Source organism: Clostridium sp. CM74B_53 (assembly GCF_036318045.1).
Classification (GTDB): Bacteria; Bacillota; Clostridia; order Lachnospirales; family Lachnospiraceae; genus Pilosibacter.
The window spans coordinates 115,344-173,014 of record NZ_JAWQDE010000001.1 but is presented as its reverse complement, the minus strand read 5'-3'; the positions used below and the strand labels follow the sequence as shown (position 1 = coordinate 173,014).

Below are 57,671 nucleotides of genomic sequence, written 5' to 3'. Positions count from 1 at the left end.
GAAAGAAGGCACTGGATTTCCTGATCGCAAACTCCGGAAACCGCATCAACCTTGAGGTTGATTTCTTCGGCGGCGAGCCGCTTATGAACTGGAACGTGGTAAAACAGCTTGTGGAATACGGACGTTCCCAGGAGAAGGAGCACAATAAGAAATTCCGTTTCACGCTGACAACAAACGGCGTACTCTTAAACGATGAGATCATGGAGTTCTGCAATAAAGAAATGAGCAACGTGGTCTTAAGCCTTGACGGACGTCCGGAGGTCAATGACCGGATGCGTCCGTTCAGAAATGGTAAGGGAAGCTACGAACTTATTGTTCCGAAATTCCAGAAATTCGCGAAATCACGCGGCGAGAAGGATTATTTCGTCCGCGGAACCTTCACAAGAAACAACCTGGATTTCGGAAACGATGTCCTCCACTATGCGGATCTCGGCTTTGAGAAGCTTTCTATGGAGCCGGTAGTTGCAGCTCCGGAAGAGCCGTACTCCATCCGTGAGGAAGATCTTCCGCAGATCATGGATGAGTATGACAGACTCGCAAAAGAGTTTGTAAAGCGTCAGAAAGAGGGAAGAGGATTCAAATTCTTCCACTTCATGCTTGATTTAAGTCAGGGACCGTGTGTTGCGAAACGTCTGTCCGGCTGCGGTTCAGGAACCGAGTATCTTGCGGTAACTCCGTGGGGAGACTTATATCCGTGCCACCAGTTCGTTGGAAATGAAGAGTTCCTGCTTGGAAACGTGGATACCGGCGTGGTCAACACGAAGGTGCGCGATGAATTCAAGCTCTGCAACGTATACGCGAAAGAAAAATGCAAAAACTGCTTTGCGAGATTCTACTGCAGCGGCGGATGCGCGGCAAATTCCTTCAACTTCCACGGCAGCATTACGGATGCCTACGATATCGGCTGCGAAATGCAGAAAAAACGTATCGAGTGTGCGATTATGATCCGTGCTGCTTTAGCGGAGGACGAGGAAAACAACTAAATCGATCATAGCGGTCAGGGGAAGAAAGCCCCGGACTGTTATTGTAAGGATGACGGAGGCGGTGATTACGGCAGACTCCGGAATCAAGAGGGACAAAAAGCCTTTTGAACCTCGAAATCATATCAAGAAGGAGATTTTATCATGAAGAGCAACAAAGGAAAGGGACTGCTCGGCCTCCTGGGACTGCTCGTTGTGCTCGGTATCTTCGGATTTTTCGGCTATGATACTCTTCAGAAGAGTAAGTTGGTCACCGATGAGAACGGGGTAACTTCCCAGAATGGCGGAATCAAGCTCGGTCTGGATCTGGCAGGCGGCGTCAGCATTACCTACCAGGCGAAGGAAGAGAATCCGAGCGCCGAGGATATGTCCGATACCCAGTACAAGCTGCAGCAGAGAGTACAGAACTACAGCTCTGAGGCAGAGGTTTACCAGGAAGGCGGAAACCGTATCAATGTTGATATTCCGGGTGTCACAGACGCGAACAAGATCCTGGAAGAGCTCGGTAAGCCGGGATCCTTACAGTTCTATGATGAGAACTGGAATGTTGTACTGGAAGGAACCGATGTAGCTTCTGCGAAAGCTGTGATCTATAAAGACCAGCAGACAGGAAACAATAACTATGAAGTAGCGCTTACATTTACGGATGAAGGTACTAAGAAATTCGCAGATGTGACTGCAGCGAACGTCGGCAAGAAGATCGCGATCGTTTACGATAATGTGATGTACTCTAACCCGACCGTACAGCAGGCGATCACAGGCGGACAGGCCTCTATCTCCGGCATGACTTCCTATGAAGAGGCTGAGAATCTTGCGTCCACGATCCGTATCGGTTCCCTTTCCCTGGAACTGGAGGAGCTCCGTTCCAACGTGGTAGGCGCGAAACTTGGTCAGGAAGCGATCACGACAAGCTTAAAGGCCGGCGCGATCGGTTTCGGAATCGTATGCGTATTCATGATCGTAGTTTACCTCGTCCCGGGTCTTGCGGCATCCCTTGCACTCTGCCTCTATGTGGCATTGATGCTGATCCTGCTCGCGGCCTTTGAGGTTACATTAACACTTCCGGGTATTGCCGGTATCATCCTTTCTATCGGTATGGCAGTTGATGCGAACGTCATCATCTTCACCCGTATCAAGGAGGAGATCGGTCTCGGAAAGACAGTTCATTCCGCGATCAAGACAGGTTTTGCGAAAGCGTTATCCGCCATCGTCGATGGTAACGTGACAACACTGATCGCAGCGGCTGTTCTTTACTGGAGAGGCTCCGGTACAGTTAAGGGATTCGCTACAACACTTGCCCTTGGTATCGTTCTTTCCATGTTCACAGCACTTTTCGTTACAAAGTTCACACTGAACACCCTGTATAACCTTGGCTTCCAGGATCAGAAGTTCTACGGCATCAGAAAAGAGAAGAAGGCGATCAACTTCCTCGGAAAGAGAAATATCTGCTTTATCATCTCAGCTGTCATGATCCTCGCAGGTGTTGCAGGAATGGTAATGAACAAGTCCTCCATCGGAAACGCGTTCAATTACTCCCTTGACTTCCAGGGCGGTACCTCCACAAGCGTGACCTTCAATGAGGACATGTCCCTGGAGAGAATCTCAAGCGAGGTCGTTCCGGTAGTCGAATCCATCACAAACAGTGCGGATACGCAGACACAGAAGGTTGCCGGAACAAACGAGGTGATCATCAAGACAAGAACCTTAAGCGTGGAAGAGCGTCAGGCATTAGACGAGGCACTTGTTGAGAACTTCGGTGTTGATGAGTCAAAGATCACCGCAGAGAGCATCTCCGGTGCGGTAAGTGCTGAGATGAAGCGCGACGCGGTTATGGCTACAGCGATCGCTACCGTATTTATGCTTCTCTATATCTGGGTACGATTCAAGGATATCCGTTTCGCTGCAAGTGCTGTTTTAGCTCTTGTCCATGACGTATTGGTTGTAGTTGCATGCTATGCCCTCGCAAAGTGGTCCGTTGGTTCCACAGCGATCGCCTGCCTGCTTACTATCGTCGGATACTCTATCAACGCGACGATCGTTATCTTCGACCGTATCCGTGAGAACATCAAGCTCATGGGACCGAAGGCATCCACTGTTGATATTGTAAATACAAGTATCACCCAGACCTTCACACGAAGCATCAATACATCCCTGACGACCTTTGTCATGGTATTTGTTCTGTTCATCATGGGCGTATCCTCCATCCGTGAGTTCGCACTCCCGTTAATGGCAGGTATCATTTGTGGTACCTACTCTTCCGTATGCCTGACAGGCGCTATGTGGTATGTTATGACTACAAAGAAGCAGAAGAAGGACGCAGCTGAAAAACAGGCAAAGAAGGATGCTGAGAAGGCAGCAAAGGAAGCGAAGAAATCCGGAAAATAGCCGGAAGAGTGTTGCTCCGAAAATAACGATAAGGCAAGAAAAATATGAAATATAAGATTCTGGCAAAAGACGGACGTGCCAAACGGGCTGACGTAGAGACAGTCCACGGCACGATCCACACGCCGGTATTCATGAATGTAGGAACTGTCGCCGCGATCAAGGGCGCTGTGTCCACCGATGACCTTCGCGGGATCGGGACACAGGTGGAGCTTTCCAACACCTACCATCTTCATGTCCGGACCGGCGACAAGCTGATCAAGGAGCTCGGCGGTCTCCACAGGTTTATGAACTGGGATCGTCCGATCCTCACCGATTCCGGCGGATTTCAGGTATTTTCCCTCGCCGGACTCAGAAAGATCAAGGAAGAGGGCGTCTACTTCAACTCCCACATCGATGGTCATAAGATCTTCATGGGACCGGAGGAGAGCATGCAGATCCAGTCAAACCTTGGTTCCACCATCGCGATGGCATTCGATGAGTGCGCTCCACATCCGTGTACCAGAGAATACATGGAGAATTCTGTCGCGAGAACTACAAGATGGCTGGCGAGATGTCAGGCGGAGATGGCGAGATTAAATTCCCTGCCGGATACCGTCAATAAGGAACAGCTTCTGTTCGGCATCAATCAGGGCGGAACCTTCGAGGATATCCGGATCGCGCATGCAGATACGATCTCGAAGATGAACTGCGACGGCTACGCGGTCGGCGGACTTGCGGTCGGTGAGAGCCATGAGGAGATGTACCGCATCCTCGATGCGGTGGTTCCGCATCTCCCGGAAGAGAAACCGACTTACCTGATGGGCGTCGGAACCCCGGCGAACATCCTTGAGGCGGTGGACCGCGGCGTTGATTTCTTCGACTGCGTTTACCCGACAAGAAATGGCCGTCATGGTCATGTATATACAAACCACGGAAAGATTAACCTGTTTAATGAGCAGTTTTCAAAGGATATGCGCCCCATCGAAGAGGGATGCCAGTGTCCGGCCTGCCGCTCATACAGCAGGGCCTATATCCGCCATCTCCTGAAGGCAAAAGAGATGCTCGGAATGCGCTTATGCGTGCTCCACAATCTTTACTTCTACAACACGATGATGACGGAGATCAGGGAAGCTATCGAGAACCACTGTTATGCCGAGTACAAAGAGAAAAAGTTGGAGGGCGTGACAGGGAACTATAAAGACAAGGTATAAGAAAAGGAGGTGCAACGGATATGACTAACAGCCCGGCATTTTGGATTGGATATATTGTTTTAATCTTTGCTTTCATGTACTTCATTGCGATCAGACCGCAGCAGAAGGAAAAGAAAAAAATGCAGGAACTGATGGCAAGCATCGCAGTCGGTGACAGCGTGCTGACATCCAGCGGATTCTACGGAGTGATCATTGATATGACAGACGATACCGTTATCGTTGAGTTTGGCAACAATAAGAACTGCCGTATCCCGATGCAGAAACAGGCGATCGTTCAGGTTGAAAAACCGGAGGCGTAAGACCTGAAAAACAGAAAAAAGAGGTTCATTTCCGATTATCTGGAGATGAACCTCTTTTTTATGCTCGGAAGAAATTTCCGTTTTCTACTGTGGCGTTGCGTTTCTTCCTTCGGCCTCAAAGTATTTCTTTAATTCTTCAAATTCCCGTGCATATTTCGTGGAAACAGCGGTTGGGTTGGAACGGATTCTTTCTTTGCGGAAACGGCGGCGTTCCTTTCGGAGTGCAGCGAGGCGGGACTCCCGTTCCTTTAACATTTCGGCAAGCTGTTCCGCAGATTTTCCGCGGAGTGCTTCCAGATGGATTCCGGTAAGGTCTTTCAGACTGTCGAGCTTTCCTCCAGCCTTTGCCTTTAATTCCTCAAGGCTGACATTGGAGAGATCGCGGATGGAACCTGCGGCGGATCCGGCTTTTTCGCGAATCATGGACATGCCAGCAGCTGGTTTTTCCTTGATGGCTCCCAGCTTTGTACCGGCTTTTTCCCGGAGTTCTTCCATACTCATTCCGGTGAGGGCTGCAGCCTGAACTTTCTTTGCCTCGATCTGATCCAGCAGTTCTTCTTTGGCGGCCTGTAAGCGGTCTTCAGTATTCATCTTGAGGAGCGCACGCTGTACCTGAAGATTGTCAAGTTCCGCACGGAGCTTCTGCATAGCTTCCAGGGACTTTCCGAAGGCAAGCGCTTCCTTCGTGCAGACGATGGAATCGTAAACAAAGAGCACAGTCACAAAAAATACAAAAAACAGATCCCAGTAGAGCGGCATCGCGAGGACGGCCCGCGCAATAGGCTTATGGATCAGGTGTGTCATAAAGATCGTCAGAAATCCCCAGGCGATGGAGGAGCTGAGACAGATATAACCGTGAATATTAAAGGGCTGGTTGCTGTAATCCCAGTAGCGGACTTTGAAAAGACGCTCCATCACATATCCGGTCACGTACTCCAGAGCCGTGGCACCGATAACGCCGGAGATATAGGTGAGGATCAGGCTGTCCTGAAACGGGAGAGATACCCATAACATCATCACCGCGCCGCTCCCGTATAACGGCAGCATCGGCAGCCGCAGAAAGCCGCGGTTCACGAATTGCTTCTGTTTTAAGGAAACATAGGTGGACTCGAAGATCCATCCAAAGAAACAGTATAGATAAAAAAACGTAAGCCATTGATACCAGGTGTAAGTGTACATAGATCTCCTCTCGGTTGTAAATTCAGATTATCCATATCATACGACAGAAACGGGGAAATAACAAGGTGCAACGGGAGAACGGATATGGAAAAAGCAAACAGATGTGAAAACAGCCGCCCTGGATATGACCGGGACGGCTGTTTTGTCAATTGATTTATTGTAAAAGTATCTGGCTGTCTGCTGTATCTTTAATACGGACGGTTGAGCAATGGGGAAATTACTGAAGATTTTTATATACCTCAAAACTTGGCTTTTTATTTCCGTTTACATCAATGAGACCGAATGCATAATGGGCTCCGAGAAGTCCCTGCTCATCCTTCATACGGTTCAGCAGGAAGGCTTCCACATACGGATTTGCCCTTGCGGTCTCGTAAGCTTCCTTGATGCACTGGGCCTGCAGATCGAGGCACTGACCGCCGTGGGCCGGGGAATCTGATGTGAATCCCTGCTCGGAGAGGATCAGGTGACGGACTTTTCCGGTCGGGGAGAGCATGTCTGCCTGCTGCATATAGTCGGTCAGAACGTGGAGGTTCTTCAGGTTGATAATATAAGTATCTGCTTTCTCCAGCGTATAGATATCATCGGTGAAGACCGGATCCTCGAAAGTCTCCGGGTATGCATGCCATGCGATGCCGTAGTCAGTATCTTCCAGGCGGCTGTTTAACCGCGGGATCATGTCCATAGCGCCGTACTTGAAGCCCTCGACCTGTCCGCAGTTCCAGCGGAAGTCAAACGGGATATAAACATTTGCCAGCTTGTTGGAACCTTTGATGGTGTCGTACCAGGTGCGGAATCCGGTAGAGTAGTTGGAACAGTAGGTGTCAATATCCATCTGTCCGATATAGTTCCACGTCTGGCCGTCATTGACTTCGTTGCCGATGACCCAGTTGGAGACACAATCCTTGAATGCCTCTGTGACGCGCTTTGCGGCATCTCTTATGGACTGGACGCCTGCATCGTTTAAAGTGTTGAATGCGTAGTAGTTTGCACCGGTTGGCTGGGAGACCGGAAGAAGAGACGGGCTGTAGCTCGCTGCCGCCCAGTCGTTTAAGACGATCAGCGTCACGGTGACACCCGCCTGGTCAAGCTTTGTGTAGAGATCCTGGCAGACAGATAACTGGCTGCTGAATGCCCAGGACATCGGAAAGTTTAAAACGACCTGAGAAGCACCGACCTCGAGAACGTCCGGAATCTGGGCGTGCTCATTGATCAGAACGCCCTTGATGGACTTTGGAGTCCGATAGTGGTCGGCGTAGGCCGGAACAGTCATGGAAAAACAGAGTGCAGCAGATAATGCGGCTGCAGCGATACGTTTAAGCGATTTCATAATAATTCCCCCCTCGTGTAATGAACCGCAGTGCAGAGACAACACCGGTGAACAGCGTCCTGCATCCGGGTAATGTTATTACATTTACTATACCGTGAGATGGAATGAAAGTCAATGGAATGGGAAGCGTCGATAGAAGCGTGAAAAAATGCGGAGATCATGGGCAAAAAAATAGGAACCGCAGCCGTTCCTGCAGTCCCTAAGGGGAGTATGGAAAGTATCAATTTTTTTAGGGGGACCTGCCGAAGTCGCCTCCGACAGGTATGAGTATGAAAAAGCTTTGTGTGTTCAAGTGTAATACTTGAAACAAAGGCAGGTTATCCTTTCGGATAACGTAATTGTATTATAGAGGCAAAATGTGTCTAAAATGTGAGTAAAAAATTAAAAGAAAGTAAATTTACTTAACGATTTAGAAAGAATTATGTCGAAAACAGTCGATAGATTCCGTGACACGGATTTACCAGAGATGTGCCGCAATTTTGCCGAAGTTTAACAGGAAATTTGAACATAAATCATTCATAAATTTCTGGTATAATATGGAATAATATAAGGGACGAAGGTTGAAGATCCGATGCAGTTTTCAGCAGGAGGATTTTTAAGCTACTGACCTGATAAATCTGAATATCCATGACAGGAAAACGGGAGGTTCACAATGAAGAAAGAAAAAATAGTTGCAATACCGGCAGCACTTCTTATGACTGCCCTGCTGGCATTCCCGGCAATGGCATCGGAAAAGATCGAGGAGGTCACGATCGATATCAATGCAGTCCTGACGGATTCGGACAACCTGGAAGTGGAGGCGGATGTGTCAGATGACGGCTGCTATGTGGATGAGATCTCCATTACCAACGAGCCGAACGGAGACTGGAATGATGATACGAAGCCGAAGGTTAAGATTACGATCGGTGCCGAGAGTGACTACGCGTTTTCGTCCGGACTGAGCAAATCAGATGTATATCTTGGAAATGATGAACAGAAGGTGACATCGGTGACAAGAAGTACATCAAAATTGTATGTATATGTGACACTTCAGCAGATCTCGGATATTGATTCGGAGTATGATGATGAAGATTATGATCTGGATGTCTATGATCTCTCCTGGGACGACAGCTATGGCGGAGTTGCATATTGGGAAGGAACAGAATATGCAAAGAAATATCAGGTTCGTTTATACCGCGACGGGGACAGCGTAGGTTCCGCATACACGACGACAAATAACTATTATAATTTCTGCGGATCATTCACAAAAGAAGGCAGTTATACATTTAAAGTCAAGGCAATCCGCGGAAGTGATGAGAGCAGCTGGAAAGAGTCTGAGCCGAAGGATGTAGACCGGGGCGGAGCCGCTGCGATCTATGCGAACCGGAACGCGGCGTCTGCGTACTATGGAAACGGTACTTCCGGTTCGGGGAGCCAGACAAGCGGAAGTACGACCGGTTCAGCGAATGGCGCATGGCTCCGCGACAGCAATGGCTGGTGGTGGTGCAATCCGGATAAGACATATCCGGTCGCAAACTGGAAGCAGATCAACAATGTCTGGTACTATTTTAACCAGTCCGGATATATGGTGGAGAACCAGTGGATCCTGAATAATAACCAGTGGTATTACTGCGGAGCCGGCGGCGCGATGGTGAAGAACCAGTGGGTACAGACGAACGGGACATGGTACTATTGCGGAACTGACGGCGCGATGCTTACGAGCCGGATGATCGACGGAAAGTATTATGTTGATAAGAACGGCGTGTGGGTACAGTAAAAAATTTCAAAAACCCCTTTAAAAACAAATGCCTTTCGTATATAATAAAGACTGATATTTCGCGCCCTGTATGTGCGGTCACTTTCGTGACCGGAAATACTGCGAGATCATGAAAGCTGCAGAAATATGCAGTACAATGCAGGATATATTTTGCGGGGACAGGGTTTTCTGATAGAGAGAAGCGAGGCGCGTCCTGTATCGGACGCGGAAATAGATTCAGGAGATTTTCAGTTAGAAAGACAGGAGGAAGACGACAATGATGATGTCAAACGACATTGGAATTGACTTGGGTACCGCCAGCATCCTTGTTTATATTAAAGGAAAAGGCGTTGTTTTAAAGGAACCGTCCGTAGTAGCACTGGACAGGGAAACAAATAAAGTAATTACTTTCGGTGAGGAGGCGCGTCTGATGATCGGACGTACTCCGGGTAATATCGTAGCGGTAAGACCGCTGAGAAAAGGTGTTATTTCCGATTATACCGTAACCGAGAAGATGTTAAAATATTTCATCAACAAAGCGGTCGGAAAGAGAACCTTGAGAAAACCGCGTATCGCAGTCTGCATCCCGAGCGGTGCAACGGAAGTTGAGAGAAAGGCCGTAGAGGATGCGACTTACCAGGCAGGTGCCCGTGAGGTCTGCATTATCGAAGAGCCGGTTGCAGCAGCAATCGGTGCCGGAATTGATATCTCCAAGGCATGCGGAAATATGATCGTAGATATCGGAGGCGGTACTGCGGATATCGCAGTCATCTCTCTCGGCGGTACTGTAGTCAGCACCTCGATCAAGACGGCCGGAGATGACTTCGATGAAGCCCTTGTCCGCTATATGAGAAAGAAACACAATCTTCTGATCGGTGAGAGAACCGCTGAGGAGATCAAGATCAATATCGGCGCAGCTTACCGCCGTCCGGAGCTTGTGACGATGGAAGTCCGCGGAAGAAACCTTGTGACAGGTCTTCCGAAGACGATCGTTGTTACATCCGACGAGACACTTGAGGCGTTAAGAGAGCCGGCGATGCAGATCGTAGACGCTGTACACAATGTATTGGAACGTACCCCACCGGAGCTCGCGGCCGATATCTTCGACCGCGGAATCGTTCTTACCGGCGGTGGATCCCTGATCTCTGGACTTGATGCCCTGATCGAGGAGAAGACCGGAATCACGACAATGATCGCGGAGGAGCCGCTTACAGCGGTTGCGATCGGAACCGGTAAGTTTATCGAGTTCGCACACGGCGGAAAAGGCGCAGAAAAATAAAAATGGCAACTGTAACAGGCTATGTGGAAAGAATCAAATACCGCAATGAGGATAACGGTTATTCGGTCTTAAGCGTGGCGGACGGGGGAGAAGAATATATCCTCGTCGGCACATTTCCCTACATCAGCGAGGGAGAGCGGATCGAGGCGACGGGCCGGATGGTGGAACACTCCATCTACGGTGAACAGCTTGCGGTGGAGAGCTATGAGATAAAGGCTCCCGAGGACACACTGGCAATTGAACGGTATCTCGGCTCCGGTGCTATCAAAGGCATCGGAGCTGCTTTAGCTAAAAGGATCGTAAAGAAGTTCAAGGCGGACACCTTCCGGATCATGGAGGAGGAGCCGGAACGTCTCGCTGAGGTCAAGGGCGTCAGCGAGCGCATGGCGATGGAGATCAGCAGCCAGGTGGAGGAAAAACGGGATATGCGTCAGGCGATGGTCTTCCTCCAGCAGTACGGGATTTCCATGAACCTTGCGGTGAAGATCTACCAGCATTACGGTCCGAAGATGTACTCGGTCATCCAGGAAAATCCTTATCAGCTCGCGGATGATATCCAGGGCGTAGGCTTTAAGATCGCGGATGAGATCGCGGCGAAAGTCGGTATCTTTACGGATTCCGATTACCGGATCCGCAGCGGACTCTTCTATGCACTGCTCCAGGCGACGGGAAACGGCCATACATATCTGCCGGAGGAGGAGCTGTTTGCCAACGCATCAGCGCTCTTAAATGTGGAACCGGAGCACATGGAAAAACACCTGGTGGATCTCCAGATGGAGAAGAAGCTGGTGGTGAAGGAGAAGGACGGAAAGCGGATCATCTATCCGGCACAGTTCTACTATATGGAACTCAATACGGCGAGAATGCTGCATGATCTGAATATCCACTCGAAGATCAATGAGGAGGACGTGAAAAAACGGCTCAAAAAGATCACGGAGGCGGAGAAGATCGAGCTGGATGAGCTCCAGGAGCAGGCGGTGATGGAGGCGGTGAGCAATGGTCTCCTTATTATCACCGGAGGACCTGGAACTGGTAAAACAACGACGATCAACACGATTATCCACTATTTTGACCAGGAAGATATGGAGATCCTTCTGGCGGCCCCGACGGGGCGTGCGGCAAAGCGCATGACGGAGGCGACCGGATATGAGGCAAAGACGATCCATCGCCTTCTGGAGCTGACCGGGGCGCCTGTCGCGGATCCGAAAAATAACGGGAATTCCGGAGAAAACCGGCTGGAGGGCATGCATTTTGAGCGGAACGAGGAAAATCCTCTCGACGCGGATGTGATCATCATCGATGAAATGTCCATGGTGGATATCAGCCTGATCCACTCGCTCTTAAAGGCGGTGAATGTAGGAACGAGGCTGATCCTTGTGGGCGATGTAAACCAGCTTCCGAGCGTCGGACCGGGAAATGTTCTGCGGGATATGATCGCGTCTGAGGCGTTCCCTGTCGTAAAACTTACAAAGATCTTCCGCCAGGCGGCCCAGAGTGACATTATTGTCAATGCCCATAAGATCAATGACGGCGAGGTGGTTCCCTTAAATAAGAAGAGCCGTGATTTCCTTTTTATTCGCCGTGACTATCCGGCGGACATCGTGAAGGATATGATGGTCCTTGTACAGGATAAGCTGCCGAACTACGTCCATGCGGAGATGTCGGATATCCAGATCATGACGCCGATGCGGAAAGGTGCTCTCGGAGTGGAGGCATTAAATAAGCAGCTTCAGGAGAAGTTTAACCCGCCTGCGCCGAATAAGCAGGAGAAAGAGTCCGGCGGGACGATCTTCCGTGTGGGCGATAAGGTCATGCAGATCAAGAACAATTATCAGATCGAGTGGGAAGTACGCAACCGCTACGGAATCCCGGTGGATAAGGGTGAAGGCGTTTTCAACGGGGATACGGGGATCATCCGCTCCATCAACAGCTTCGCGGAGACGATGGAGGTAGAGTTTGATGAGCGCCGGATGGTGGAGTACAGCTTTAAGCAGTTGGAGGAGCTGGAGCTTGCCTACGCGATCACGATCCACAAATCCCAGGGAAGCGAATATCCGGCAGTGGTGATCCCGGTCCATTCAGGACCGCGGATGCTGATGACGAGAAATCTGATCTACACGGCGGTTACGAGGGCGAAAGCCTGCGTCTGCCTCGTGGGAATCCCGGAGGTGTTCCAGGCGATGGTGGATAATGAGGTGGAGCAGAAACGGTATTCGGGGCTGAAAGATCGGATTCTGGAGATAACATGAAATTCAATAAAATTCTTGATGTTCTATATCCCCGCCGCTGTCCTGTATGCGGGGATATCACAGGCGGCTTCGGGCGGATGATCTGCCCGGACTGCCTTCGAAAACTTTCGTTTGTAAAATCGCCGGTATGTAAAAAATGTGGAAAAGAGATTGAAGACGGGAGTCTGGAGTTCTGTCCGGACTGCATGCGCCATCCGCGTGCCTTTGAGTATGGGATCGCCTTATTAAATTACGATGAGGCGGCGAGGCATTCCATGGCGCAGATCAAGTACAATAATAAGAGAGAGTACCTGGATTTTTACGGGACAGCTCTGGCGGCACGGTACGGACGAACAATCCGCCGGATGCAGGCAGATGCCCTGGTCCCGGTGCCGGTCCATGCCACGAGGAAAAAGACCCGGGGATTCAATCAGGCAGAGATCCTGGCACGGGTCATCGGAAAGAAGCTGGGGATTCCGGTGATACCGGAAATGCTGGTGAGAAATAAGAAGACGTTGCCGCAGAAGGATCTTTCGGCAGCGGAGCGGCTTAAGAACCTTTCCGGTGCCTTTGCGGCGGGGGAGATCCCGGAGGGGATCAGGAGTGTGATCCTTGTGGACGACATTTATACAACGGGCAGTACCATCGAGGCGTGCGCGAGAGCCCTGCGGGCATCGGGGATCAGCCGGATCTATTTCGTTGTGATCTGCATGACCGGGGGCCGATAGGACAGGGAAAAGTGATATGCATACAGGTTATAGAATGAGAGGGGCTGCATAAATATGCAAAAACATATGCATAAACGCTTGCTTTTTGTATAGGCCTGTGGTATAGTGGGTTCCATCGAAAAAGTTGCAAATTCGTATTGGGTTAGAGGAGGAAAATATTATGAAAAAGGCGATTGCATTATGTTTGACCGCTGCAATGGCGGCATCACTTCTTACAGGCTGCGGCAGCAAGACTACAGAGACAACGGCAGCAGCAGAGAACAAGACAGAGACAACAGCAGGTGAGGCTGCGGCAGAAAAGAAAGATGAGGCAGCAGGAGTTGTTAAAGTGATCGAATATGATCTTACAGATGAGCAGTATGCATTCGGCGTGGATAAAGACCAGCCGGAGCTGCTTGAGCAGGTAAATGCATTTATCGCAAAGATCCAGGAGGACGGAACCTTCAATGAGATCTGCGATAAGTATTTCAGCGACGGTGAGCCGGCTGCAGTAGAGTCCGCAGAGTATGATGCTTCCAAGGATCAGCTTGTTGTTGCGACAAACGCATCCTTTGAGCCGTTTGAGTATGTTGACGGTGACAGCTACAAGGGAATCGATATGGAAATCGCAGCTTTGTTCGCACAGGAGCTTGGCAAGGAGCTTGTAATTGAAAACATGGACTTTGATGCAGTATGCTTATCTGTTGGTCAGCACAAATGCGACATCGCAATGGCCGGCTTAACGATCAACGAGGAGAGAGAAGAATATGTGACTTTCTCCGATCCGTATTATAAAGCATCCCAGAGACTGGTTACACTGGCAGATGATACGGCTTTTGATGCTTGCAAGGATGCAGCTTCCGTAGAAGAGGTTCTTAAGGGCTTAAGCGCGAGCGACAAGATTGGCGGACAGCAGGGAACCACAGCACAGTACTTTGTTGAGGGCAGTGATGACTGGGGCTTTGAAGGACTTCCGGCAGAGTGGGTACCGTATAAGAGTGCATCTCTTGCAGTTCAGGATATGATCAACGGCAACGTGAAGTACGTGATCATTGATGCGGCTCCGGCAGAAAGCATCACAAAGGCGATCAACGCAATGCAGTAAAAATATTGGAAACACCGGTCAGAAAAGCGGGGGCAGGATACGGTTCGCTCCCGCTTTTTGACTGTATTGGAACATGGCAGGAAACGCTGTGTTTTTGCTATCTGGAGGTATTATGGGAAACTTCGGGAACAAATGGAACAAGTTTGTACAGATATTTATTGAGAAAAACGGTTACGTCAAAGTTGTGCAGGGTCTGCAGAATACGCTTCTGATCGCGGTAGTCGGCATGATTATCGGTGTTTTGATCGGTACCATCATCGCGACGGTCCGCGTCCTGCCGAAATATAAGACACTTCCGCGGGCGCTGAACGCGGTTTGCAGCTTCTACGTAGGTCTCTTTCGCGGAACCCCGATGGTCGTGCAGCTTCTGATCTTCTACTACGTTATGCTGCCCCTTATGGGGATCAAGCTGCCGGGTGTCCGTGTTGCCATGGTGGTCTTTGGATTGAACAGCGGCGCGTATATTTCCGAGATCATGCGAAGCGGTATCCAGTCCGTTGATCCGGGACAGCTTGAGGCGGGACGTGCAGTCGGTCTTGGCTTTGGTCCGGCGATGATCCGGATCGTGATCCCGCAGGCAGTGAAGAATATTCTTCCGACTCTGGGCAATGAGTTTATTGCCCTGATCAAGGAAACCTCCGTTGTCAGCTTTGTCGGCGCGGCGGATCTTTATGTTGCCTTCAACTATATCGGAAGCAACAGCTACGAGTTCATGGTCCCGTATCTTGTCATGGCGGCGATCTACATCGTTCTCGTGCTGGTGATCTCAATTCTTGTTAAACTGATGGAAAGGAGCCTGAAGAAGAGTGATAGACGTCATTGATCTGAAAAAAACATTTGGTGATCTGGAAGTCCTGAAGGGAATCAATGTGACCATCAATAAAGGTGACATCGTTGTAGTCATCGGTCCGTCCGGCTCCGGAAAAAGTACATTTTTAAGATGTTTGAACTGTATGGAGGATCCGACCTCCGGCAGCATCATTTTTAACGGCGTAGATATCGCCGATATGCGCGTGGACATCAATATCCATCGTCGCCATATGGGGATGGTATTCCAGCATTTCAACCTGTTCAACAACATGACGGTGATCGAGAATATCATGATGGCACCGGTCTATGTACGCTGTAAAGAGTTAAAGAAGGCAAAGAGAAACGGAACGCTGGCACCTGATGCGCCGAAGACAAAGGCGGAGATCAAAGCACAGGCGAGAGCGGAAGCTCTGGAACTGTTACGCCGCATCGGTCTTGAGGATAAAGCAGACGTTTACCCGTCCACGCTTTCCGGCGGACAGAAGCAGCGTGTGGCCATCGTCCGCGCTCTGGCGATGAAACCGGATGTGATCCTCTTTGACGAGCCGACGAGTGCCCTTGACCCGGAGATGGTAGGTGAGGTACTGGATCTCATGAAGGAGCTTGCGAACGAGGGAATGACCATGGTCGTTGTCACCCACGAGATGGGCTTTGCGAGAGAGGTTGCAAACCGCGTGCTGTTTATGGATCAGGGAAAAATTCTCGAAGAAGCTCCACCGGAAGAGTTCTTCGCGCATCCGAAGAATGAGAGAACAAAGGAATTTTTATCAAAGGTATTGTAGATTTCAGAAGGCTTCCTGCTTTCCAATGTGTGGAAACAGGAAGTCTTTTTTTGTGTAATAGGAAATTCTGAGGAATTCCCTATTACACAAAAAAGGCACTAACGTGCCAATGATGCGCACTCGCGCGAAGATGTAGCTTGTCGCAAGCGACCGCGCGAGGCGCGAGAATGTGCCAAGGCACATTCTTTTTTACACACCCGCGCGAAGATGCGGATTGCCGCAGGCTGCTGCGCCTGGCGGGAGAATGTGCCAGAGTGTATTTTTGTCTGCACCAGTGGGAGACGCCTGAGTGTGGCAGGATATATCTTTTTTATAAAAAAATCCGTGGAAAGACCGTGTTCTTAAAGGAAATACTTGACGAGCCGAAATTCTTATGGTATGATATTCGGGCGAATGGAAGATATAGGTCTTTTTTTTATGCTCAAAAAACGATAGCAATGAATAGAGAAAAGGCCGCCTTACAAAGAAATTAAACGGAGGTGGAAGTCGTGCGCACTAAGATTACACTGGCATGCACAGAATGCAAGCAGCGCAACTACAACATGACGAAGGATAAGAAGACTCATCCGGACCGCATGGAGACAAAGAAGTACTGCAGATTCTGCAAGAGACATACGATGCACAAAGAAACTAAGTAATCCGGTTTGCAAGAAGGACGTGAATTTATGGGAGAAACGGCAAGTAATGAGAAAGCCCCTAAAACGGACTTTATCAAAGGCTTAAAAGCTGAATTCAATAAGATCATCTGGCCGGATAAAGATACGCTTACAAAAGAGACCGTTGTTGTAGTCGTATCAACAGTAATTCTGGGGATTGTTATCGCAGCCCTTGACCTGATCATCAAATTTGGTCTCAATATTGTACTTGGTTAAGGATGAGGTGAAGATATGTCAGAAGCACAATGGTATGTTGTACACACTTATTCCGGATATGAGAATAAGGTAAAGGTTGACATTGAGAAAACAATCGAAAACAGAGGTCTTCAGGATCAGATCTTAGAGGTCTCCGTCCCGCTGGAAGAAGTCATCGAGCTTAAAAACGGTGCTCAGAAGCAGGTCGAGCGTAAGATGTTCCCGGGCTATGTGCTGATTCATATGATCATGAATGATGATACATGGTACGTTGTACGGAACACCAGAGGTGTGACCGGATTCGTAGGACCGGGATCCAAGCCGGTGCCGCTTTCAGAAGAAGAGATGATGAGCCTTGGCTTTAAGACACCGGATGTCGTTGTGGATTTCGCCGTCGGAGATACCGTCGTTGTTACGGCCGGCGCATGGAAGGATACCGTCGGTGTCATTAGAACCGTCAATGAGTCCAAGCAGTCCATTACAATCAACGTCGAAATGTTCGGCCGTGAAACACCGGTGGAACTGAGCTTTTCTGAAATCAAGAAGATGTGACCGTAAACGGACTAAGATCCGGACCGGTCGTCCGTACCTTTTTTAGGAAAACGGACTTTGTGCCCGCGTGGGAGGGAAATCCCCGACATTACCACATTATTTAGGAGGTGCCTAATTATGGCAAAGAAAGTTACAGGTTATATTAAATTACAGATTCCTGCCGGCAAGGCAACACCGGCTCCGCCAGTTGGACCGGCTCTTGGACAGCACGGTGTAAACATCGTACAGTTCACAAAGGAGTTCAACGCTAAAACTGCTGATCAGGGCGATATGATCATCCCGGTTGTTATCACAGTTTACGCTGACAGAAGCTTCAGCTTCATCACAAAGACTCCGCCGGCTGCTGTATTATTAAAGAAGGCTGCAAAGATCAAATCCGGTTCCGCAACACCGAACAAAGCAAAGGTAGCTACTCTTACAAGAGCTGAGGTACAGAAGATCGCTGAGCTCAAGATGCCAGACTTAAACGCTGCAAGCATCGAGGCTGCTACAAGCATGATCGCTGGTACTGCTCGTTCCATGGGTATCACCGTAACAGACTGATCGTAAGCAACTGAATGGAGGACGGACCTCCATATACAGCAACAATCACGTGGGAGGGAGGACTCCCGACACTACCACAGGAGGTTTTTTATAATGAAAAGAGGAAAAAGATACGTAGAAGCGGCAAAAGCTATCGACCGCGCTACTCTTTATGATACAGCAGATGCAATCGCATTAGTTAAAAAGTCTGCTGTTGCTAAATTTGATGAAACAATCGAGGCTCACTTAAGAACAGGCTGTGATGGCCGTCATGCTGATCAGCAGATCCGTGGTGCAGTAGTTCTGCCGCACGGAACAGGTAAGACTGTTCGTATCCTTGTATTCGCTAAAGGACCGAAGGCTGATGAGGCTCAGGCTGCAGGCGCTGACTTCGTTGGAGCAGAGGATTTAATCCCGAAGATCCAGAACGAAGGCTGGTTAGATTTCGATGTAGTTGTTGCTACACCGGATATGATGGGCGTTGTTGGACGTCTTGGTCGTGTACTTGGACCGAAGGGCTTAATGCCGAACCCGAAGGCTGGTACCGTAACAATGGACGTTACAAAAGCTATCAAAGAGATCAAAGCTGGTAAAATTGAGTACAGACTCGATAAGACAAACATCATCCACGTGCCAGTAGGTAAGGCTTCTTTCACAGAAGAACAGTTAGCGGACAACTTCCAGACGCTTATGGATGCAATCAACAAAGCTAAACCGAGCACAGTAAAGGGCGCTTACTTAAAGAGCGTTACTCTTACTTCCACAATGGGCCCGGGCGTTAAGTTAAACGTAGCTAAGTTAACAAACTAGTCGATTGTGTCATTTTAACTGTCAGACATTGATCTGGTTCTGCGCCCCAGCGGCGTACAGCCGGATTGACCGTCTGGCAGTATTTTAATGCAAAAAACTAAAAAAGTGATTGACAATCCAAATATATTATGATAAACTATTCGGGTATTGAATGCCGAAGACAGCAGGTGCCGTAAGGCGTAAGGTAAAAACACCTGCCGAGGGACGTACAAAACTCACACAGAATTTTGTAAACCTCTCGGTCTGCGGACAGAGAGGTTTTTCTGATAAGCGAAAAAATGCTGTGACGGCGAATCCAATACTAAATAAAACAGGAGGTAAACCATTCATGGCAAAAGTTGAATTAAAGCAGCCGGTAGTTGCTGAGATCGCTGAAGTCCTCAACGGAGCAAAGTCTGCTGTAGTCGTTGACTACCGTGGATTAACTGTTGAGCAGGATACTGCTCTTCGTAAACAGTTAAGAGAAGCTGGTGTTTCTTATAAAGTATATAAGAACACAATGATTCGCTTCGCTGCAAAGGGAACTGAGTTCGAAGCACTTGAGCCGCATCTTGAAGGACCGACAGCACTTGCTGTTTCTAAAGAAGATGCAACAGCTCCGGCAAGAGTATTAGCTGAGTTCGCAAAGAAAGCTGACAAGCTTGAATTAAAAGGCGGCGTTGTAGAGGGAACTTACTACGATGCAGCAGGTATCGGTGTAATCGCAAGCATCCCGTCCAGAGATGTTCTTCTTGGAAGACTTCTTGGAAGCATGCAGTCCCCGATCACAAACTTCGCTCGTGTTCTCAACCAGATCGCAGAGAAGAACGGCGAGGGCGCAGAGGCTCCGGCAGAGGCTTAATCCTCATCCCGGTCCTGCAGGCGGAAACACGCATCGCGTGATCCCGTCAAAGGCAGCATAGATGCTGTATAAAAGTTGTGAAAAAAACGTGAAATATAAATTATTATGGAGGTAAATTATAATGGCAAAGTTAACAACCGCTGAGTTTATCGAAGCTATCAAGGAATTATCCGTATTAGAGTTAAACGAATTAGTAAAGGCTTGTGAGGAAGAGTTCGGTGTATCCGCAGCAGCAGGCGTAGTAGTTGCAGCAGCAGGCGCTGGCGCAGCAGCAGAGGAAGAGAAGACTGAGTTCGACGTTGAGCTTACAGAAGTAGGCCCGAACAAGGTTAAAGTTATCAAAGTTGTTCGTGAAGTAACAGGTCTTGGCCTCAAGGAAGCTAAGGACGTTGTAGACGGCGCTCCGAAGGTTCTTAAGCAGGGTGCATCCAAAGACGAAGCTAACGACATCAAGACAAAACTTGAGGCTGAAGGCGCTAAGATTACTCTTAAGTAATTTGACGATAAAAGTTCCGGACAGCAGCTATGAGGCAGAATGTGCTTGCATATTGTGACTCAGAGATATTGGACGGATTAACCGCATGAGCAAGAGATCCGCAGGAAGGTGGCTTCCTGCGGATTTTTTTGTTTAGCAGGAAGTCACCTTACTGCTAAACAAAAAAATCCGCGTATCTAAGCTGCGCACCCGTGCGAAGATGAAGGTTGTCGCAAGAATGTAAAAACTCTGTAAGATTCTGTATTGTAAGCAATTTGACGGTGGAAAGACCGGCGCTTATGTGTTAAAATGGATAGCATGAAAATGGCAATACCTGCCCATTATACAGGATCAGGCGGGTGAAAAGGAGAAAGAATGATTCAGGAATTAGTAAAGAGATATCCGGTCCTGGATGCCGTAAAGGACCAGATCGAAGAGGCATACAAGATCTTAGAGACATGCTATGAGAACGGCGGAAAACTTCTGATCGCAGGAAACGGCGGAAGTGCCGCAGATTCTGACCATATCGTCGGTGAGCTGATGAAAGGCTTCGTAAAACGCCGCCCGGTATCTGCGGAACTCGCAGAGGCTTTAAAACAGGCAGACCCGGAACGCGGAGCGGAACTCGCGAAGAAACTCCAGGGCGGACTTCCGGCCATCGCGCTCACAAACCATGCAGCGCTTTCCTCCGCATTCGCAAATGATGTGGACGGGATGCTTTCCTATGCCCAGCAGGTAAACGGCTATGGAAAAGCAGGGGATGTGTTCCTCGGGATCAGTACCTCCGGAAACGCGGAAAATGTGATGTATGCCGCAGTGACCGCAAAGGCGAAGGGAATGAAAGTGATCGGACTCACAGGAAAGACCGGCGGAAAACTTGCAAAGATCGCAGATGTCGCGATCATCGTACCGGAGCAGGAGACTTACAAGATCCAGGAACTCCACCTTCCGATCTACCATGCGCTCTGCCTGATGCTGGAAGACAGATTTTATGCGGAATAGTACCGATATGATAATACGTATCTGCGTAATGTTGAAAAATCCTATGAATGCCTGCGGACGATATCCGGATGTGCGAATGGGCAGACAGCAGGAATCATGCCGGAGAAGAACCGCAACCGGGGGGAAATTATGAAGAGACGGGAATGGGCCTCGTTAATTATTCTGGCGCTGGCGGCGGTGCCCGCGCTCTTAGTTGCGATCGGACAGGTTTATGTGACAGGAGTGGATGGGATCCGGCTTAGAAGACCGGAGACGATCGAACTTCTGGCAGAGATCATTGTGCTGTTTTTCCTATATCTGTTCGCGATATGGAAAATCGATCGAAACCGGCTCAGAGCAGGAGCAGCTCTCCTGATCACAGCCGGATTCCTCTGGATCCATCAGGCGTTCACGGCGATGTTCCTGTCCGGCGCCTATGTTCTGGTCCTTTTGATGCTCGGCGCGCGCCTTCGCAGAGGGATGGACAGAAATCATGTCTGGAGAGAGTACCATGTGATCACCGGACTTGCGGATTTCCTTCTGGGAAGCGGATGTATGATCTTTTTATTCTGTATAGGATCCCTGCTTTTCGGGTGCGGGATCCGGAGCTTCCGTTTACTTACGGTGATCATTGCCGGATTTCTGATCGGTTTCCGGTTTATGGAATTAAGGACGGCAGGAGATGACGGAAAGCCGTGGAGACAGATCCCGAAGGAGACGAAGATCTCTCTGGAAATGTCCGCCTGCATCGCGATCATTCTTGCGATGGTCCTCCTGCAGGCCGGAAGAATGAACATCTGCGCCGATTACGACTCGCTCCATTATGGCCTGCGGAGTGAGTATGTCCTGGATAACGGCGGCGGGATTTATGAAAATCTCGGAATGGTCAACGTGGTATACACGTACTCGAAGGGCCTGGAGACACTGCTTTTACCGATCTCCGGGCTGCCGTCCTACGGCTTTTTCCTGAGTTTCCAGATCTGGATGACGCTTGGGACCCTGATCACTGCGGGCCAGATCGTGGAACTTTTTGTCGGAAGAAAGCATGCGGTGGGTTGTATGACGCTGCTCTCCTGCATACCCGGGATCATGAACATGTCCATCACTGCAAAGACAGACTCTATGACGGTATTTATGCAGCTTGTCATGCTTTTGTTTCTGCTGCTTTACATCAGGAGAAAGAAGGACGCTTATCTGGTACTGGCGGTGGATGCCTACCTGATGACACTCGTGTTAAAGCCGACGGCGCTTGTATTTTCCACAGCGGCGGCAGGAACCGCCGGACTTTACATCCTGCTCACAAAACAGCTGAGATTTAAGTTCCGCGGAAGTTTCCTTCCATCCCTTGGCTTTATGATCCCGATGTGGCTTCTCATTTGGTACCGGACATGGCTGCACACGGGACTTCCGCTGACATCCGTGTTTAACTCGATCTGGGCGGCCCTCGGCTTTACCGTGCGGTATCCGTACCGGTTTGAGAGTCTGCCGTCAAACGGCGGGGCACTGATCTCCCTGGCGGGGCTCAAGCACATTTTAAAGAGGATTTACGGCGTTCTCATGGCCCCGGTGGGCGAAGATATGGCGCATGTGCGGATCGCCTGGGGATCGCCGCTGCTCCTGATCTTTCTTCTGATGGTCTGTCTGCCGGTGCTGGCGGATGTGAAGAGATCGGGACGGAAAGAAAAAAGCTCCCTGATCTGCCTGGCGCTGGTCTTTGTGACGAATGGGATCGTGAGTCTCGCGGCGCTTTATCTTTTATGGCAGGTGGATGGAAACTATTTCCTGCTCCTCTATGCACTTTCAGCGATCCTGGCGGTGATCACAGCAGGAAAATTAAAGAGCGGTTTCCTCCGCGGAACGATCTGCAGGATGCTGGTCCCGTTCCTTCTTTTTAATGTGACGATCACAGCCGTGAGCAACTGGGGGGGAACGCTGGGACTGACACCGGTGAAAATCTTCCATAAAGGATATTATGATCATATGGAAGAATCCCATGAACTGCTCGTCTCATACGGAAATGAGAAGATCTGGGACGTGCTGGCGGAAAATCCGAGAAACCGCGTCGTCGTATTCGGGGAACAGCCGGAGATGCTGCGTTTCCCGTGCAGCACCCAGAGCTATACGGACATCGAGGGAAGCGGCGGAAACTTCAATCTGTCATCCAGCCCGGAGGCACTGGCAGAGTTCTTTACATTCGCGGGAGTGGATCATATCTATCTCGGAAGCGGATACTTAAAGCCCGGAACGGACGGATTCCGAAATGTGACAGGGCTTTTAAAACAGGGGTATCTCTCAGACCTCCTGTATGAAAATGGAAACGGGCTTGCAGTATTCTCGCCAGAACCGAGAGAACTCTCCGCGGAGGAGAGCGAGGCGCTTCTGGCGGAGTTTACCGAAAAATACTGGCCCGGAGAACAGCAGTAAGGGGATAAGACATGAATTTACAGGAGAAAACCTCAGAGGCGTGGAAGAGGTGGAGCCCGGAGCTTCTGATCTTTGCGCTCCTTCTGGGATTTGGATTTTGGATCAATCGTGGAGTAGAACTGAAGGGACTTTATATGGATGATCTGTACCTCTGGTCCTGTTATGGGGACCAGTCGTTTACAGAGTATGTATTCCCGATGGGCAGCAGCCGGTTCCGCTTCCTGTTTTACCTGGCATCCTGGCTGGAACTTTTCTTTATTGGGGGACATGTGGAATGGATGGTTCCGTTCAACATCATCCTGAACGCGGGGATCGCGTACAGCATTTATCGGATGGCAGTGTCATTCAGTGATGGGAGAAAGATCTTAAGCTTTGCAGCCGGCATTCTCTACCTGTCTTCGAGAATGGCATATTATCAGATCGGACAGTTCTACGGTCTGATGGAAAGCCTGGCACTCTGGGCGGCGCTCGGGATGCTGTGGTTTCTGTACCGGTACGTGAATGAGAAAAAAGCGGGGGCGTTTCTCGCAGCCAACGTTCTGTACTTTGTGGTCAGCTTCATTCACGAGCGGTATATGGTGCTCCTGCCGCTTCTTCTCTTAACGGTGCTCCTTGGCTTTGGAAAAGGTCTGGGAACGGAAAATGCGGCCGCGGAACCGGAGAAAAAAAACGAACCGGAGCGCGCGGCAGAGCCGGGACGCAGCCGTGGAAGAGGACAGAGTCGCGGAGCACAGAGTAAGAAAGATGCAGCAGACCGCGCGGAAGCAGCAGACACAGAAAGCAGTTTCCGCCTACCAGGGATCCTGCTCATCTTGCTCCCGATCGTGGTATTTGGAGTGATCCAGATGATCCGTCTCCGCACGATCGGAACGCTGTCACCGGCAGGAACCGGCGGAACGGATGTGGCAGATACCTTCCAGCTCACGGATGCGATCAACCAGGCGATCAGCCAGGTGGGATTTGTGTTCGGAAGAAACTCCGGACCGGATTATCTCTGCATTGAGCCGTTTGTGGACAGCCCGGACGGGATCCGGAACCTGATCCTGGCAGCGGAAGCCGTTCTCGGAGCCGGTGTGCTGGCGGCCGTTCTTGGTATGGTGAGAGATCGGGAAGAGATTGTCTGTCATTTAAAGAACACGATCCTGTTTCTTGGATTTATCGCGCTCTGCATTGGCAGCTCCAGCGTGACGATCCGTGTCGAGATGCGTTGGGTCTATGTGGCCTATGCAGCGGCGCTCCTGTTCTTTGCTTATCTGTCCCGTGTGATGGGAAAAGCGGGGATCCTGGTACTTTTATACGGCTGTCTGATATTCCCGGTTGAGACATATTACCGGGACAACTGGGATAACCTGTATTTATGGGCACCGCAGAGTCAGTACAATTCTCTGGCGGAAAAGACATACGGAACATACGGGGACGATATCTTCGACAAAGAGATCTATATCATCGGAAAAGATTTCGAGATCAGTGATTTTAATGCAGAAACATTCCTGAAAGTATGCGCAAAAGGAAAAACAAAGGTTCCGAAACTTCAGTTTATCGACAGTGATATGGACCTCAAGGAGATCACGGACAATATGGTGATCCTGTGTGAGGACCCGGAGCACAATGCGTACAACGATGTGACGGAGATCGTGAAGCGGCAGCGATTCGACACGCCGTTCGGAAGCTATGCGGACGGGTGGATCGATGAGAACGCAAAGATCGTTCTGACAAACGGGGAGAGCAGCAAGCTGACCTTGAAATGCTATTACCCCGGCAAACTTACAGGCGGCGAGACCTGTAAGATCAAGGTGAACGGACGGCAGATGGATGACCTTGTATTTACGGACAATACGATGTACTACGAAATCCCAGCCGCACCGTATCAGAGATTTACGCTGGAGTTTTCGTGCAACTTTTATGTGAAAGGCGCGCGGGAACACCGCGGGGAAGAAAATCTGGCAATGGTCGTGAAGGTAGTCGACCAGTAAGCAGCCGCGGCAGCCGCTGCGCGATATCCGAGGGAACCGCTTATCTGAAGGTTTCACGAAAAAAGTGCAGCGGCTGCCGGACATGATGATGCATGGCTGTTACGGAGAAAAAAGGAGAATCAGAAAATGAATGAACAGCAGTTGGCTCCCATGACCGTGGGATTTGCCATTGCAGTGGTCCTGATCCTCGTGATCGGATTTTTCCGGAGAAAGAGGAACATGATCGCCCATCTTGCTCCCGTAAAGCGGGAATTAAAGAAGGAAAAGCAATGGCTGCGGCGCGGGGAGTATAATGCGGCAATGGTAAAAGGCCGCCAGAATCTGGAATTGTTCTTAAAGCTTGTGGCAGAGTTTAACGGGATCGAGCTTGATAATTCCGCCCAGGCGATGGCGAATGCCCGGAGCAGTTCAGATGGAAGAGGACAGCGCGAGACTTACCGGACAAACGGAAGAAAGCGCCAGAGCGTCATGACATTCCAGCAATTTGGATGGTGGCTCGATGAGAACGGGTATCTGGACCGTGTCGGAAAGTGGGAATTAAATGAGATCCGCGTGATCGGAAACAAAGCGGTACATGAAAATTATGTTTCCAAGGAAGATGCCTGGAATCAGTATAACTACATGGAAGATCTTCTGCGGATCGTTGCGGACCGCCATGCGAACCGTCATAAAAAACGGGGGCCGGAGATCAAAAAGAGCCAGACAGGACATTATGGGACAAATGTGAGAAAAACATACGGAGCGCAGACGAAAGCACGCGGTCAGAATCAGTCACAGGGACGCGGACAGTCAAAAGGACATAGCCAGAATCAGACTGGACGAAGCCAGTCAAAGAACGGTGGACAGGGAAGGCCGGAACGAGATCAGGCGAAGAGCGGCGAAGGAAAACATGAGCACGTTCAGACGAAAAGCAACCGTCAGGGACAGGCTCAGAGACGCGAAAACGGAAAGCAGTCCAACACAAAGCAGTCCGCCGCTAAGAATGGACAGAATATCAGAACAGGTGGAAATGCAGACCGGGATGCGAAGGAAAATAGAAAAGCGGCAGATCAGCCGATGTCGAAAAAGGTTCCGGAAGAGCGGAAGGTAAAAAATCCACAGAAGAAAGAATCGCAAGTCGAAGCGAACAAACTTCAGCAGAGCAGGATTGTGAAGACCGAAGCGAACAAGCCTCAGCCAGGCAAAGAAGTGAAACCGGAAACAAATAAACATCAGCAGAATGAGAAAGCTGAGGCTGCTGTGAGTATCAAAGTACAGACAGCTGGAAAGTCAGAAGAGAGAAAGCCGCGATCCATCGTGACAGTGCAGCCGGTACAGCCGGTGACCCCAGCGGAAAAGACTGCAGGAAAACCGCTTCCGTTGATGCCGTTGGAGAAAAAAACAGAGGATGTACAGCAGGAGAAGTTAAGCTCTTCCGCAAAGAGACGCCAGAGAAGAAAGCGGGCACAGGCGGCAAGAGAGGCAGCCGGGACGTCTGGAATGAATCGTGAGTCCCGTGAGACTGCAGCACCGCAGACAAAGCCTGTCAGACCGGCAGAATCCCGCCCGGCTCGTCAGGAAGGGAACAGGACAGAACGCAGACCCCGTCAGGCCGCACCAGCGACATCCATGAGGATCGTGACACTCAGCCAGCCGGTGAGCGGACGTACAGCAGCTGATCAGATCAGGAACGAAAGTACAAGATCAGCAGTATCAAAAGCAGATAAACAACCGCAGACGGAAACACAGAAGACACAGAGTGAGAACACGGCGAAACAGGCGGCAAGACGCCGCAGAGCGAGAAGAAGACCGGCAGCGAAGACCGCAGCAGGCGGAGGAGATCATGAAGAATAAGAAAAGTTATATCTACATCGGACTTCCGATCCTTGGGATCCTCTTTTATCTGGCATATTTAAAACGCTCCGCCATCGACATGGTGTATTCCGACTATATCCGGCTGATCAATTCCTATCTGCCGGACGTCTGGAATCCGGATAAGTTCTTTGTTGCGGATCTTCTCACGAGAATTCCGGTAAACTTTTTAGAACGCGGTCTGAATGTGATGATCTTCGGCTACAGCGTTACCGTGGACCGCGTGATGGGCGTTCTCGGATTCGGGCTTTCCGCACTGGTGATCGGCTGGTACAGCAGGAAAAAAGAACTCTGTCCGGTCTGGTATGCGGCTATGATGATCGTCATGTTCAGTCTGAATAAATGGGAGATGCTGTACAACGGAACCGGATGGGCGCATTTCCTGGCATTTGGATTGTTCTTCTGGAATTATGCGCTGCTTGACCGGGTATATGAAAAAGGCTTCAGGAATGCAAAGCGGTCGGAGCTGGTATTGCTCTTTGTGCTGCCTTTCGTGATCACGATCGGGGCAGCAGGTCCGTACTGCGCGATCTATACGGTGACGATCGTACTCGCATATCTTTTTATCTATGTACGGGATGTCGTGTGTTTAAGACAGACCGGCAAACAGTCAGATCAGAAGAGCAGAGCAGAAACAGGAAATGAAGCAAGTTGGAAAAAAGATAACGGAATCATCGCTGTAATATCTCCGAAACGTTCCGGGATCGGAACGGCCCGCATGATCGCCCTGATCGCGGCAGCAGTCATCCCGTTCCTCATCTATCTCTGGAGCAATTCCCAGGCGGTTTATGAGTATTCCGGAGCGGTAAATGTGCCGCTTTTTACAGCTTTCCGACAGGATCCGAAATTTTTTATTAAATTTCTTCTTAAGTCTTTTGCTTCCATGGTTTTTGGAGTAGAATTGATTGACAGGAGCTTTGCGGGGCTTCCGGGGAAAGTATGGTGTGCGGTCGGTGTGATCGTACTGGTTTCGTACTTCTTCGCACTGTGGATGAATTTTTATTACCGGATCGAGGAAAAGACGATCCTGCCGCTGATGCTTTTGGCGGGCGGCGGCATGAACCATCTGATGGTGCTCGTGAGCAGATATATCTTTATGCCGAACGATAAATATGGAATGAGCTCCAGATACGCATTGCAGTACCAGATCGGTATCATCGGGATCTTCCTGACGTTTGCCCTGGCGGCAAAGTGCGGATTTTGCAGGAAAAAAGCCACACTGGCCATGCCTGTAAAGACTGTATCTATCGCTCTCGCAGCCATGTTCCTCATTGGAAACGTGATGACGACGACTGAGGAGTTCCGCTTCGGAAAATACCGGAAAGAACATAACCGGGATGAAGTAAAACAGATCTTATTAAATTTTGAAAATGAGTCAGACAACACACTGGAGGATGCGCTGGAATATCACAAACCGGGATGCCGGTCAGCGCTTACGATCCTGAAAGAAAACGGTTGGAATATATGGAGGTAGACCTATGAAAGTAGTTATCCTGGCAGGAGGATTCGGAACAAGGATCAGCGAGGAGAGCCATTTAAAACCAAAGCCAATGATCGAGATCGGTGAGAAGCCGATCCTCTGGCATATCATGAAATATTACTCCCAGTTCGGATACAATGAGTTTATCATCTGCCTGGGATATAAGCAGTATGTGGTAAAGGAATTCTTTGCAGACTATTTCCTTCACACATCCGACGTGACCTTCGATCTCGCAAACAACAGCATGAAGGTCCACAACAATTACTCCGAGCCCTGGAAGGTGACCCTGATCGATACAGGATTAAATACCATGACCGGCGGACGTGTAAAGCGCATCAGAGACTATGTCGGAAATGAGCCGTTCATGCTGACCTACGGTGACGGCCTTGCGAATATCGACCTGAAAGCGCTCGAAGAGTTCCACAGAAGCCACGGAAAGATCGCAACGATCACAGCCGTCAATATCGGACAGCGTTTCGGCGTCCTTGACCTCGAGGAGAACGGAAAGATCAATTCCTTCCGCGAGAAGAATGATGACGACGGAAGTCTGATCAACGGCGGATACATGGTCATGAACCCGGGCGTATTCGACTACATCGAGGGCGATTCCACCGTATTCGAGCAGGAACCGTTAAGAAATCTTGCAAAGGACGGCGAGCTTATGGCATACCGCCATGAGGGATTCTGGAAGTGCATGGATACCCAGCGTGAGAAACAGCAGTTAGAGGCGATGTGGCAGTCCGGAAACGCGCCCTGGAAGATCTGGGAATAAGGAAATAAAGATCCGTAATTGGAGAAGATGAGATGAACTTAAAAGAAGTTTTTGACTTTTATAAAGGAAAAAATGTCCTGGTGACGGGACACACCGGTTTTAAGGGAACATGGCTTTCCAGGATCCTGGTAAATGCTGGAGCAAACGTCACAGGATATTCTTTAAATCCGCCGACAGATCCGGCGTTATTTGACATGGCCGGTCTTGATGGAAAGATGAATTCCGTCATCGGGGACATCCGGGACCTCGTCCATTTAAAACAGGTATTTGAAGAGACAAAGCCGGAGATCGTCCTGCATCTGGCTGCACAGCCGATCGTAAGGGATTCCTACAAGGATCCGGTCTACACCTATGAGACGAATGTCATGGGCACTGTCAATATTTTAGAGTGCGTCCGCCTGAACCCGTGTGTAAAGTCATTCCTGAACGTGACGACGGATAAGGTGTATGAGAACAGGGAGTGGGAGTACGGCTACCGCGAGGTGGACCGCCTGGACGGCTATGATCCGTATTCCAACAGCAAATCGTGCTCCGAGCTTGTGACACACAGCTATAAAAAGTCCTTCTTTGCGGACGGACACTGTGCGATCTCGACCTGCCGTGCCGGAAACGTGATCGGCGGAGGAGACTTTGCGAATGACCGGATCGTTCCGGACTGTGTCCGCGCAGCGATGGCGAAGAAGCCGATCATCGTCCGCAATCCGCATTCCACCCGCCCGTATCAGCATGTTTTAGAGCCGTTAGCGGCATATCTGATGGTCGCAAAGGCACAGTATGAGGACGGGAAATATGCCGGTTACTACAACGTGGGACCGGATGACAAGGACTGTGTGACGACCGGTGAGCTTGTGGACATGTTCTGCAATGCCTGGGGAAACGGACTTTCCTGGGAGAATAAGAGCGACGGAGGTCCCCATGAGGCGAACTTCTTAAAGCTCGACTGTTCGAAGTTAAAGACTACATTCGGCTGGCACCCGCGTTACGGCGTGAAGGAAGCGATCGGACTCACGGTGGAGTGGTGCCAGGAGTATGAGAAGAACGGCGATGTTGTCGCTGTGATGGACAGACAGATCGCAGAGATGTTTCAGTAGAGGAATAGACAGGAAAGGAAAAATTATGTTTGAGAATAAGACAGAAGCAGAGGCAAGAAAAGAGATTCTTGACCTCGTAGCTGAATATGCCGATAAATTCCATAACCAGAAAAAGGAGTTCCATGAGGGAGACCGCATCCCGTATGCGTCCCGCGTGTACGACAGCAAAGAGATGGTAAACCTTGTGGACAGTTCCCTGGAGTTCTGGCTCACATCCGGACGCTACACGGATGAGTTCGAGAAGAAGCTTGCGGAGTACCTCCATGTGCGCTACTGTGCCCTTGTAAACTCTGGCTCTTCCGCAAACCTGGTAGCATTCATGACCCTGACCTCCCCGCTGCTCGGCGACCGCCGCGTAAAGCGCGGAGACGAGATCATCACTGTTGCGGCAGGTTTCCCGACGACCGTTACCCCGGCGATCCAGTACGGCGCTGTTCCGGTCTTCGTTGACGTGACGATCCCGCAGTACAACATCGATGTTACAAAGCTCGAGGAAGCACTTTCCGAGAAGACAAAGGCAGTCATGATTGCCCATACACTCGGAAATCCGTTCGACCTTGCGGCAGTCAAAGCGTTCTGCGAGAAGCACAACTTATGGCTCATCGAGGACAACTGTGATGCACTGGGATCCAGATATACGATCAACGGCGAGGAGAAATTCACCGGAACAGTCGGCGATATCGGAACTTCCAGCTTCTACCCGCCGCACCACATGACGATGGGCGAGGGCGGAGCTGTCTATACGGACAACCCGCTGTTAAATAAGATCATCCGCTCTTTCCGCGACTGGGGCCGCGACTGCGTCTGCCCGTCCGGACATGACAATATGTGCGGACATCGTTTCGACAGACAGTACGGAGAACTTCCACTGGGCTATGACCACAAATATGTATACTCCCATTTCGGCTATAACCTGAAAGCGACAGACCTTCAGGCAGCGATCGGCTGCGCGCAGATCGAGAAATTCCCGACCTTCGTGGAGCGCAGAAGACACAACTTTGACCGTCTGAGAGCCGCTCTTGCGGAGACGGAAGACCGCCTGATCCTCCCGGTTCCGGCCGAGAACTCCAGACCGAGCTGGTTTGGTTTCCTGATCACATGCAAGAAGGGAACAGACCGGAATAAACTCGTCCAGTACATCGAGAGCAAAGGCATCCAAACGAGAATGCTGTTCGCCGGAAACCTGATCAAACATCCGTGCTTCGATGAAATGAGAGCGGAGAAAAAGGGCTACCGAGTTGTCGGCACACTCGAAAATACCGACCGGATCATGAGCGATACCTTCTGGGTGGGCGTTTATCCGGGAATGACAGACGAAAAGATCGACTATATGGCGAAAGTGATCAAAGAGGGGCTGTTACAGTGAGTGAAGAAAAATCCTTTGACCTGACGAAAGTCCATGAGGTCAATTTAAAACTTTTAAAGGAGATCGACCGGATCTGCAGAAAGTATAAGATCAAATATGCCCTGGACTCCGGTACACTCCTTGGCGCAGTCCGCCACGGCGGATTTATCCCGTGGGATGACGATGTGGATGTCATGTTCACGAGAAAGAACTATGAGATGTTCGCGAAGGTCGTAAGGCGGGAACTGCCGGAGGACATGTCCTTCGTGGAGCCGAATGAATACCATGGAGGAAAGGCATTCTACGACTTTATCTCCCGAGTGACGTACAACAAGAGCCAGAAATTCGAGGACTCCGGAAAGATGGAGTTTTATGACGACAAGATCAGCCGCCTGAATGTGGATTTGTTCATCGTGGACGGACTCCCGGCAGGAAAGCTCGCAAAGAAGCTCACAAAGCTCTCCCACTGCGTTCTCTACGGATTCGCCCTGGGACACCGCTATGAGATCGATTACAGCGACTATAAGGGCGTTATGAAACTCTTTGTGGCGGTCCTTGCCAATATCGGAAAGCTGATCCCATTCCCGGTGATCTGGAAGCTCTGGAATGCTCTGTGCTGCTTTGACAGCAGAAAAGAGCGCCCGCTGTATTTCTACACGGGCTATGCGCCAAACTGGTTCTATGTGGAAATGAAGCGCGAGTGGGACGACGAGGTTGTCGAGATGCCGTTTGAGGACACGAAGTTCTATGTGCCGTCCGGCTGGGACGAACTTCTGACACAGCTCTACGGCGATTACATGAAACTTCCGCCGAAGGAAAAACAGATTCCGGAACATTCCGATATGGAGATCAAGATTTATGACTAAACTGCTTTCGGTCGTTGTATCGGTATACAACGAGGAGCTGGCGCTTCGTGAATTTTACGCGGAGACGGGGAAGATCTTAAAAACGCTGCCGGAGGACTGGGACTACGAGTTCCTGTTCGTGAACGACGGCAGCAGGGATCAGTCCCTTTCGATCCTCCGGGAGTTCGCGGCGTCGGACGAAAAAGTGAAGATCGTCAACTTTTCCAGGAACTTCGGGCATGAGGCAGCGATGATCGCGGGACTGGACTATGCGGGCGGTGACGGTATCGTCTGCATGGACGCGGACCTGCAGCATCCGCCGGAATGCCTGCCGGAGATCGTGGAAAAGTTTGATGAGGGATACGAAGTGATCAGCATGGTGCGCACGAAAAATAAGACGGCGGGTTTTGTAAAGAACTTTACATCCGCAGCGTTCTACAAGCTGATCAACCACCTCTCAGACGTGAAGTTTGAGGCCAATGCCTCAGACTTTTTCGCAGTGAGCAAAAATGCGGCGGAGGTCCTCCGGAACAACTACCGGGAGAAGGTCCGCTTCCTGCGCGGCTATGTGCAGAGCATCGGATTCGAGAAGACGACGATCGAGTACGAGGCGAGACCGCGGTTTGCGGGGGAGAGCAAGTACAGCATCAAAAGTCTGTTTAAATTTTCCATCAACACGATCCTCTGTTTTTCGGACCTGCCGTTAAAACTCGGGATCTATTCCGGTGTGATTACGGCACTTTTCGGCCTGATCATGGTGATCTATACGGTCTATACCTGGGAACTGTACGGGGCGCCGAACGGTTATGCGACGATCGTTGTCCTGATCTCGTTCATGTTTTCCGTGCTGTTTGTGATCGTCGGGATCATCGGTGAGTATATCGCGATCCTGTTTGCTGAGATCAAGGACCGACCGGTCTATATCGTGAGAGATACTGCTAATTTCGGGAAAAAACGAAAACAGGATACGATAGGACAGGACCTTCAGTGAAAAAAGGAGATTTTCTCGGCCTGACAGGCGAAAAAGCCCCGGAAACACTGGAAAAACATTACAAAATCATGAATAATTTGTGTAAATTTGAGAAAAGGACTTCAAAAATAAAAAGGAATCGTATATAATACGTGAGTATGCCGATTTCCCGGGGGATTCTGTACAGCAGGATGAGAGACCCCGTTGAATTCAGAGGAGGAATTTTATTATGAAATTATTAAAGAGAATGGCTGTGCTGTCTTTAGTAGTTCTTGCCCTTGGCGGATGTACAAAGAGCAGCATTTCAACAGATGCACCGGTGTCCGGAAGTGAAGAGATCGATCCGGCAAAGACAGAGGCAGATGACGACGACGAGACACTGCCGAGAGACCAGAATTTCCTTGTAGAGGACGAGACAGTCGAGACAACAATGTACGACTGGGAGCAGGCACAGAGCGAGTGCGACGGACTGTTCAACGATACAACTGCATTCCCGCAGTCTGTAAAGATGGAGTTCACTTATGATGAGTCCGCTTTAAATATCGGTCTCACATGGACAGTTAAGAACGATACAACAAACGATGACGCGATGGATTACGCCGTAACTATGGTAAAACAGTTCAACGACATCATCGCAGCACAGAGCATGGATCTCGAGAACTCCAGCGCTGATTCCTTCGGAACACTCTGGAACCAGTTCTCCCTTGACGTGAAAGTCGTTACTGAGGGAGGAAAGACACTCGTAGATAAGAGCTACAAAGCCGGCGAGAAGATCGACCTCAAGAGTAGTGAGTCCGCAGCAGCAGGTCCGGAGGACGTTGCCGATGATTCACCGAAGAAGCTTGACGAGACAAAGGCTGCAAAATAATTGACCAAATAATTGAAATAATTACGAAAAGGTAATCAATTTAGGATCAGAAGACGGCGGAATGTTTTCTCACAAAGTCGGGGAAAACATTCTGCCATTTTTTATTTACACGAACAACGAGCCAAGGTCCGCGCTTGCGCGAGACTTTGGCGACTGTCGCGATAACAAGGGGAAATTCGCGAAGCGTGTTTTCGCTTGTTTAAGACATGAAAAAATGACAAAGCGCCGCAGTTCTCATCAGGGGAACAGATACGGCGCTTTTGGTGTGTTTGTACATTTATTTTGCACACTGCTTTACAAAATACTCGAACATCGGAAGAGAGTCCACGCACTCCTTCGGGTTCGTGACCGGACCGGTCATGCGCTCCGGATGCCACTGTACGGACCAGATCGGAAGAGATTCATGCTGGATCGCTTCTGTGAAGGTGTGACCGTTGGATTCGCCCCATGCGATCGCCTGGAAGCCGTCGCCGAGTTTGTCGAGTGCCTGGTGGTGGTAGCTGTTTACTTCCATGGACTCTCCGTAGAGGTTTCCGAGAATGGAATCACTCTTGATGCGCACCGGATGGCAGACTCCCTTGGAGTGGTCGCCGCCGAGCTGAGTCGGGATATCCTGGGTGAGTGTGCCGCCGAAGTATACGTTTAAGATCTGGATTCCACGGCAGATGCCCCAGATTGGTTTTTTGCGGTCCACGAACGCTTTGATGATCTTGTATTCGAGGTCATCGCGCTGCGGATCTGTGATAACGAAGTCAAACATTTTCTCCTGGCCATAGAGCTTTGGCTCAACGTCCTTGCCGCCGCTTAAGAGAAGACCGTCAGCAAGATCCGCATACTCCTCAGCGCAGTCATTGTTGACAGCGAGGATCGGGATACCGCCTGCGCGGCGGATATTCTCCGCATAGTTCTGGTTTAATGCCCATGTCGGTGTTCCGTTGGCTGCTGCACCGGTTCCACCGGTCAGTAAGATCAATGGTTTCATAATCTAACTCTCCTTTTTTCGTATTGCCCGCCTGCCTGCCCCCCTGCAATGAAGATTTCCGGGAATATCCGGCTGTTTCATATACAGACAGGTCGGAAATTTGCTCTCCCGCAGTTGTAAAAAGTTCTGACAGTCGCGAGAAATATGATATCCGGGTCAAAGAAGTCTGGTCCCGGTATCATGAGTATATGATAATTCTGCCGGTTTGGACAGAGATCATCCGCATGTATCATAAAAATTCATATCATCACGTCCGCTCAGAGCCGCCGTGGGTATTTCGGATTATCCGACGTCGAGTCCGCTGTGGTACGAATAGTTTCCGAGCTCCGCGAGGAGCGCAGATATATCCGGCGGTCCGGCGGGGACATTCGCGATCAGGAATGCATTCAGGTAGTAGTAGACCGCATTGCATTTCTTTAAGGTCTGCTGGTACAGATCCGGGAAAGACGCCGTGGAGGCGATGGAGTGATCCCATGGATTCGTCCAGACTTCATGATCCAGGTTCAGGATCTCATGGACTTTTGCGGAGAGCTTATCGGTCACCAGTTTTTTGGATGCGATCGGATGCTTTAAAAAGATGGATTCCACGGATCCGATCAGATGCGTCTTGTGACCCGCGGGATCGGACAGGATCCGGCTTCCGAAGCGGATCGCAAAGATGGACCGGGCAACCATTCCCTCCGTCACCTGAAAATTGTTCTTTTCTGTGATCTGGTAGTAGGTGCGGTTGATGCACCTGCTCAGGTATCTTGAGACAAACTGGCTTTCCTGTGTGTTCAGACAGAGAGAAGCGGCCTGATTGAATTCAGACGGCTTTTTGTGTTTGAACTTCCACAACAGGATCGCGTCGATATCATTCTCGAGCGCGGCATGGAGTCCATGACATTCGGACTTTTTCTTATCGGTCCGGAACTGGATCCTTCCGTAGACGAACGGGTGACAGATCGAATCGGCGATATAGTGGCACATGAACCCGGCGAGAAACGCCGCTGCCTCCTCTTTCTGCTGTCTTGAGCGGATCTCAGAGAGTTCAAGAAGACTGTTCTTAAAAAAGTCGTTCACCTGATACTCGTGCATATGGGAGCCGACATTGCGGTAGTCTCTGTGACGGAGGATCGGGACATTATAGAAAAAGATATCCGGTCCCTGGAGTCCAAGCTGGTACAGCCAGCGGTATTTGGATATCACATGTTTTAAATAATTGTTCGGGAGGTCATTGTAGGCTTTCACACCGAACAGATAGTGGGTCGTAAATCCCGGCACAGGGATCATCTCCTTTGAAAGAAAATGCCAAGGTCTCACGCCAGCGCGGACTTTGGCTCGTTGCCTGTGTATAAATGCTGCCAACGGCAGACACTACAGTTATTATAGCATACCTGTGTGAAAATGGGAATAAAACGTAGAGAGAAACTGAGAATGGCGTGTGATGGGAATGGGAGCAGGGAAACGTCATATCGTAGGAGACGGAGCTTTGAGATGAACATGATCGGGAAAATTCATGGGATCGTCTGGGGACCGTGGACGCCGGTCCTGTTTTTGATGGTGGGCTTTGTATACAGTGTGCGGATCCGGTTCTTTCAGATTAGGAAGATCCCGGACTGGTGGAATGCGACGATCGGGAATCTTTTGCATGACAGGAGTGAGCACAGGGGATCATTCCGGTCGGCGTGTACGGCGCTGGCGGCCACGATCGGGACCGGGAATATCACAGGAGTCGCGGCGGCTGTGATCGCGGGCGGGCCTGGCGCTGTGTTCTGGATGTGGGTCTCCGCGTTCCTTGGAATGGCGACAGCCTACGGGGAGACAGTCCTGGGGATCCGGTACCGGGAAAAAGGTCGGGACGGCGGCTGGATCGCGGGGCCGATGATGTATCTGGAAAAACGGCTGGGATGTTTATGGGCGGCAGTTCTGTACGGATCGTTCTGCATTCCGGCGGCATTCGGGATGGGCAGCATGGTGCAGGCCAACGCGATCGCGGAGACCGTATCCTATGTGTACGGGATCCCGGAGGCGGCGGTGGGCGTGATCGTTGTGACTCTCGCCGGGAGTGTGCTGGCAGGCGGCGGAAAGCGGATCTTTCTCGCGGCGGAGCGGCTTGTCCCATTGTCCGCCGGGATCTACACGGCGGCAGCGCTGGCGGTGATCGTTTTGTATGCAGGACGTATTCCGGGAGTCTTTTTGGCGATCATGGCGGATGCTTTTTCGTTCCGCAGTGCAGTGGGCGGGATCGCGGGGTACGGGATCTCGCAATGTGTCAGCTACGGGATCGCGCGGGGCGTGTTCTCAAATGAAGCCGGACTCGGAAGTCTTGCGGTCTTAAACGGAAGTGCGGAGACGGCGGCGGAGGAGATCCAGGGGCAGTGGGCGATCTTTGAGGTGTTTTTTGATACGATCGTGAGCTGCACACTGACGGCGCTCGTGATCCTCTGTGTGGCGGGCAGAGGGGCGGCTTCGGAGTCTGGCGCGGAAAACGGGGCGTCGCTCACGAGTCTCTGCTTCTTTACGGCGCTTGGAAGTCCGGGCGGGTATCTGGTGGCAGTCTGTGTGGTCCTGTTTGCATTTTCCACGATCATCGCCTGGTATTATATGGGGCGGCAGGCGGCGGAGTATCTTGGAGGGAAGATATCGGGCAGGATTCCGGCAATTTATACGGCGGGATATCTTCTGGCGGCGTTTCTGGGGTGCCTTGGGGCGATGGAGACGGTGTGGCAGGTGACAGATATCTTTAACGGGCTCATGGCGGTGCCAAATCTGGCGGCGCTGGTTTTGCTTGTTGGGGAGATCGATGCGCCGGGAGAGAAGGAGCGGGATACGGGAAAGCGTGAGACGTCGGAATAAATACCGTGGTCGGCCGTGGGGCACAGCGGGAGGAGATGCTTTGGGTGAAAATAAGGGATTTCAGGTGTTCATATCTTGTTCAAAAAGTTTTCAAATTTCTTTTACACAATCCACACGATTTCTTCATGTTTTATGGATATCATATAACCATAAACAGAAAGACATCTGATACAGATGCTGCTTATAAGATTTTTTTCATAATACTCGAGCTGATAAGTGATTATCAGCTCTCCTCCCTTTTTCAAATAATCATTTTGTAGAAGAAAAGCACTCGGCGGGGTGCTTTTTTTCGTGTGTCGGCAAATCTTGAAAAATCCCGGAAAGTTTTAGTATAATGAAAGCATATTTCGTAAGAAAAACAAGACATCATATGTTCATATAAAGGAGAACGGACCGAATGGAAGAAAAGGTTTATGAATATTTAAAGGCGCTTGTGGCAGTTCCAGGAATTTCTGATACGGATGATGAGAAGATGGCGGCGGAAAGGATCGGGGAGATCTTAAAAGCGCAGTCGTATTTTCAGGTTTATCCGGAGAATTTTGGAGAGATCATGATCCCGGGGGATGCGAAAAAGCGTCCGCTGGTGTATGGACTGGTGCGGGGGAATAAGAGTTCCGGGCGGACGGTCATTTTTACCGGTCATTATGATGTGGTCGGTGTGGAGGACTATGGTCCGTTGAAACCGCTGGCGTTTTCGATGGAGGAGCTGAAGGCGGCGTTTGAAAGGGAGTACAGTGAGCGGATGAGCCGCAGGATGGCTGAGGTCCGGAGTTGTGAAGATGCGGGCGAAATGCACGGGAGAGAGGGCAGCAGTGCTGCAACGCTGCGTGCGGGTTCAGCGCATGATCCGGAGGAGGATTTCTGGAAGGATGTTGTGTCAGGGGAGTGGATCTTCGGGCGCGGTGCGGCGGATATGAAGGGCGGACTGGCGGCAGGTCTTGCAGTTCTTGACGAGATCGGAGAGCAGGTTCTTGACGGGACGGACAGATTGAATGGAAATATCCTGTTTCTGGCTGTGCCGGATGAGGAATCTTATTCGGCCGGTATGAGAGGTGCGGCAGGATTTCTCATGGATCTCAGGGAGCGGGAAGGACTTTCCTATGATCTTCTGATCGATCTTGAGCCGATGAGCCGGGATGAGGAAGGTCAGGAGGTATTTCTCGGATCGGTCGGGAAATGTATGCCGGTGGTCCTTGTACAGGGCAGGACGGCCCATGTGAGCAGATGTTTTGATGGGATCAATGCGGTCGGCGTTCTGGGGCGGATGTTTGAGAAGACGGAGCTCTCAGCGGAGTTTGCCGAGATGTTCGACGGGGAGGTCTGCATGCCGCCCACATGGCTGAATTTCCGTGACAGGAAGCGGGAGTATGATGTGTCAGTCCCGGCCAGGGCCGCCGGATATCTGAACGTTCTGAGCTTTAGGTCGGGGCCGGAGGAGATCATCGAAAAGCTTCGGGAGTGCGGGTATGAAGCATTTTCCGGGTATATCGATAAGATGGAAGAAGAGCGGAAAAAACTGGAAGGGAAGCTGTGCGGAAGGCGAATCCTTAGAACAGAAAATGTTCCAGAAGATATTGAAAGGACAGCAGGCGGACAGGAAAAAAAGCAGGATTTTGAAGTGCTCTCTTTTGCGGAACTTGCGGAACGCTGCCGGGAAAAGGATTCTGATGGATTTGAAAGATTTTTCCGGGAACAGAAAACCCAGATGGAGCAGAAGATCCAAAACGGAGAAACAAATTATCCGCAGGCGACGATCGAGCTGATGACCGAAGTTCTGGACTGGTCGGGGATCACGACACCTTTGATGGTACTTGGGTTTGCGCCGCCACTTTATCCTGCCTACCACAGCGACCAGATGGCGGGAAAAGAGGGCGTCGGGAGTTTTCTGTTCCGGAAGATCAAAAAGGTATCGGAAAATGCCGGCTGCCCGGTGAAGAAAGTCCACTATTTTACGGGAATTTCCGATCTGAGCTATTGTGGTGTCTGCGGGGAAATGGATTTTTCCGGTTATGCGTCGGAGACTCCACTGTGGGGAGACGGTTACCGGGTCGATTTCGAGGAGATCGGGAAGTTGAATATCCCGGCGGTCCTCCTTGGCCCATGGGGAAAGGACATCCACAGACGGACAGAGCGCGTGAACCGAAAGAGTCTTCTTGTGGAGCTGCCGGAGATTTTGCTGGAGCTTGCTGAGACAGCAGTGTGAACGGATCTGCAGATCAGAAACCTCCTGACTGCAGACTCGTGACAGAAGACCGGTGGAGAAAGACCAGGAAAAATAAAGGATTTGTCTAAAAACTGTAAGAGAAAAGATAAGATACTTCCATAGTTTTCTGCTATACTCCTTCATATAAGATGATACAGGGCAGGGAAGGTGAAACGGAGAGCTCCGGACCCCTGAGTAAGGACCATGTACATAAAAAGCCGGGAATTTATTCGTCAGGCGGACGTTTGGAGAAGAGGAGGAATCAGTATGAAAAAAAGAATGTTGACAGCGATCGGATTATCAGCCATGATGGCAGTTTCTCTTGCGGGATGCAGCACGAGTGTATCGGTGCCGGATACGGTGAGAGTTGAGAACGTGGGAGACAGCTCGGACGGAAAGATCACGATGGACAGCAGCGAGACCGTGAAGATCGTCCCGGACATGGCAAAGATCGTGTTCGCGGTGACGAGTGAGGCACAGAAGGCGGATGAGTGCCAGCAGAAGAATACGGAAGCTCTGAACTCTCTGACTGAATATCTGAAAGGACAGGGGATCGACGAAAAATCGATCACGACATCCGGGTACAGCCTGAATCCGCGGTATGACTGGAGTTCCGATACAAGAAAACTCATCGGATATGAGATGCAGACGGAAGTGACTGTCTCCGACGTGACGGTGGAGCAGGTTGGGACGCTGCTTTCTGGCGGAGTCAACGCCGGTGCAAATGAGATCTATTCCGTATCCTACTATTCCAGCGGATATGATGATGCGTATGCGGAAGCGTTAAAGAAAGCGGTCGAGCTGGCGAGAACAAAAGCACAGGCGCTCGCAGAGGCCAGCGGACGGACACTCGGAGATGTGGTCAGCATCGAGGAATATTCGGACAACCAGTACGGCAGATACATAGACGGCGGCGTGAACCTGCAGAAAGAAAGTGTGTCGATGGCAGCAGGAGCAGAGAATGCGGTTGAGGACATGAACGTGATGCCGGGAGAGATGGAAGTTGATGCGAATATCAAGATCGTGTTCTCCATGGTTGATTAAGAAGTAGTGTATTGGTGAGGGTACGCGGTGAGCATCCGATCAGGAGCACTCGGTAATTCAGGAAAGCTTCCGCTAAGCCTTCGTGTGACTGCTAAAGGCCGCGGGCTAAGAGGAACCAGATCCCTGAATTAAGGCGCTCCTGCTCGGAGTCTCACCGCTGCTGTATGGCATAGAGATAAAATGTTGCCATGAAAAATTGTGGACATCCGGGGCCATGCCCTGTATAATATAGGGTAATCGGCAGCCGGAAGATTTCTGGACGGCTGCAGCAAAAAAAGAATGAAGACGCAGCCAGCGGAAGAAGAAAATCTGTTTTCTGAGCCAGCGGTCGTGTCTGAGGAAAAAGGAGAAAGACAATGGCAGAAAAGAAAAATCCGGTCATTACCATCGAAATGACAAACGGCGATATCATCAAAGCTGAGCTTTACCCGGACGTTGCTCCGAATACGGTAAATAACTTTTTAAGTCTTGTAAATAAGGGATTCTATAACGGACTGATCTTCCACCGCGTGATCAAAGGCTTCATGATCCAGGGCGGATGCCCGGACGGCAACGGAATGGGCGGCCCGGGATACTGCATCAAGGGAGAGTTCTCCCACAACGGTTTCCAGAATGATCTGGCACATACCGAGGGCGTTCTCTCTATGGCCCGCGCGATGAACCCGAACTCCGCAGGTTCCCAGTTCTTCATCATGCACAAAGATGCTCCGTACTTAAACGGTGAGTATGCGGCATTCGGTCAGGTTATCGACGGTATGGACATCGTCAACAAGATCGCTGAGGTCCGCACCGATTACAGCGACCGCCCGATGAAGGAACAGAAAATCAAATCCATCACAGCAGAGACCTTCGGCGTAGAGTATGCGGAACCGGAGAAGTGTTGATAAAAAAGGAGTGAGGCCATGCAGGAGATCCGTTACGCAATGGTAGACGGTGAAAAAGTTCCTGTTCTGATCTCAGATGAAAACGAGGCTCTCCAGGCGGCGAAAGCTGCAAGGAGAGCCATTGTTGGATTATGGAGAGAAGACGGGAAGGAAAATGAATGGTGTGCGGACACATTGATCACAGATGTCGAGGATGCAGATGAAGAGTTTCTGGAGCGGATTGCAAGGCGCCATCTGGGACTGCCCTGGACGATCTGTGAGACGGAGCGGCTCATTCTCCGTGAGATCGCGGAGCGCGACTATGAGGAGATCGTGAAAAATCATGTCGATGACGGTCTGGATACGGCGGAGAAGATCGCCGGATACACGAAGCGCCACTACGAAGTGTTTGAGTTTGGATTCTGGGCGGTCGAGGAAAAAAAGAGCGGAAACCTCGCCGGTGTTGTGGGATTCCGGATCCCGCAGGATGATGCGGCCGGGGATGTGGAAGACTGGCTTTTGTCTTTTGACGATGAAAATATCCTGGATGACACGCTGGAACTCGGATACCATATCTTTCCGGAATATCGGAGACAGGGGTATGCGAAAGAGGCATGTCTGGCGGCTGTTGAATATGCGAAAGAGGAATTCGGAACAGTTCAGTTTCTCGCACGGATCGAAAAGGATAATATCGTGTCGAAGAAGGTGGCGGAGAGACTTGGATTCGTGAGGGCGGCGTGAGGAACCACGCCTGCGATCGAGGCATGCTGCGGATGAGCCGGGGCAGAAAATAGGAAAAAAAGTCATTTATTTCTCTCAGATTTCTCTTGTCAAATGGTGTCATCATCGTGTATATTAAACATTGTATACAAACAACATAAATACAATGTGTAAGCCTGTTTCGGCAGAAATTTGATCCGGATGGCGCCTTTTTTGCGATGAATGGAGCGTAAGCGAAGATCTGCGAGCGTGAGAGGCGGCATGATCCGGATCACACACATGGAAAATAGAAGGTGACAAGATGAAAGACCATTTAGAGCTGAAAGCCTACGCAAAGATCAACCTTGGGCTGGATGTGGTCCGGAAGAGAGAGGACGGTTATCACGAAGTCCGCATGATCATGCAGACCGTGAATCTGTATGACCGGATCGACATGGACCGGACGGAGGACGGCGTGATCAAGACGGAGACGAACCTTCCGTTCGTGCCGGACGGGGAAGGAAACCTTGCGTGGCGCGCGGCAAAGCTTCTTTTAGATGAGGCAGGGATCAAAGACGGCGTGACCATCAGGATCCGCAAATATATCCCGGTGGCGGCGGGCATGGCCGGCGGAAGTACCGATGCGGCAGCTGTTTTAGTCGGCGTGAACCGGATGTTTGATCTCGGATTTACGAAGAAGGAACTCATGGAGCGGGGCGTAAAGCTCGGTGCGGATGTCCCGTACTGCATCATGCGCGGAACGGCGCTTTCCGAGGGGATCGGCGAGATCTTAACGGAGCTCCCGCCATCCCCGAAGTGCCATCTCGTGATCGCAAAGCCGCAGATCTCCGTCTCGACGAAAGCTGTGTACGGAAAACTGCGGGTAAATGAGCTTGCACCGGAGGAACATCCGGATATCGACGGAATGACTGAGGCGATCAGAAACGGCGACCTTGACGGCGTGATCAGCCGTCTTGGAAATGTCCTCGAGACTGTAACGATCCCGGATCACCCGGAGATCGCAAGGATCAAGAGTATGATGATGGAGAACGGCGCCTGCGGTTCCCTGATGAGCGGCAGCGGTCCTACCGTGTTCGGTATCTATAAGGACAGGGAACTCGCGGAAAAGACCTTCCAGGCGCTTAAAGAGGCGGATGACGGGCGTCTGACCCGCCAGGTGTACCTGACTGAATTCTACAATCGGAAGAAAGCCAGATAGAGGAGTAAAGACACGATGACAAATTATTTTGAAGTAAATATGGATGAATATCTGCCGCTCAGGGATGTCGTATTCAAGACCCTGCGTCAGGCAATCTTAAAAGGAGAACTGGAACCGGGCGAGCGCCTGATGGAGATCCAGCTTGCGGAGCGGCTTGGTGTGAGCCGTACCCCGATCCGAGAGGCGATCCGGAAACTGGAGCTGGAAGGTCTGGTCCTCATGATCCCGAGAAAGGGAGCAGAGGTTGCAAAGATCTCCGAGAGCAACCTTCGGGATGTTCTGGAGGTGCGCCGTTCCTTAGAGGAGCTTGCGATCGACCTCGCATGCCAGAGGATCACCGAGGAAGAGCTTGATGAGTTAAACAAAGCGGAAGTTGATTTCAAGGCTGCGATCGAGAACGGAGATGCGATGCAGATCGCCCAGACAGATGAGAGCTTCCATGAGATCATCTATAACAGCACGAAGAATCAGAAGCTGGTGCAGATCTTAAATAACCTGAGAGAGCAGATGTACCGCTACCGCCTGGAGTATATCAAGGATGCGGACAAGCGCCAGATCCTCATGGTGGAGCATGAACACATTTTAAAGGCACTGACACTGCGCCATATCCAGGAGGCGAAGATGGCTGTGCGGGAACACATCGATAATCAGGAGATCACGATTCTCAAGAATCTGAAGGAGCAGGAAAATGACATTCAAAGAAAAGTACCAGGCAGGAGAAATTGAATTTGAAGCGATCGACGACTATGTCGATGAGTGGAACAACAGTGACGATGAGCGGACTCTGGCGAAATTCCTCGGTCTCAACGCGGACGAAGAGGACGCGTGGATCGATGATGGGGATGAGGCTCTGAAGGAGATGCTGGACGCAGGAAAGCAGTAGGCAGCTGCGTGAAGCATGAAATAATGCTTTTTGACGGTATTTTGCCTGCTGTGAGGCGGAAAGTATTATAATCTGGAATATCATTTGCCCGCAGTTCAGAAATGGTTATTTTTCACGGGTAGGAATTTTCTGAACTGAAAATTCCGTATGATACCGTTATGGCCGCGGATTTTGCCGATTTGGAATGCGAAACATCGGCAAAATCCTGTTACAGTGCGCGGGCATGGAGTGACCGTGTACTGTAACCAGAAATGTCAGCTGTCTGCGGGCAATTCATAAAGAAGACAGCATGTTCAGCTGTGAAAAAACATGATCAGGCCGCAGGGCCGTACAATATCGGGAAAGGGGATATCTTCATGACGACAGTTACACTTGGAAAGACCGGGATCACGGTCAACAAGAACGGATTCGGCGCGCTTCCGATCCAGAGGATCACGAAGGAAGAGGCGGCAAAGCTTTTAAGAAAGGCGTACGACGGCGGAATTACATATTTCGATACGGCGAGAGCTTACTCCGACAGTGAGGAGAAGATCGGTTATGCGCTCAGTGATGTCAGAAACCATATCTATCTCGCAACAAAGACCGCGGCAAAAACAGCGGATGAATTCTGGAAAGATCTTGAGACCAGCCTGCGTCTGTTAAAGACGGACTGCATCGATGTATATCAGTTCCACAACCCGGCAGTCTGTCCGAAGCCGGGCGATGAATCCGGCCTTTACGATGCGGCATTAAAAGCGAGAGAGCAGGGAAAGATCCGCTTTATCAGTATCACGAACCATCGCCTCGTGGTCGCGAACGAGGCGGTCGATTCCGGCCTTTACGCGACATTACAGTTCCCGTTCTGCTATCTCTGCAGCGACGCGGACCTGGCACTCATGGAGAAATGTAAGAAGGCGGATATGGGCTTTATCGCGATGAAAGCGCTGTCCGGCGGCCTTATCAATAACTCGAAAGCGGCTTATGCATTCCAGGCACAGTACGACAGTGTGCTCCCGATCTGGGGTGTCCAGAAGGAGAGCGAACTCGATGAATTCTTAAGCTACATCGACAATCCGCCGGTGATGGATGACGAGATCCGCGCCCTGATCGAGAATGACAGAAAGCAACTGTTCGGCAGCTTCTGCCGTGCCTGCGGCTACTGCATGCCATGCCCGGCCGGCATCGAGATCAACACCTGTGCGAGAATGTCTCTTCTTCTCAGAAGATCCCCGTCCCACCTCCAGCTCACACCGGAAGTCCAGGCGAAGATGATGAAGATCAAAGACTGTCTCCACTGCGGCCACTGCATGAGCAAATGCCCGTATGGACTGAATACACCGGAGTTGCTGCAGAGAAACCTGAAGGATTATGAGGAGATCCTTGCGGGAAAGGAGATTTTGCCGGGAAATTTCTAGGACAAATAAGAAATGATCTGCATATTCGGAACTTACATATGCAAATTTTGCACATTCGAAAAATGAAATGTGCAAAAAAGAAAAAGGCTTTTTGGAGAACAATCTCTGAAAAGCCTTTTTTTGCAAAAAAATTGGAAATAATGACAATAAATGACATCGATGACAATTTTTGTCCATATAAGGTGCTATAATAACAGTATCATGATTCCTCGAATACAAGAAACTTCTGAGCCTCGACATGCAGGGCATCGGCGATATCGAAGAGGGTATCTAAAGACAGTGCCTTGGAAATATTCGGCGCTTCGAGGTGCCCGATGTAAGCGGGAGTCAGTCCGACCTGTTCAGCAAGCTCTTCCTGGGTGAGACCACGGAGCTTGCGGTAATAGGCGATCTTCAGGCCAATTTGGCGATATTTTTCAGTGTGAATCGATTTCATGAATTTTCCTCCGAATATATTTATGATAGCGAATCACGACAAAAATTGACATGAGCTGAAAAATATAATATTATAACTAACAGATAGTATTATATGCTTATAAAGCCATAGAATGCATGGGAGGGAGTATGAACAGTACAACAGGTAAGTCAGACCGTCTGCTTCAGATCTATTCCAGACTTGTGAACGGAGAAGTCCTGTCAAAAAAGGAAATGGCGGACAAGTTTCATATCACTGAGCGCAGCGTTCAGCGAGACGTGGAAGCTCTGAGGTGCTTTTTTCAGGAACAGGGCCTAAACCAGAATGTCATCCACGACCGGAAAGCCGGCGGATACCGTCTGCAGCGGGAGGAAAAACCTCTGTTAAATAACGGGGAGATCCTGGCTGTGTGCAAGATCCTTCTGGAAAGCCGCTCCATGAGGAGAGAGGAAATGTTTCCGATCCTCGAAAAACTGACAGCAAGCTGTGTCCCGCAAAAGAGCAGGGCAGCAGTTGACTCACTCATATCTAACGAAAAATTTCACTACATCGAACCACATCACGGAAAATTCATCATCCCCGGCCTCTGGGACATCGCGCAGGCCGTACAGAATCACTATGTCATGGAGATCAAGTACGAGCGAATGAAAGAGCCCAGATTTGTCAAGAGGACCATCGAGCCGGTTGGAATTCTGTTCTCGGAGTATTATTTTTATCTGGCCGCCTTTCTGCGCAATATCGACCGCGAAAAGGAATTCGTCAATAAAGATGATGTCTACCCGACAATCTACCGGATCGACCGCATCCAGTCCTTTACGATTACCAACGAACATTTCAATGTGCCATATAAAGACCGCTTCGAAGAAGGAGAATTCCGGAAACGCGTGCAGTTTATGTACGGCGGAAAACTGAAGAAGATCCGGTTCAAATATACCGGAATGTCCGTAGAAGCGATCCTCGACCGCCTGCCGACCGCAAAGGTTATTGCGGATGGCGAGGATGGGAAGGTGATTGAGGCGGAGGTGTTTGGAGATGGGGTGGATATGTGGTTGAAGGGGCAGGATGTGGAGATGATGTAGCTGTATTAGTATGAAATTTCCGAGAAATATAATGAAGGGGAGATAAGATATGCAATACCGTAATAGAATATTAATCGGATATTTTATTGGTATAGTTTTGATTATAGTATCTGATAAATATAATTTTTTGGGCTTTAATGTTCCGAAAGTTTTAAGAGAGACGATTTACATATATGCTACTCTTTCACTGATTGGAATTATATTGGCTGTTATTCCAATTAGAAGAAATCGTATATTAAAGTGGATGGGTATAATAGGCAATATAGGAATATATATTTTCAGATTTAAAAACGGATTACAGTGCAATACAATTGTATCCATCATTTTGCTTATTGTATTCGTAATTATTGCGATCATTTTATATTGGTCATATGATAATGCGGCAGTTCTAAGTCAAAAACAAGGATATGTCAATTATTTGGTAGAAAAATATGAAATAGAAAATAGCGCGTATGATCAAGAAGTGAAGAAATTAAATGAATTAGAGCAGTATTGGTTGCAGTTGGATGAGAAACTGGGGATAGGAAAATCTTTAAAAAATTTCCTGAAAGAAAAATTAAATATATCCGATGATATTGAAATTACCAGAGATATAAAAAGAAAGTATCCTTTGATTGATGCCAAGCAGATTATAGGATTAGCGGCATTATGGCCAGATTCCTCCAGTCTAGATAAAATGATAAAAGACTTGGAAAAATACCAAAATTGGTTGGAGAAAAATGAAAATAAAATAAGATTTAGGGCACATATCATTGAACAAAGGATTTCAGAATTAGAATCTCAGATTTCGCATGTGGAAGATTCGTTACATAAAGATTTAGATGAGCGATTGATAAAAAAATTTAATTTAGATAAATCTGCCCAAAATATAAAGAAGAGATACAATACGATAAATAAGACTAAATCAAAAATAAAAAAGAGAATTTGAGGGAGGAAAAATTATGAATACCGAAATTATGAATCAAAATGAAATCAAAGAAAAAAGCGATGTTCTCTCGAAGGATTTTATTAGTCTATATAGTAAGGGCGGTGACGAAGAAGCATGCAGGGCATTAGTTATGTCTGTTCAAGGCGCCCAGATCATGTTGGAGAGTTTTGCTAATGTTTCAGTGCAAATTGCAAAGTCTCAACATGAGGCTATTGTGAGAATATATGAAAAAGCAATTTTGGGAGAAATTCAAAAAGAAGCCAGAGAACTGGACTCTTTAGATAATATAGTCGACAGATATAATGAACAAGTACAAATTTTGCTAAGCAATTTAGATACTTCAAATACGCAACAGGTAGAAAATGTAAGAAAATTAATTGAACAAATACAAAAAGAATTAGATAAACAATTAAATGCAACGAATAAAGTTCCGATTCTTGATAAAATCGGAAGGATATTTCGGAGATAGTAATGAAAAAGTATTTATGGAGGGAAAATCATGGACCTTTCTGAAGAGATGAAAAAAATGATAGATGTGGTAAAACAATACGATTTTGCATTGAAGCGTAATCGTTACAAAAGTTATATTGCACCAGATATTCCAGATAAGATAATAAAAAAGTTGTTAAAAAATTTTGATAGTCACATGCCTATAAATAGTATTGTTGCATATTATGATGATACCGCATTTGAAACGACAACCAGGGGAACAGTTTTTACTAGTGATGGCGTTTATTTCAAGGACATTATATGTAAACCAGTATATTTTCAATATAGTGATATTATCGAATGTGAGATTACAGACAAGGGTCTGAGATTGCATTTGCAAAACTGTGTTGATTCATATTATGAGAATATTGCAGCATTAGATGTGCCGACTAAAAAGATTGTGATTGAACAGTTGAAAAAAATTGATTTTGAGTACGGACAAACAACATTTAAGTCGTCTGGGAAAATAAAAAAAATTGATATACCTAAAGATATGTTGGTTAAATGTAATGGTTTTATTCATAGCGCATCTGTGGCTTGCGGTGGTGTTGGTACCGGCTTGGCACAAATCCCTGCCTCAGATAATGCGGTCATTGTTCCGATTCAAATTGGAATGATTGTGGGCTTAGGTACTGTTTTTGATTTGAATATCACCGAAGCAGGGGCAAAGAGTATTATTGCTTCAGCGAGTGCAACAATTGCTGGAAGAACTATTACGCAATTTTTGGTTGGATGGATACCAGGAATAGGAAATGCTATTAATACGGCAACGGCAGCTGGACTCACAGAAGCGATTGGTTGGATCGCTGTAAAGAATTTTTATGATCGTTGGATTCAGGATAAAAATAAAGGCCGCTTAGAGGGAATGAAGGACGGATATACAGAAGCATCAGGTGAATATGAGAGAAAATTAAGAAAACAGGCAGAAGAGTTCTTTAATCAGATGAAAGACGTTCAAGAAGAACGAGATGAATATGAAAGATTATTGAATGAATACGAAAAATACATTAAAGAACTGGAGATAAAGTGTGCCGCAAGTGAATTAATACAAGAAACAGAAAAAATATATCAGAATCTCCGAAAATTGAAATCTGCGTAAAGGGGATAGAGGTTTATGGGACTTGATGAATTACGGGAAAGAAGAAAACAACTAAAAAGAAATTCAGATATTACTTTGGGTAATATGCAGGCCCTTGCAGATGAAAGCAATCGAGTTGCAGAAGTGGCGCATAACTCCCGTCAGTTATTAGATGATTTGGATTTAGAGTTTGAATCTCAAACAGGATTAAAAGGGAATGATGTAAAGTTCCTGTTTGCTGCAGTTGCTTTACAAGTGACTAGAATTGTTATTCTGAATGAATTGACTAAAACAGAAACTGCTGGTTCAACTAATAGAAATGAGACTAAACTGCATGAGTTCCAAGAAAAACTGTTAGGAAAGTTTAATTCAGGAGAAGCTGTGAAAGAAAGCCCGTACTATGCTTCGATGGAGCATATCATTACTAAGATGGGTGTTCCGTATGATGCAACAGCTACATTGACGGAAAAATCATTGTCAGCACTAACGAAAAAAGATCGTGAATGGGATTTTGACGTAAGTGAGATGCTTCCAAAAGAAAAACTTTCTTTATTTAAAGGTGCGAACCATAGATTTGCTACGTTAGGACACGATCCGATATTGGGCTTATTGTTTGGAACAGGAAATATTATGACAAACACAATAACTTGTGTCAAAACACCAGTATCTGTTGGTGGAATGGGTATTCCTGTACTAACAACGAATCATGTAGTTTTTACTTCTGATTACAAAGATCCCAGAATTGCTACTTATGGGTCTACACTTGTTATGTTTCAACATGTTTTTGAGAGAACTAAAGACCAACCAAGTGCATTTGTTGCATCTTTGATTAAACAAATTATTCATATAGGAACAGATTTATATACTCCGTGTGGAATCCAAATACCGGGGGCAAATCTGATTTTGTCGAATGCACAGGTTGAAAAGCTGACAAGCTATATTAGTACAGGAGACATAATTAAAGTAGGAGCGTCCGCAAGATTAGCGGAATTAATCAATTTATTAATAAGCACATTGCATACATTGATGTATGATTCTTCAATGGTTATTTCACGCAATTTATATAGTGTAAAAACTAGAAAAATCATAATGTATTCTAATGCTATTGCAACTGGAAGTAATGTCTTGTGGGTAGGAGGAAATATGCTTGCAGGAAATGAGAGGGCAATAAAACAGCTTGATATTGGCGGTTTGATCGTAACAATTAAAAGGCTGATGAATGATACAGAATATATTCGTCAGATAAAAGAGGAGTTCATATTTGGTGATTTCAATAAAATGATTCAAGGTAAAAAATTAAACTTAAAGGAACCGATATGGGATTAGGAAGATTTATTAAACATGTTCTTGTGCCAGGTACAATTACTATGGATTTTGTAAAGAATATGATTGATGAAGGTGATATTGTAAAAGGGTATAAAAAATCTATTAAACAAGAGATTACGGAGGATAATCCTTTTACAGCTCCAGTATATAAGTACGGAAAATATGATGGAAAGAAAGAAGGTTATGCAGCGGCATCTAATGAATATGAAAAAAATCTACTTGAACAAGCAGATGAATTCTTAAAACAAAAGAGGGACTATGAGAAAGAAAGGGATGAATACGAGAAGTTATTAGATGCCTATGAACAAAAAATAGGGAAATTAGAGAATAAAATTGATAGAACACAGGCAGAGAATGAATTTCTTCGACAACTCCTGATCAGGGAACGAGGACTAATGAAACTTGCAAGGGGATAATTGCAAATTTCGATATTGAAAAAATATCCAAGGAGGTCCATCCATGAAAAAGAACAGCAAAAAATCCCGCCAACTCCAACGTGAAAAAGAAAACCGCCTGGAACAGGAATACGCGAAAGCAAAAGCGTCTCCGGATTCACGGCGTGGCCGGAGAATACATACATGTTATCATTATTCGCTGGGGACTGAACCATATGATTGTGAATGGGAATGTTCGACAGATCTCAGTCCACGTCCGTGGAACAAACCTGACATGGGAAAACAGGATGGTTCATGGGGAATACTTTTGACAACGATTCCTGTTCGGCACTTGAAGTCTGCAAAATTCCGCGGATATATGACTAGCTATGTCTATTCCATCTCCGACACGGAATGCAAGTGTTCCCAGTGCCACAAGATATTTCCGATTAAGACTCTGGAAATTCTGAAAGAAATGAAAGAACTTCAGATACAGCGTTACAAATACAGAGATCTGAAGAATGGTTTGTGGGCGAACTATGAGGACAAAGAGATCCGGGGAAAGATACAGGAGTTGGGAAAGCTGATTCCGCCGGTGCGCTATCGAAAACTGTCACCAGACGATTTTATTTATGTGGATGAATAAGTGCAAATGCCGGAGACTGCTGATTTACAGGCAGCTCTCCGGTATTTGACGCTTTTGACATTGATTATTAGTTGCGAAAAAGATAAATATATGCTATGCTCGTGTCAGACAAAATTTTCTAAAATTCTAACATTCTATTTTATCCTGACCGTCTCGGTCGTCAGAAAATCATTGTCTATTTTGTATCCTGAACACACTTGAAAACGTAATACGGAAACCGTATAATGAAAGGAGAGGTTTGGTTGGTAAGAGCAAAAAGGCCGTCGATTTTTCAGACGGTAAAGAGAGAATGGAATCGATGGAGGATTCGAAGAAATTATAAGGATCGTCTGTTTATCAAATTATTCCATGAAAAAACAGCATTACTGGAACTATACAATGCATTAAATGGAACGGATTATCAAAATTCGGATGATCTGATAATCACAACGATTGATGATGCGGTATATATGGGGATGAAAAATGATTGTTCCTTTATAGTAGGACATGATATCAATCTTTATGAGCACCAGTCATCATATTGTCCAAATATGCCGTTGCGCGGGATGATTTACCTGGCGGATGTATATAAGAGCCTGATTGAGGCAGATAACTTAAATGTGTATGGAAGTGCGCAGATAAAACTGCCAACGCCGAAATATATTGTATTTTATAATGGAACATCGGAAAGAGCAGAGCGGGAAGAACTTAGAATATCTGATGCATTTGAAACTGATGACGGTTGCCTGGAATTCACAGCAACCATGGTTAACATTAATAAAGGGAACAATCAGGAATTGATGGAGAAATGCAGGACGCTAAAGGAATATTCCCTGTTTATAGATAAAGTGCGGGAATATCAAAAAAGTGGACTGGAGATGGCGCAGGCGGTAGATGATGCCTGTGTGTACTGCATTCAGCATGATATCCTAAGAGAGTTTCTGATAAAAAACAGAAATGAGGTGAGACGTGTGTTTTTGACAGAATTTGATGCAAAGAAACAGCGGGAACTGGATCGGAGAGATGCGAGAGAAGAGGGGCGAGAAGAAGGGCGACAAGAAGGACGGCAAGAGAGCCAGATCGTTCTGCTGATAAAGAAGATAAAAAAGGGCCAAAACCTGGACCAGATCGCAGATGCACTGGAGACATCTCCGGAAGAACTGAAGGAGATGTATGATGCCGTGATTGCGGCGGCACCGGAATATGATGTGAAAAAAATATATCAGATGCTGGTAAAACAAAGAAAAGTGTGAAAAGCTATGAATACTTATTGTTTCACGAAGCTTCGAGGGACATGGAAAATAATATACTCGTAAGAAAGTAACTCGTGAGTTACTTTTTGATATCAGAAAGTCGATCTCCATACGGCTGGATGCGTCATCGCGGGAGGCATTATAGTAAAAATAAAGCTTGTGTCCGCTCGCAGACAGCATTTGAGTGACGATGTTTTCTATAATAAAGCCTTTGTTGACTTCCAGTTTGTCGAAGAGCAGCTTTTTGTAGCTTTCTTCACTGACAATCCCGTTTATCAAACGAGTGGCTGATCAGGAGACCGGTATCGGCCATATAGCATTTTAAAGAGTCGTATAGTTTTCTTTTCATGTCGATGATACCTACTGTCACAGAAAACGAGATTTTTGACTAGTTGAATAATACACGAAAACGAGATTTTTATCCCCCCATATTTTACACGAAAACAAGATTTTTGACTGTACCGATACTACACGAAAATGAGATTTTTTATAACCACACATAAAAAATATGCCGTAGAACCGATCATGAAGGAGTGGTTCCACGGCATGTTTTCATGAATATGGCAATATTTTAATCAGTTCTCTTCGATCTCTTCACACATCAGAACATCTTTCCTGCGCTCAAATTCCTCATACCTCAGACCGCGCTCTGCGGTTTCGATCTCGCCTAACTGGTTATCGTAGGGATCGGTGCGCCAGTATTTCTTTTCGACGGTAAAAGGTGCCTGAAAGGCGCGGTTGGCGACCATGCGGTATGGGTCAAGGTTTCCGAAATAGAAGCGGCGGCGTTCCTCGTTCTCGGCGCGGACAGCTCCGATCCCGTAAGAGGGATCCGCGTAGATCCAGCCGAACGGGGCGGCGTAGAAGCGAACCCAGTCATGACCGCCGATGAAGTCCGGCTCTGCGGCGAGTCCGCTCTGCCACTGGGCGGGGATTCCGGCGCAGCGGCACAGGGTGATAAAAAGAAGTGCGAAGACTCCGCAGTCCCCCGTGAAGGTTCTGGCGCAGTTCCCCGGAATATCCTCCAGAGAGAAGTAGGCCGGCATGTAGGTGTACTTGAAGTTCAGGGTAATGAAGTCGTAAAAGCTTCTGGCTTTTTCGAGTGGAGTCTCACAGCCTTTTGAGAGTTCTGCGGCGAGTGCACGGATGTACGGAGTGAAGACGATGTGCGGGGTAAGTTCAGCGAGATCATCAGATACGCCCACCTCAAATTCACGCAGAGACGAAGAACTGGATTCATTACTGGAATGAGCATACAGCTGGACAGTCTCTGCGGCCTTGTGATTCAAACCGGCAGACAGAGTTTGCTCCTGAGATACCGTTCTAGGGTTCACTTCCGTACCAACTGTTTTGCATGCATCAGATTTCTTTAACGCACTTTCCGTATCATGCCACACCGCTGTATGCACATACGAATACTGGACGGAAAATTCATGATTTTCTTTCAGAGTCTCTTCCCAGCATACAGTGCGCTGCGGTGCGTCTTCCGGTGCGATCTGTGCGTTTTCAGGGAAAACGGATTCGATCCGGATATCGCTCTGCTGGTCGCAGGCGGCGGGGATCGGGAGATGGACGCGAACGAACATTTCGGGAGTGAATGCGGACTCTTTCACTTTGACAGATGCACGGATCCGGATCCTGTTTGAAAGAGATCCTTTTTCTTTCATGATCTCCATTGCACGGTTTAAGCGAAGATCTCCGCTGCTTCCTTTTCCGGCACTCTCAGAACCGTCAAGGGTGACTGCGGTCCGTTTCCGGAAGTCAGGCATGGACTTGCACATGCTCTCGAAAAAGCGGTCAAAGATCCGCATTTCGCCGTTTACATAGATCCAGCGGATCTGCCCGATGGAGAGACAGTGGTCAAATTCCTTTTCCGTAAATTCCGGGATCCGGGACCGGATCTTTTTGAGTGCATCTTCGCGGGTAAAAGGATAATCGGAAGGCATGCGCAGAATCATTTCCCGTTCTGCCATCAGGCAGTAACGGAGCGGATCCGGAAGTGCCGGACCGGAGAGCTTCCGGTCAATGAGCCGGACTGCACCGTCGAAATCTCCGTGAAGCTTCATGCGGAGAACATCTTCCGGGAGTCCGATATTCAGATAAGAAAGAAGATCGTTTTCGTTCATAAAAGTTCCTCCTGTGTTAATTCAAGGTGAATATATGTGAAACTCAGTGTGTGATCCCGTGAGTTGTTCTGACCGGTACAATTTACTGCCGGAGATAAAATGGCGTCCCCATTCTAACAGGGAAAGAATGGGGACGCCATAATTGGATCGCTCACAGATGAAGGGACAATGTAGGGAAATACGGTTTCCTGTCATCGTGAGCAGCCATAAAATAGCAGACTCATGAAATGTACTCACGATCAGACAAACAGCTTCAATAGAGCGCCCATTCCGAGTCCCATGAAGTTTCCGATGGCGGCACCGAGAACTCCCATTAAAACACCGATACCTGCGAAGGAACCGTCATAAGCGGTTGCGATGATCGGAGCGGAAGCAGATCCGCCGATGCAGGCAACGGAAGCAGTGGAATCCATGCAGAGATCCCAGTGGAAGATCTTGGAGAGGATGAACATCAGCACAACATGGACAAGAAGGATTCCGAGACCATAGACAACCCACATCGGAGCAGATAAGAGGTCGATCAGGGTTGCTGTGGATGCGATGAGGGAGACAACCGCATAGAGATAAACGCTGGAGAGCTCTGTGACTGCCGGAAGTTTTCCGAGCGGAGTCATTGCGCAGATCAGTCCGAGGATCGTTACAAATACGGTCGTGCAGGTACCTTTATCAAAGAAGGAAAGTCCGACACCCTTGAAAAATCCATTCATCTGAACGCCGATGTACTGGGAGACTGCAGATACAACGAGGGTGAGACCAATCAGGAAGATCCAGTCTGCAGCATTCGGTTTTACGTTTGTCTCTTTTGCAACTTCCTCGTTTGCAGCTGCAGCGACAGCGTCGAGTTTGGAAGTATCAGCCTTGCAGGCCTTGTTCCACTTCTGGGCATATTTTACAGCAAAGAGCAGAAGTGCGATCCAGAGGGAGTAGCAGGCAGTATCGAGAGCCAGAGCGCAGGAGTAAGCACCGGAATCGACCGGAAGCGCATCCTCCATGGCAGCCATGTTTGCAGAGCCGCCGACCCAGGATGCGTAGAGGGCAGCTGTTGCGCCCCATGTCTTGTCAGCACCGCCGAGTGCATTTGCAAACAGCGGGAAAAGAGCGAAGAATCCGATGCCGAGGGTGATGGCACAGCCCATGAAGATACAGATCATACGTGGTCCGAGTTTTCCGAGCTTGCGGAAATCACAGCGGAGCAG

General features: G+C 48.8%; 53 protein-coding genes and 1 other annotated feature (2 of these 54 cut by a window edge). Of the genes, 46 read left to right on the top strand and 7 right to left on the bottom strand.

Annotated features, from left to right (window positions below; all coding sequences use genetic code 11):
- The 4 genes from scfB to yajC all read left to right on the top strand — a co-directional run.
- On the top strand, positions 1-983 hold the 3' portion of the coding sequence (scfB, locus tag V2546_RS00715; protein ID WP_142412517.1) for a thioether cross-link-forming SCIFF peptide maturase. 424 nt of this gene lie to the left of the window's left edge; 983 of the gene's 1,407 nt are visible here — the last part of the coding sequence; its start codon lies beyond the left edge, outside the window; the stop codon is at positions 981-983.
- A 141-nt stretch (positions 984-1,124) separates the two neighbouring features.
- The gene (gene secD / locus V2546_RS00710) at positions 1,125-3,365 is read left to right on the top strand and encodes a protein translocase subunit SecD (RefSeq protein ID WP_329751289.1); all 2,241 of its coding nucleotides are present in this window, start codon (positions 1,125-1,127) and stop codon (positions 3,363-3,365) included.
- Between the two features lie 44 nt (positions 3,366-3,409).
- Complete coding sequence (tgt, locus tag V2546_RS00705) at positions 3,410-4,555, top strand: tRNA guanosine(34) transglycosylase Tgt (protein ID WP_015553084.1); 1,146 nt, start codon at positions 3,410-3,412, stop codon at positions 4,553-4,555.
- A 20-nt stretch (positions 4,556-4,575) separates the two neighbouring features.
- On the top strand, positions 4,576-4,854 hold the full coding sequence (yajC, locus tag V2546_RS00700; protein WP_015553085.1) for a preprotein translocase subunit YajC: 279 nt from the start codon (positions 4,576-4,578) through the stop codon (positions 4,852-4,854).
- Between the two features lie 84 nt (positions 4,855-4,938).
- Here the strand turns inward: yajC and V2546_RS00695 are convergent, their stop codons facing one another.
- Positions 4,939-6,033, bottom strand: coding sequence for a putative ABC transporter permease (locus V2546_RS00695; protein WP_329751288.1), 1,095 nt, complete (start codon positions 6,031-6,033; stop codon positions 4,939-4,941).
- A gap of 217 nt (positions 6,034-6,250) precedes the next feature.
- Positions 6,251-7,360 (bottom strand): DUF5722 domain-containing protein, encoded by a 1,110-nt coding sequence (locus V2546_RS00690; RefSeq protein WP_329751287.1) that lies wholly within the window; start codon positions 7,358-7,360, stop codon positions 6,251-6,253.
- 652 nt (positions 7,361-8,012) lie between these two features.
- On the opposite strand from V2546_RS00690, the gene V2546_RS00685 reads away from it, so the two are divergent.
- The 25 genes from V2546_RS00685 to V2546_RS00565 all read left to right on the top strand — a co-directional run bounded on the left by V2546_RS00685 (position 8,013) and on the right by V2546_RS00565 (position 34,657).
- Positions 8,013-9,116 carry a hypothetical protein gene (locus V2546_RS00685; RefSeq protein WP_215702619.1) on the top strand — a complete coding sequence of 368 codons (1,104 nt, stop codon included), beginning with the start codon at positions 8,013-8,015 and terminating at the stop codon, positions 9,114-9,116.
- Positions 9,117-9,372: 256 nt separating this feature from the next.
- Entirely contained in the window at positions 9,373-10,374 is a 1,002-nt protein-coding gene (gene mreB, locus V2546_RS00680) for a rod shape-determining protein (protein WP_015553090.1), read from the top strand.
- Between the two features lie 2 nt (positions 10,375-10,376).
- On the top strand, positions 10,377-12,623 hold the full coding sequence (recD2, locus tag V2546_RS00675) for an SF1B family DNA helicase RecD2 (RefSeq protein WP_329751286.1): 2,247 nt from the start codon (positions 10,377-10,379) through the stop codon (positions 12,621-12,623).
- Positions 12,620-13,330: a ComF family protein gene (locus V2546_RS00670; RefSeq protein ID WP_329751285.1), complete on the top strand. Its 711-nt coding sequence runs from the start codon at positions 12,620-12,622 to the stop codon at positions 13,328-13,330. Before recD2 ends, V2546_RS00670 begins: the two co-directional genes overlap by 4 nt.
- A gap of 160 nt (positions 13,331-13,490) precedes the next feature.
- Positions 13,491-14,414 carry a transporter substrate-binding domain-containing protein gene (locus tag V2546_RS00665; RefSeq protein WP_329751284.1) on the top strand — a complete coding sequence of 308 codons (924 nt, stop codon included), beginning with the start codon at positions 13,491-13,493 and terminating at the stop codon, positions 14,412-14,414.
- A gap of 112 nt (positions 14,415-14,526) precedes the next feature.
- Positions 14,527-15,237: an amino acid ABC transporter permease gene (locus V2546_RS00660; RefSeq protein ID WP_021904616.1), complete on the top strand. Its 711-nt coding sequence runs from the start codon at positions 14,527-14,529 to the stop codon at positions 15,235-15,237.
- Positions 15,221-16,006 (top strand): amino acid ABC transporter ATP-binding protein, encoded by a 786-nt coding sequence (locus V2546_RS00655; protein WP_329751283.1) that lies wholly within the window; start codon positions 15,221-15,223, stop codon positions 16,004-16,006. Before V2546_RS00660 ends, V2546_RS00655 begins: the two co-directional genes overlap by 17 nt.
- A 488-nt stretch (positions 16,007-16,494) precedes the next feature.
- A complete protein-coding gene (gene rpmG, locus V2546_RS00650) occupies positions 16,495-16,644 on the top strand; it encodes a 50S ribosomal protein L33 (RefSeq protein WP_008726232.1) in 150 nt (49 codons plus the stop codon).
- Positions 16,645-16,671: 27 nt separating this feature from the next.
- The gene (gene secE, locus V2546_RS00645) at positions 16,672-16,878 is read left to right on the top strand and encodes a preprotein translocase subunit SecE (protein WP_015553095.1); all 207 of its coding nucleotides are present in this window, start codon (positions 16,672-16,674) and stop codon (positions 16,876-16,878) included.
- Between the two features lie 15 nt (positions 16,879-16,893).
- Positions 16,894-17,409, top strand: a complete 516-nt coding sequence (gene nusG / locus V2546_RS00640; RefSeq protein WP_117484019.1) for a transcription termination/antitermination protein NusG — start codon at positions 16,894-16,896, stop codon at positions 17,407-17,409.
- Between the two features lie 117 nt (positions 17,410-17,526).
- Positions 17,527-17,952 (top strand): 50S ribosomal protein L11, encoded by a 426-nt coding sequence (gene rplK / locus V2546_RS00635; protein ID WP_117469078.1) that lies wholly within the window; start codon positions 17,527-17,529, stop codon positions 17,950-17,952.
- Between the two features lie 93 nt (positions 17,953-18,045).
- Positions 18,046-18,741, top strand: a complete 696-nt coding sequence (gene rplA, locus V2546_RS00630; RefSeq protein ID WP_015553098.1) for a 50S ribosomal protein L1 — start codon at positions 18,046-18,048, stop codon at positions 18,739-18,741.
- 136 nt (positions 18,742-18,877) lie between these two features.
- Positions 18,878-19,015: a sequence feature (ribosomal protein L10 leader region), on the top strand.
- Between the two features lie 54 nt (positions 19,016-19,069).
- Positions 19,070-19,582 (top strand): 50S ribosomal protein L10, encoded by a 513-nt coding sequence (gene rplJ / locus V2546_RS00625; RefSeq protein ID WP_021904618.1) that lies wholly within the window; start codon positions 19,070-19,072, stop codon positions 19,580-19,582.
- A 121-nt stretch (positions 19,583-19,703) separates the two neighbouring features.
- Complete coding sequence (rplL, locus tag V2546_RS00620; protein ID WP_015553100.1) at positions 19,704-20,078, top strand: 50S ribosomal protein L7/L12; 375 nt, start codon at positions 19,704-19,706, stop codon at positions 20,076-20,078.
- A gap of 354 nt (positions 20,079-20,432) precedes the next feature.
- Positions 20,433-21,059 (top strand): D-sedoheptulose-7-phosphate isomerase, encoded by a 627-nt coding sequence (locus V2546_RS00615; RefSeq protein ID WP_118297227.1) that lies wholly within the window; start codon positions 20,433-20,435, stop codon positions 21,057-21,059.
- Positions 21,060-21,188: 129 nt separating this feature from the next.
- Positions 21,189-23,462, top strand: coding sequence for a hypothetical protein (locus tag V2546_RS00610; protein WP_329751282.1), 2,274 nt, complete (start codon positions 21,189-21,191; stop codon positions 23,460-23,462).
- Between the two features lie 11 nt (positions 23,463-23,473).
- Positions 23,474-25,435, top strand: a complete 1,962-nt coding sequence (locus V2546_RS00605) for a hypothetical protein (protein ID WP_329751281.1) — start codon at positions 23,474-23,476, stop codon at positions 25,433-25,435.
- A 126-nt stretch (positions 25,436-25,561) separates the two neighbouring features.
- Positions 25,562-27,268 (top strand): hypothetical protein, encoded by a 1,707-nt coding sequence (locus tag V2546_RS00600; RefSeq protein WP_329751280.1) that lies wholly within the window; start codon positions 25,562-25,564, stop codon positions 27,266-27,268.
- The gene (locus V2546_RS00595) at positions 27,258-28,760 is read left to right on the top strand and encodes a hypothetical protein (RefSeq protein ID WP_329751279.1); all 1,503 of its coding nucleotides are present in this window, start codon (positions 27,258-27,260) and stop codon (positions 28,758-28,760) included. The genes V2546_RS00600 and V2546_RS00595 overlap by 11 nt, the downstream gene beginning before the upstream one ends.
- A gap of 4 nt (positions 28,761-28,764) precedes the next feature.
- Positions 28,765-29,538, top strand: a complete 774-nt coding sequence (rfbF, locus tag V2546_RS00590) for a glucose-1-phosphate cytidylyltransferase (protein ID WP_118297222.1) — start codon at positions 28,765-28,767, stop codon at positions 29,536-29,538.
- A gap of 32 nt (positions 29,539-29,570) precedes the next feature.
- Positions 29,571-30,629, top strand: coding sequence for a CDP-glucose 4,6-dehydratase (gene rfbG / locus V2546_RS00585; protein ID WP_118322004.1), 1,059 nt, complete (start codon positions 29,571-29,573; stop codon positions 30,627-30,629).
- Positions 30,630-30,654: 25 nt separating this feature from the next.
- Positions 30,655-31,995 carry a lipopolysaccharide biosynthesis protein RfbH gene (gene rfbH, locus V2546_RS00580; RefSeq protein ID WP_118297220.1) on the top strand — a complete coding sequence of 447 codons (1,341 nt, stop codon included), beginning with the start codon at positions 30,655-30,657 and terminating at the stop codon, positions 31,993-31,995.
- On the top strand, positions 31,992-32,840 hold the full coding sequence (locus V2546_RS00575; protein WP_329751277.1) for a LicD family protein: 849 nt from the start codon (positions 31,992-31,994) through the stop codon (positions 32,838-32,840). The genes rfbH and V2546_RS00575 overlap by 4 nt, the downstream gene beginning before the upstream one ends.
- The gene (locus V2546_RS00570) at positions 32,833-33,810 is read left to right on the top strand and encodes a glycosyltransferase family 2 protein (protein ID WP_329751276.1); all 978 of its coding nucleotides are present in this window, start codon (positions 32,833-32,835) and stop codon (positions 33,808-33,810) included. The genes V2546_RS00575 and V2546_RS00570 overlap by 8 nt, the downstream gene beginning before the upstream one ends.
- Before the next feature lie 208 nt (positions 33,811-34,018).
- The gene (locus tag V2546_RS00565) at positions 34,019-34,657 is read left to right on the top strand and encodes a hypothetical protein (protein ID WP_118297217.1); all 639 of its coding nucleotides are present in this window, start codon (positions 34,019-34,021) and stop codon (positions 34,655-34,657) included.
- Between the two features lie 277 nt (positions 34,658-34,934).
- On the opposite strand, the gene V2546_RS00560 is transcribed toward V2546_RS00565, so the two are convergent.
- The gene (locus V2546_RS00560) at positions 34,935-35,639 is read right to left on the bottom strand and encodes a gamma-glutamyl-gamma-aminobutyrate hydrolase family protein (protein ID WP_118531021.1); all 705 of its coding nucleotides are present in this window, start codon (positions 35,637-35,639) and stop codon (positions 34,935-34,937) included.
- A gap of 282 nt (positions 35,640-35,921) precedes the next feature.
- Positions 35,922-36,911: a zinc dependent phospholipase C family protein gene (locus V2546_RS00555; protein ID WP_252197391.1), complete on the bottom strand. Its 990-nt coding sequence runs from the start codon at positions 36,909-36,911 to the stop codon at positions 35,922-35,924.
- A 204-nt stretch (positions 36,912-37,115) separates the two neighbouring features.
- Between V2546_RS00555 and V2546_RS00550 the strand changes: the two genes are divergently transcribed.
- The 9 genes from V2546_RS00550 (at position 37,116) to V2546_RS00510 (ending at position 46,782) form a co-directional block, all read left to right on the top strand.
- Complete coding sequence (locus tag V2546_RS00550) at positions 37,116-38,477, top strand: amino acid carrier protein (protein WP_329751275.1); 1,362 nt, start codon at positions 37,116-37,118, stop codon at positions 38,475-38,477.
- A 397-nt stretch (positions 38,478-38,874) separates the two neighbouring features.
- Positions 38,875-40,680 carry a M20/M25/M40 family metallo-hydrolase gene (locus V2546_RS00545; RefSeq protein WP_329751274.1) on the top strand — a complete coding sequence of 602 codons (1,806 nt, stop codon included), beginning with the start codon at positions 38,875-38,877 and terminating at the stop codon, positions 40,678-40,680.
- A gap of 267 nt (positions 40,681-40,947) precedes the next feature.
- On the top strand, positions 40,948-41,724 hold the full coding sequence (locus V2546_RS00540; RefSeq protein ID WP_215702632.1) for an SIMPL domain-containing protein: 777 nt from the start codon (positions 40,948-40,950) through the stop codon (positions 41,722-41,724).
- 356 nt (positions 41,725-42,080) lie between these two features.
- The gene (locus V2546_RS00535) at positions 42,081-42,608 is read left to right on the top strand and encodes a peptidylprolyl isomerase (RefSeq protein ID WP_329751273.1); all 528 of its coding nucleotides are present in this window, start codon (positions 42,081-42,083) and stop codon (positions 42,606-42,608) included.
- Positions 42,609-42,626: 18 nt separating this feature from the next.
- Positions 42,627-43,328: a GNAT family N-acetyltransferase gene (locus tag V2546_RS00530; RefSeq protein WP_118531013.1), complete on the top strand. Its 702-nt coding sequence runs from the start codon at positions 42,627-42,629 to the stop codon at positions 43,326-43,328.
- Between the two features lie 280 nt (positions 43,329-43,608).
- Positions 43,609-44,505, top strand: a complete 897-nt coding sequence (ispE, locus tag V2546_RS00525) for a 4-(cytidine 5'-diphospho)-2-C-methyl-D-erythritol kinase (RefSeq protein WP_215702633.1) — start codon at positions 43,609-43,611, stop codon at positions 44,503-44,505.
- A 15-nt stretch (positions 44,506-44,520) separates the two neighbouring features.
- Positions 44,521-45,231, top strand: a complete 711-nt coding sequence (locus V2546_RS00520) for a GntR family transcriptional regulator (RefSeq protein ID WP_329751272.1) — start codon at positions 44,521-44,523, stop codon at positions 45,229-45,231.
- On the top strand, positions 45,194-45,388 hold the full coding sequence (locus V2546_RS00515) for a hypothetical protein (RefSeq protein WP_015553121.1): 195 nt from the start codon (positions 45,194-45,196) through the stop codon (positions 45,386-45,388). The genes V2546_RS00520 and V2546_RS00515 overlap by 38 nt, the downstream gene beginning before the upstream one ends.
- Positions 45,389-45,744: 356 nt before the next feature.
- Entirely contained in the window at positions 45,745-46,782 is a 1,038-nt protein-coding gene (locus V2546_RS00510) for an aldo/keto reductase (RefSeq protein ID WP_329751271.1), read from the top strand.
- Between the two features lie 199 nt (positions 46,783-46,981).
- Here V2546_RS00510 and V2546_RS00505 read toward each other — a convergent pair whose 3' ends face one another.
- Positions 46,982-47,218 (bottom strand): helix-turn-helix domain-containing protein, encoded by a 237-nt coding sequence (locus V2546_RS00505; protein ID WP_118297206.1) that lies wholly within the window; start codon positions 47,216-47,218, stop codon positions 46,982-46,984.
- A 128-nt stretch (positions 47,219-47,346) separates the two neighbouring features.
- On the opposite strand from V2546_RS00505, the gene V2546_RS00500 reads away from it, so the two are divergent.
- The 8 genes from V2546_RS00500 to V2546_RS00465 all read left to right on the top strand — a co-directional run bounded on the left by V2546_RS00500 (position 47,347) and on the right by V2546_RS00465 (position 54,349).
- On the top strand, positions 47,347-48,276 hold the full coding sequence (locus tag V2546_RS00500) for a WYL domain-containing protein (RefSeq protein ID WP_329751270.1): 930 nt from the start codon (positions 47,347-47,349) through the stop codon (positions 48,274-48,276).
- A gap of 49 nt (positions 48,277-48,325) precedes the next feature.
- Positions 48,326-49,204 (top strand): hypothetical protein, encoded by an 879-nt coding sequence (locus V2546_RS00495; RefSeq protein ID WP_329751269.1) that lies wholly within the window; start codon positions 48,326-48,328, stop codon positions 49,202-49,204.
- Positions 49,205-49,217: 13 nt separating this feature from the next.
- Positions 49,218-49,673 carry a hypothetical protein gene (locus V2546_RS00490; RefSeq protein WP_118514803.1) on the top strand — a complete coding sequence of 152 codons (456 nt, stop codon included), beginning with the start codon at positions 49,218-49,220 and terminating at the stop codon, positions 49,671-49,673.
- Between the two features lie 30 nt (positions 49,674-49,703).
- The gene (locus tag V2546_RS00485) at positions 49,704-50,792 is read left to right on the top strand and encodes a hypothetical protein (protein ID WP_329751268.1); all 1,089 of its coding nucleotides are present in this window, start codon (positions 49,704-49,706) and stop codon (positions 50,790-50,792) included.
- A 15-nt stretch (positions 50,793-50,807) separates the two neighbouring features.
- Entirely contained in the window at positions 50,808-52,097 is a 1,290-nt protein-coding gene (locus V2546_RS00480; protein WP_329751267.1) for a hypothetical protein, read from the top strand.
- A complete protein-coding gene (locus V2546_RS00475) occupies positions 52,088-52,513 on the top strand; it encodes a hypothetical protein (RefSeq protein ID WP_329751266.1) in 426 nt (141 codons plus the stop codon). The genes V2546_RS00480 and V2546_RS00475 overlap by 10 nt, the downstream gene beginning before the upstream one ends.
- A gap of 43 nt (positions 52,514-52,556) precedes the next feature.
- Complete coding sequence (locus V2546_RS00470; RefSeq protein WP_118605943.1) at positions 52,557-53,117, top strand: hypothetical protein; 561 nt, start codon at positions 52,557-52,559, stop codon at positions 53,115-53,117.
- A 224-nt stretch (positions 53,118-53,341) separates the two neighbouring features.
- The gene (locus tag V2546_RS00465) at positions 53,342-54,349 is read left to right on the top strand and encodes a hypothetical protein (protein ID WP_329751265.1); all 1,008 of its coding nucleotides are present in this window, start codon (positions 53,342-53,344) and stop codon (positions 54,347-54,349) included.
- Between the two features lie 575 nt (positions 54,350-54,924).
- Here V2546_RS00465 and V2546_RS00460 read toward each other — a convergent pair.
- Both V2546_RS00460 and V2546_RS00455 read right to left on the bottom strand, forming a co-directional pair.
- Complete coding sequence (locus tag V2546_RS00460) at positions 54,925-56,475, bottom strand: transglutaminase-like domain-containing protein (protein ID WP_329751264.1); 1,551 nt, start codon at positions 56,473-56,475, stop codon at positions 54,925-54,927.
- Positions 56,476-56,714: 239 nt separating this feature from the next.
- On the bottom strand, positions 56,715-57,671 hold the 3' portion of the coding sequence (locus V2546_RS00455) for a DUF819 family protein (RefSeq protein ID WP_117503660.1). The gene runs 237 nt beyond the window's last position; 957 of the gene's 1,194 nt are visible here — the last part of the coding sequence; the start codon falls outside the window, past its right edge; it ends in the stop codon at positions 56,715-56,717.

What these genes read in the sequence shown, in the direction of transcription:
- V2546_RS00615 (WP_118297227.1), top strand. Translation starts at nt 20,433, where the DNA reads ATGATTCAGGAATTAGTAAAGAGATATCCGGTCCTGGATGCCGTAAAG.
- V2546_RS00600 (WP_329751280.1), top strand. Translation starts at nt 25,562, where the DNA reads ATGAATGAACAGCAGTTGGCTCCCATGACCGTGGGATTTGCCATTGCA.
- V2546_RS00530 (WP_118531013.1), top strand. Translation starts at nt 42,627, where the DNA reads ATGCAGGAGATCCGTTACGCAATGGTAGACGGTGAAAAAGTTCCTGTT.
- yajC (WP_015553085.1), top strand. Translation starts at nt 4,576, where the DNA reads ATGACTAACAGCCCGGCATTTTGGATTGGATATATTGTTTTAATCTTT.
- rplJ (WP_021904618.1), top strand. Translation starts at nt 19,070, where the DNA reads ATGGCAAAAGTTGAATTAAAGCAGCCGGTAGTTGCTGAGATCGCTGAA.
- V2546_RS00605 (WP_329751281.1), top strand. Translation starts at nt 23,474, where the DNA reads ATGAATTTACAGGAGAAAACCTCAGAGGCGTGGAAGAGGTGGAGCCCG.
- recD2 (WP_329751286.1), top strand. Translation starts at nt 10,377, where the DNA reads ATGGCAACTGTAACAGGCTATGTGGAAAGAATCAAATACCGCAATGAG.
- V2546_RS00505 (WP_118297206.1), bottom strand. Translation starts at nt 47,218, where the DNA reads ATGAAATCGATTCACACTGAAAAATATCGCCAAATTGGCCTGAAGATC.
- V2546_RS00555 (WP_252197391.1), bottom strand. Translation starts at nt 36,911, where the DNA reads ATGATCCCTGTGCCGGGATTTACGACCCACTATCTGTTCGGTGTGAAA.
- mreB (WP_015553090.1), top strand. Translation starts at nt 9,373, where the DNA reads ATGATGATGTCAAACGACATTGGAATTGACTTGGGTACCGCCAGCATC.
- ispE (WP_215702633.1), top strand. Translation starts at nt 43,609, where the DNA reads ATGAAAGACCATTTAGAGCTGAAAGCCTACGCAAAGATCAACCTTGGG.
- V2546_RS00690 (WP_329751287.1), bottom strand. Translation starts at nt 7,360, where the DNA reads ATGAAATCGCTTAAACGTATCGCTGCAGCCGCATTATCTGCTGCACTC.
- V2546_RS00570 (WP_329751276.1), top strand. Translation starts at nt 32,833, where the DNA reads ATGACTAAACTGCTTTCGGTCGTTGTATCGGTATACAACGAGGAGCTG.
- V2546_RS00480 (WP_329751267.1), top strand. Translation starts at nt 50,808, where the DNA reads ATGGGACTTGATGAATTACGGGAAAGAAGAAAACAACTAAAAAGAAAT.
- V2546_RS00535 (WP_329751273.1), top strand. Translation starts at nt 42,081, where the DNA reads ATGGCAGAAAAGAAAAATCCGGTCATTACCATCGAAATGACAAACGGC.
- V2546_RS00515 (WP_015553121.1), top strand. Translation starts at nt 45,194, where the DNA reads ATGACATTCAAAGAAAAGTACCAGGCAGGAGAAATTGAATTTGAAGCG.
- secD (WP_329751289.1), top strand. Translation starts at nt 1,125, where the DNA reads ATGAAGAGCAACAAAGGAAAGGGACTGCTCGGCCTCCTGGGACTGCTC.
- rplL (WP_015553100.1), top strand. Translation starts at nt 19,704, where the DNA reads ATGGCAAAGTTAACAACCGCTGAGTTTATCGAAGCTATCAAGGAATTA.
- V2546_RS00520 (WP_329751272.1), top strand. Translation starts at nt 44,521, where the DNA reads ATGACAAATTATTTTGAAGTAAATATGGATGAATATCTGCCGCTCAGG.
- V2546_RS00495 (WP_329751269.1), top strand. Translation starts at nt 48,326, where the DNA reads ATGCAATACCGTAATAGAATATTAATCGGATATTTTATTGGTATAGTT.
- V2546_RS00510 (WP_329751271.1), top strand. Translation starts at nt 45,745, where the DNA reads ATGACGACAGTTACACTTGGAAAGACCGGGATCACGGTCAACAAGAAC.
- rplA (WP_015553098.1), top strand. Translation starts at nt 18,046, where the DNA reads ATGAAAAGAGGAAAAAGATACGTAGAAGCGGCAAAAGCTATCGACCGC.
- nusG (WP_117484019.1), top strand. Translation starts at nt 16,894, where the DNA reads ATGTCAGAAGCACAATGGTATGTTGTACACACTTATTCCGGATATGAG.
- V2546_RS00670 (WP_329751285.1), top strand. Translation starts at nt 12,620, where the DNA reads ATGAAATTCAATAAAATTCTTGATGTTCTATATCCCCGCCGCTGTCCT.
- tgt (WP_015553084.1), top strand. Translation starts at nt 3,410, where the DNA reads ATGAAATATAAGATTCTGGCAAAAGACGGACGTGCCAAACGGGCTGAC.
- V2546_RS00595 (WP_329751279.1), top strand. Translation starts at nt 27,258, where the DNA reads ATGAAGAATAAGAAAAGTTATATCTACATCGGACTTCCGATCCTTGGG.
- rfbF (WP_118297222.1), top strand. Translation starts at nt 28,765, where the DNA reads ATGAAAGTAGTTATCCTGGCAGGAGGATTCGGAACAAGGATCAGCGAG.
- V2546_RS00560 (WP_118531021.1), bottom strand. Translation starts at nt 35,639, where the DNA reads ATGAAACCATTGATCTTACTGACCGGTGGAACCGGTGCAGCAGCCAAC.
- V2546_RS00685 (WP_215702619.1), top strand. Translation starts at nt 8,013, where the DNA reads ATGAAGAAAGAAAAAATAGTTGCAATACCGGCAGCACTTCTTATGACT.
- V2546_RS00500 (WP_329751270.1), top strand. Translation starts at nt 47,347, where the DNA reads ATGAACAGTACAACAGGTAAGTCAGACCGTCTGCTTCAGATCTATTCC.
- V2546_RS00540 (WP_215702632.1), top strand. Translation starts at nt 40,948, where the DNA reads ATGAAAAAAAGAATGTTGACAGCGATCGGATTATCAGCCATGATGGCA.
- V2546_RS00460 (WP_329751264.1), bottom strand. Translation starts at nt 56,475, where the DNA reads ATGAACGAAAACGATCTTCTTTCTTATCTGAATATCGGACTCCCGGAA.
- rfbG (WP_118322004.1), top strand. Translation starts at nt 29,571, where the DNA reads ATGAACTTAAAAGAAGTTTTTGACTTTTATAAAGGAAAAAATGTCCTG.
- rfbH (WP_118297220.1), top strand. Translation starts at nt 30,655, where the DNA reads ATGTTTGAGAATAAGACAGAAGCAGAGGCAAGAAAAGAGATTCTTGAC.
- V2546_RS00550 (WP_329751275.1), top strand. Translation starts at nt 37,116, where the DNA reads ATGAACATGATCGGGAAAATTCATGGGATCGTCTGGGGACCGTGGACG.
- V2546_RS00610 (WP_329751282.1), top strand. Translation starts at nt 21,189, where the DNA reads ATGAAGAGACGGGAATGGGCCTCGTTAATTATTCTGGCGCTGGCGGCG.
- V2546_RS00465 (WP_329751265.1), top strand. Translation starts at nt 53,342, where the DNA reads ATGAAAGGAGAGGTTTGGTTGGTAAGAGCAAAAAGGCCGTCGATTTTT.
- V2546_RS00565 (WP_118297217.1), top strand. Translation starts at nt 34,019, where the DNA reads ATGAAATTATTAAAGAGAATGGCTGTGCTGTCTTTAGTAGTTCTTGCC.
- V2546_RS00485 (WP_329751268.1), top strand. Translation starts at nt 49,704, where the DNA reads ATGGACCTTTCTGAAGAGATGAAAAAAATGATAGATGTGGTAAAACAA.
- V2546_RS00545 (WP_329751274.1), top strand. Translation starts at nt 38,875, where the DNA reads ATGGAAGAAAAGGTTTATGAATATTTAAAGGCGCTTGTGGCAGTTCCA.
- rplK (WP_117469078.1), top strand. Translation starts at nt 17,527, where the DNA reads ATGGCAAAGAAAGTTACAGGTTATATTAAATTACAGATTCCTGCCGGC.
- secE (WP_015553095.1), top strand. Translation starts at nt 16,672, where the DNA reads ATGGGAGAAACGGCAAGTAATGAGAAAGCCCCTAAAACGGACTTTATC.
- V2546_RS00665 (WP_329751284.1), top strand. Translation starts at nt 13,491, where the DNA reads ATGAAAAAGGCGATTGCATTATGTTTGACCGCTGCAATGGCGGCATCA.
- V2546_RS00695 (WP_329751288.1), bottom strand. Translation starts at nt 6,033, where the DNA reads ATGTACACTTACACCTGGTATCAATGGCTTACGTTTTTTTATCTATAC.
- V2546_RS00470 (WP_118605943.1), top strand. Translation starts at nt 52,557, where the DNA reads ATGAAAAAGAACAGCAAAAAATCCCGCCAACTCCAACGTGAAAAAGAA.
- V2546_RS00660 (WP_021904616.1), top strand. Translation starts at nt 14,527, where the DNA reads ATGGGAAACTTCGGGAACAAATGGAACAAGTTTGTACAGATATTTATT.
- V2546_RS00475 (WP_329751266.1), top strand. Translation starts at nt 52,088, where the DNA reads ATGGGATTAGGAAGATTTATTAAACATGTTCTTGTGCCAGGTACAATT.
- V2546_RS00490 (WP_118514803.1), top strand. Translation starts at nt 49,218, where the DNA reads ATGAATACCGAAATTATGAATCAAAATGAAATCAAAGAAAAAAGCGAT.